Origin of the sequence: Halogranum rubrum (genome assembly GCF_900114455.1) — an archaeon.
Taxonomy (GTDB): Archaea; Halobacteriota; Halobacteria; order Halobacteriales; family Haloferacaceae; genus Halogranum; species Halogranum rubrum.
Window position 1 is genome coordinate 1,025,016 of sequence record NZ_FOTC01000001.1, and the last position, 55,624, is coordinate 1,080,639.

The following is a 55,624-nucleotide window of genomic DNA, read 5'->3' on the forward strand; positions in this document are numbered from 1 at the left end:
AGACGTGACTGTCGTCCGGGTGGATGTGCTGGAGTGTCTCTACCGAGTAGACGACGTCGAACTCGTCGTCGTCGAGGGCCGGGAGGAACGACTCGATGGCGTCGACGGTGAACGTCCCCTGTTCGGCGAGTTCGGGGTACGCGTCTTCCATCACGGTGAACGCCTCCTCGTTGATGTCGATACCGTGGAGGTTCTGATAGCCGTGGTCGAGGAGGTGTGCGAGATGCCGCCCCGAACTACAGCCGAGTTCGAGGATACGGGCGTCCGTGTCGACGGCGTCCTCGAGGGCAGACTGAATCCACTCGCTCGTCTCGTCGGGTCCGTAGTAGGCGTAGTAGTCTGGCGAGTACTCTCCCGACCGCTCTGCCCACTCCTGACGGACGTCGTTAGAATTCACTACTGTCGACACCGGGCGCACAGTGATAAACCCCCCATTCGCTGTCTGTAGGGTGACGGAGCCACGAGAACGAACGATGTGACAGAAATGACTCTCACTGGTTCCGAACTGCGCTGTTCGGCGACGGTGAGCGGACAAACACCGAATAACTGTCGGGTGTCTCGGTGCGTTCTCGTTCGTCTGTCAACAAGTACTCGCCCGTGATATCACGACCCGCACAAGCCTTAACTACGTCCCTCTGGTTTGTCCACAAGCAATGGCGAAAGGCGAAGTTGATTTCTTCAACGACACAGGCGGCTACGGTTTCATCTCGACGGACGACGCGGACGACGACGTGTTCTTCCACATGGAAGACATTAGCGGTCCGGACCTCGAAGAGGGTCAGGAAGTCGAATTCGAGATCGAGCAGGCCCCGAAGGGCCCGCGCGCAAAGAACCTGACTCGACTTTAAATTAGTTTAGTACGCCGTTCACACGGCAAAACGACCCCACAACATTCTCAGTATCTCACATCGACCAGCGGTGCGTCTGTCTCCCGAGTCAAACACGCTATAGTAACCGCTACAACCGTTCACACACCCGACCGCACGCTGCCACGCGGTCGAGTGTGCATCAGCTTGGAGAGGTTACTATAACTGTCACCCCGAGCAACGACGAGTATGGTCCACGACCGACTCCGCGACGGGAAGCGTGTCGCGCAACTGTTGGCGTCCGAACTCGAAGGCAACGGCGGCGCACTCGCATCGCTCGTCGTCAGCGACGCCGACCCCGACGTCGACCCGACCGACGACGGCGCGTTCGCCTACGCCGTCCGCGACGAGCGAGATGCCGAAGACGAACGTATCGCCGAGGTTTACGTCCAACAGGACCGCGCCCGCGTCGAGTTCCTCGTCGGCCAAGACGTCGCCGCCGACGTCGGCGAAGAACAGAACCTGCGCGTGCGCCCGAAGGCCGTTCGCCCGCCGCGGACGCTCGTGTTCGTCGAAGACGGCGCGCAGGTGAAGTGGATTCTCCCGGTGTTCGAGGCAGTCATGTCGGCAGCGCGTGACGACGAGTAGTCTTTTGTTCTCTGGCGACCGCTCTCGATATATGCCCTCCGTCGTCGACGCTCTCCAGCATCCCGCCGCCAGTATCGCCATCGCCCTCGTCTTTCTCCTCCTCGTCGTCTCCGGTTTCGGCGTCTTTAGCCTGTTCAGTAGTCTCTTCCTCCTCGTCTACCTCGGCGTCGCCGCGTTCGTACTGTGGTTGCTCTGGCGAGGTGTCCGTGCGCTGGAACGTATCGCCGACGCGGCCGAAGCACAGTCGTACGAGGGGTTCGACGACTGAGTTCTGTGCAGAGCAAGCTACTTCGTCGCGCCAGCAGTCTGTTCGTATATGTCCTCGAAGACGAGTGTGTTCCCGCTCACACTGACCGAACGTCTCGTTCTCGTCGTGCTAGTCGTGGTCGTCGTCGGTGGTCTCGCCCTCTTGGTCAACATTCCCGGCACGGCGGCGCTTCTCTCGTTTCTCGTCTCGATTCTCCTTCTGTGGCTCCTCTGGCGACTCGTGCGGGCCACAGAGCGTATCGCCGACGCGACGGAGTCGCTCGCAGCGACCCGACCCGTCACTGACGACGAGGACTGAAACCGACCGCCATCCCCACCCTTTTAGCCGCCCCGTCCCCCTCACCTCACAATGACTCTCGACCCCGTCCACGTCGACGGCATCGCGCGACTGGCGAACGCCATCGCCGACGGCGTCGACGACAGCGACCACGACGGTTTCGCCCAGACGGTCTGGTCCGACTGGCTCGACCCGTTGCATCGGAGCGGCAGGAAGGTCGTCGAACCACTCGGTGAGCAGCGGTTACAGGCGGCCGCCATCGACGACGTCGCGCTCGTGGAGACGCCGTTTCCGACGGTTCACGGCCTCGATTCGGGGACCATCAACCCGACGACGTTCAAGAACGGCCTCGTTCTCGACGTCGCGCAGGCGGCGATGGCCTGCGTGCCGACGGACCTCGACTTACATCGCTCGCGGAGTCTCGTCGCGACAGTTCACTCCAACGACGCCACCGCGCACTTCCCCGAAGACTGGATTCACTACGACGACGGCTACGGCCGTCGTCGCGTCCTCCACGCTCCCCGCGTCTCGCGGTTCGCCGAGGGCGTCGTCCACGCGCTCTCGCTCTATCTCGCCGAGAGCGAACACGCCCTGGTCCACGCCAACACCGTCGAGAATTTACTCCTGCTCGACGGGCCACTGTACCCCAAAGAGCTCCTGAACTGGCAGGACCGCGACGCCGAACTGGGTGAACTCGCTCGGGAGGCCAAACCCCGGAGCATCGTCGAGAACTACGTCCGACTCGTCGAGACGTTCGTCGAGAAGGACGTTCCGCTCGCCGGGTTCATCAAGAATCCCTCGGCGAAACTCATCACACAGACCGTCCGTGACAAGGGGTCCGACGCCCCGTGGGCCAACGACACGGCACTGTTCACGCGACTCCTCGAACGCCGCGAGGAGGGTGAGCGACTGACCGACGACCTCACCTTCACCTCGTGGTTCGTCTCGCGCGGTGGTTCGGACCGGACGCTCGCCGAGGACGGCGACGCCCTCGGTGTGGAGCGAGAACTCGACCCCAAGCAGTACGAGGTGACGTTCTTCGTCGTCTACGACCCACGCCGTGACCTGCTCTACCGCGTCGAAGCGCCCTACGCGTTCACCAAAGACCCCGAGATTCGGCAGGCACTGACGACACAGGTGCTTCGCGACGTCGCCGTCGCTCGCGGCCCACCGGAAGCCATCGACAAAGCCGACGAACTCGCCCGCGTCGGCGTACGAGAGAAGACCGCACTGCGCCGAAAACTGGAAGACCACTTCGACACCGAGTCCATCAAGTCGTACGACGACGCTCGGTGGGGCGAAGAGTACTGAGAGAGTCGCAGAAGAGTTCAGACGTTCAGTGCGTGTAGTGTCTGTTTGTTGCCAGGATCATCGTGCTGAATAGAGGGCTCTGTAGCTTCGCTAGACTGCGGCCAATTTGGCTATATTTCAGCCGATGTTCTCACAGTAAATCTCGTGAATCTTTTGCCAGTACCGACCGTTCGTTCCTTTGTTTTTCGCACAAACCGAGAGACTCCGGTTGATTTGACGAACGAGTCTCTCTACTGACTGTTTTGGGCCCACTTTCCACCAATTGCAGCGCAGTCTAGCGAAGCTACAGAGCCGAATAGAGGACACAAGTCGACCAGAGATTTCGTCCAGCAAAGAACCTCAATCGTCGTCGGCAGTGTACGCTCCACCACGACGCTTGATTCGAGCAACAACCATCCGTTGTTCGGATTGACGGAAGGTCACAGCTAAACGGACTCACCGATACGTACCTTCCTGTGCGGACTGTTCTGGAGCGGTTCGCCATAGTCCGGTGGATCTCGCCACGGCGAGTCGATGATCTCGTCGAGTTTGTTCAGTATCCGCTCTTGCTCAGATGGAGAAAGAGCCGAAAGGCCGTCCTGTGCTGTTGATGTGAGTTCCCACGTCCAGTCCCCCTCACTCATCGCTGTCCGTTCCGAACTGCTCGCGGGCATCGTCGGCACTCATCGTCCGTCCTTCACGAATGTCCTCCTCTGCTTGGAGGAGAGCGATGAGTTCATCACGGTCGAACGTCGGGAATTCGGTTGCGTCCCGGAGGGTGTAGCGGATGAATTCGCTTCGGCTGTTGAACCCACGTCCTTGCCATGTGCTGTCTATTTTGTCGAGAAACGACTGTGTGACTTTGAAATTCACCGTGACGATTTCGTCATCACCGTTTGACCCCGTGGTTGCTTCAGACATACGCCAGTATTACGACTGTCTTACTAAATCTATTTCGGCGGGTTGCTATCTGCTGTATACACCTCTGAGTGTTGCACGCCACTAGTGACAGAGCCTGAGTAGATTTCTGTGGTCGTGCTGAATACAGAGCGCATATCTTGCAGGAGATAATACGCGAATCAAACGTTCCAGAGTGTTGTAAACGAAATGACTTTCGTATTAGATGACTGGAATTTTGTATGCCCTCCAGACGAAAAGTACTGGCTGCCGTCGGTAGCGCAGCCGTTGCCGGGATGGCCGGTTGTAGCGGTTCGGGATCGGGTGGTTCCGACACGGTTGATTGTCACACGAGCGCCCTTGCTCGCGGAGATGGGGACATTCTCGACAACGGTGCTCGCGGTACGGTTGAGGACGGAAACGTGAGGCTTGCAGTTCCACTGTCCGTTGATGATGTCCGAGAAAACGATGTCGACAGACTCGAAGTGTACGATGCAGCGGATGAGTTGGCGTACACGATTCCAGTATCGGCAGACGACGCCGGAGTAATGGCGAACAAAGTCGGCGTCAACGAAGGACAGCTCCTGTACGAGCAATCTCTCGGTCATCGACCATTCCACGGTCGATATCGGATCGTCGCATTGAACACATCAGACGAAACCGTCGACTTCGTCACAGTTGAGTTCAACTGCTTCTCTGACGTTAGCGATTGAGAATAATCGTGATTCTATGCACCGGCACGTGATTTCTTCGTAGATAACGAGCCAAGATATCAATAACGACCTGCTGCATACACCCTCTACGTTCAGCACACGATATCTAACAACAGTTAGAGAGGTTGCATCAGAAATTCGCCCGTACTGCTCAATCGATTAGTTCTTCGGGTGCAACACCACCGTGATCAAGCAACTCTCCGTCGAAGGTAACCATGGTCGCATCAACATCGTTCGCTAATGCGAGCAGCACACAATCCATTGTATAGAGGAGATTGTCTCGTTGTAATTCATACGCCGCAATCTGGTCGCTGATTTCGGGCGCGTAAATATCCACGCTACTGTAGATGTCCGACAACACCGCCTCGACGCGATCTTGCTCAACGCGCTTCTTCTTCGTCATTACTGACCGGATTTCCATGAGATTTAGAATGGATGTACAGAAATCGTGATCTTCGTTGAGCAACTGTGTCGCAATCTCACCACGACCCGGTTCATCAGTCAAACTAGCGATGAAGACGTTTGTATCGACGAAGACCTTCATTCTCGTTTTCGTTCGTCACGTACTGCTTCGACCGAGTCAACGTCTACGTCCGCAAGTCGGCCTGAAAGCAGATCCCCGAGTCGTGGCCGAGGTTGGTCGTCATCCGACGACTCATCAGTCCAATTCGGTGGTGTTGCGTAGCTACCCATTATCGGGAATTGCAGACGTGCGTGTAAATCGCTTTCTCTGTCCGGGAATTCGTTCCACCAGTCACATCAAGACTGACATCTGTCTGCTGAACTCACCCTCTGAGTGTTGCACACGACTTCTGACAGCGTTCGGTGAGTTTTCTGTTCTGTGCTCACTCGCACTAGAGTAAAATTAAGTAGATTCAAAGGCCACTGTGTCACATGAGTTGGGAGTCAGCCACACGTACAGCACTTATCGGAATGCTTGTCGTTGGTGTTGCTGTCGTCGTTGTGCTTCTTCCTGTCGAGTTCCTACTGGAACCAAGGATCATTTCGGGAAATCTCCCTGCCGTCGCAGGCGTCGTTACAGGCTTTACCCTGTCGATCTTTGGGAAATCCATTCTCTCAGAGTTGCGTGACTGAGACGCGGAGTACCCGTCGTCGTTAGCTACCTCACACATCATACCGTTGGACTGTGTCGGGAACTTGGCAAACGTCAATGCTACCAATTGTCTGTGTGAGAGCGTGTGACCAAAACCTGTCGTCAAGTCAAACAACTCTTTCTGACCTTAGCACGGTGAAACGAGTAATTGCCTGACCGACTCACCCTCTATATCCAGCACGCCAGTTCTGTCAGGTTATATACTTGTGGTGTTGGAAAGTACAAACGGTTCCACTAATTACCACGAAAACGAGCGATGAACGCAACTAACCCGATTACGTCGGCGTCCCCGGCTTTTGCTTGATGACCTCGATGTCGACGTCGTCCTCCGGGACGCCGATACGGGCGAACTGCGTGCGGATGTGTTCTTTCGCCGCCTTCAGCGCGTTCTCTTTCGTCTCGAACCCGCGCGGCATCGGTGTGTCGAAGGCGACGCGGATGTCGCGGCCGTCTATCTCCATCGGGGACCCGCCGCTCTCGACTTCGTAGAACTCGTCGCAGACCCAGACGTACGGCGCGTCCTCGTCGGGCGCACCTTTGTACGACGGCGCTTCCTCACCGCGCTCGAAGACCGTCCCGGTGAGCGCCGTGCCGCCGCCGTGACCGCGAACTAACAACATGTCCTCTCCTTTGCGGCCGAGACGTAAAAGACGTGTGCGGCGGCGCAGATTCGTGACCGTTCGTGTACGCGAGGGAAAGGCCCTTGATGAGCGACTCCGTGCCCCACCACATGACACTCGAAGATTTCACCGAGCCTTCGTCGGAAGAGACGAGGTCCGACGAGGACGTTGGTGGCGGGAGCGGTGGCGGCGGCGAGACCGCTGAATCCGGTGAGGAAACCACCTCGCAGGCGAGCCACGCGCCCGACGAGACGAGCGACAGTTTCGAGCGGTTCGCCGCCGAGGCGGCTGGACAGGACCGCGGTATCGGCACCGTCTCCGTCTCACAGGGACTCCGCGTCGCCGAAGACGGCGAGGAGACCGAACTCCGCGCGTTCGTCACGACCGGTAACCGCGAGTCGGTTCGTCTCGGGAAGTACCTCCTCGTCCCGTATCCGGACGACGAGACGCTGTTCTGTCGAATCACGTCGCTCGAATACGCCCAAGAGTTCCAGACCGACGACGCGACGGAGATTCACGCCCGCCGCGCCATGCGGCAGGACGACTTCGAGGAACGCGACTACAAGTTCATGGCGTCGCTGGAACCCGTCGCGGTGCTCTACCGCGAAGGTGGCGAGTTGAAGCGACGGATGACCGACCGCGTCCCCAAACCGGGGTCCGTCATCGCCGAAGCGACCGACAGCGAGCAGATAAAGACGGGGCTGAAGATTCCCGAAGAGGGTGTGTTCCTCGGCCACCTCTCGGTCGGTGGCGAGAAAGTTCGGACCGCCGCCGAACCGCCGACTATCGACTACCGGTTGAAAGACGACTACCGCGACGGCGACCCACTCGTCTTCCGACACACGCTCGTCGCCGGTGGCACCGGGTCGGGGAAGACCCACGGGTCAAAGAACATCCTCCGGCAGTATCTGACCGAGGAGCGCACGTACGCGATGGACGACGGCCGCGAAGTCCAGACCGCCGTCGTCCAGTTCGACCCGCAGGACGAGTACGCCCAGATGCACGACGGCAACCCGGACCTCGATGCAGATTTCGCCCGACGCCTCGAACGCGAGGGCGTCGCCTACGGCGGCCACGACGACACCGTGGCGATGGTGCCCGAAGTCGACAAGTCGACCTACCCCGGCACGGGCCACCGCGCCGAACAAGTCTCTTTCACCATCCCCTTCTCGATGGTCAAGCGCCGTCCGTGGCTGGTCGCCGGTGCGAGCCTGAACGACAACCAGTACAACGCGCTGACGCTCCTCTTGGACCGCTTCTTCCGCGATTACGGTGACTCGGGGACGTACCGGCAATTCGTGAACTTCCTCGACGACCCCGCCCTCAGAGAGGAACTTGACGAGTCCGGCCGAGTTCACGAGGCGACGTTCGACGCCGTGATGCGGAAGACCCGGACGAAGGCCGCGAATCAGGTGTTCGACCAGGACGCTCGCCCAATCACGGAACTCGTCCACGACCTCGTCCGTCCCGGCGGTCTCTCGGTCGTCCCGACCTACCACATCAACAACTCTCGGGCCACGGAAATCGTCGTCCTCGCGGTGTCGAGTCTCCTCATCGACGAGAAACTCTCGAACAGCCCACAACACGACCGCATCAAGGAGACGCCGCTCGTCGTCGGGATGGACGAGGCGCACAACTTCCTGACCGACGCCGACAGCGTGCAGGCCCGGAAGGTCATCTCGAAGTTCACCGAGGCGGCGAAACAGGGCCGAAAGGAACGTCTCGGACTCTTTCTCATCACGCAGGACCCCCAAGACATCGCCGAACCGGTGTTCAAGCAGGTGAACACGAAGGTCATCCTCAACCTCGGCGACGAGGACGCCATCAAGTCGGTCAACATCCCGCAGAAGTTGGCGAACAAGGTGCCCTACATGGAGAAGGGCCAGATGGTCGTCTACTCGCCCGATAACTCCGAACCGGTGGAGTTGATTGGGCTGTCGAAGTGTCTAACCCGACACGGCGAGTGAGCAGTCGCGGCGCTCGTCGCCGCGACAAACGAACCAGCCGTGGCGGTGTTCTGACTACCCACGGTGAGTAGCACCGTGGCGCTCGTCGCCACGGAATTTCCAGCCGTGCCGATATGCTCGACCCGACACGGTGAGTGACCCTGACGCGGCGCGCGAAGCCAGCCGCGGCAGTGGTGAGCGACCGCGGCGCTCGTCGCCGCGACGACCGAATCAGCCGTGGCGGTGTTCTGACTAACCCACAGCGAGTGACCCTGACGCGACACACGGAGTCAGTCGCGGCAGTGGTGAGCAACACGGGCACCATCGCTATCACGTCGGGTTCCGAAGTGAAGTCGATGCGTGCTGCAGCCTTCACCGACCTCGTCGGTCCCGACGGCGTGAGCGTCGTCGACCGACCCGACCCAGAACCGGCACAGGGACAGGCCGTCGTCGACGTCGATGCGTGTGCCATCAACCGTCACGACCTCTGGATACTCGACGGTGACTCGGCGATGGTCGACGCCGCCGACCTCCCGTTCGTCAGCGGTCTCGACGTCGCGGGCGTCGTCCGCGCGGTTGGCGACGACGCGAGCGTCGAACCCGGCGACAGGGTGGTGCTCTGCCCGAACGAGACGTGCGGCGTCTGTCGGTTCTGTCGCGACGGTCCCGAGAACCTCTGTGCGGAGTTCTCGCTCTACCACGGCGGGTTAGCCGAACAGGCGGTCGTCTCGGTTGACCGACTCGTCGCGCTCCCCGACGACGTCGACACCACCACCGCGGCCGCCCTGCCGACGGCGTACATGACGGCCTACCACATGCTCCGCCGGGCGGACGTCGGTCCCGGCGACCTCGTGTTCGTCCCCGGCGCGACGGGCGGCGTCGGCGTCGCGGGCGTCCAGTTGGCGAACGCGATGGGCGCGCGAACGGTCGGCACTTCCTCGTCGTCGTCGAAACTCGCACAGGTCGAGACGCTCGGCCTCGACCACGCTCTGGAAGTGACCGACCCCGATACGATGCGTTCGGCCGTCGCCGACGTGGGCGAACCGGACGCAGTCCTCAATCACTTGGGTGGCCCGTACACCGCCGTCGGTCTCGACGTGATGCGTCGTGGCGGGCGGATGCTGGTCTGTGGTCGAACCGCTGGCGGTACCTCCGAAATCGACGTTCCCGACCTCTTTCTCGGCCACAAGCGCGTCGAGGGAAGTACGATGGGTACCCAGCGTGACCTCGAACGATTGGTCGACCTCGTCTCGAGTGGCACGTTCACGCCCGCCGTCGCCGAGACGTACCCGCTCGAAGAGACCGGAGCGGCGTTCGCCGCGATGCAGGACCGAGAGCGCGTCGGGAAACTCGTCGTCACGCCGAGCGCCTGACGGCCTGGACTTCCGCCGTCGCGTTTTAATCGTTTACCTGCGTACTGTCACCTATGCCCAAGCGGATTCTCATCCCTATCGACGGCTCTCCACAGTCGGCACAGGCAATCGAGTTCGCTCTCGCGGAGTGGCCCGACGCGGAACTCACACTCCTCCACGTCATCAACCCCGCCGAGGCGGCCTCTTCCCCGGGCGCTGGCGTCCCGAGCGGGGCGGAACAGTGGTTCGAGAACGCGAAAGCCGACTCCGAGACACTACTCGCCGAGGCGACACCGCCGGGGGCGACGGTATCGACGATGACCGAAGTCGGTCGACCCGCGCAGGCCATCGTCGAAGTGGCCGAAGAGGCCGGATTCGACCACATCGTGATGGGGAGCCACGGCCGAACTGGCGTCTCGCGAATCATCCTCGGGAGTGTCGCCGAGGCGGTCGTCCGCAACGCGACAGTTCCTGCGACCGTCGTTCGGTAGTCATCGTGTGACACATGTGTCGGAAACTGGTCGAGTAGGAGACGTTTCTGGTAACACTCTCGTCACCTGGTGACGTTTGTAACGAGGAAACGTCCTCCGGGAGCGTGTCTGTATTATTTACACGGGGCGTTGGCCCACGTAATGGAGTTCGACGAAGTCATCGAGACACGACGTTCCGTCCACCAGTACACTGACGAAGACATCGACGACGAGACGCTCGAAGCCATCTTCGAGCAGGTCCGCTACGCCCCGTCGAGTTTCGACCTTCAGCCGTGGGAGTTCCTCGTCGTCCGCGACGACGACAACCTCACACGCCTGCAGGAAGTCGCGAACGGACAGGAGACCGTCGGTGAGTCCGCTGCGACCGTCGTCGTCCTCGGCAACACGGACCCGTCGGCGCACGCTGACCGCGTCTTCGACGACTGGCTCGACAAGGGCTACATCCCGAGTGAGGACGTTCGCGACAACCTCCTCGGCGTCGTCGAGAACATGTCGTCGATGCCCGACGAAGAGCGCCGCCTCTGGACCACCCGAAGTACGTCGCTGGCGGCGATGGCACTGATGCACGCCGCCTGGAACGAGGGAGTCGCCTCCTGTCCGATGGAAGGGTTCGACGCCGACGCACTCGTCGACGAGTTCGACATCGAGGAGGGCTACGAACCGGTCATGCTGGTGACGCTCGGCTACGCACCGGAAGAGGCACCCGACCAGGAGAAGCCACGGAAACTTCGCCGTCCGGTCGACGAAATCGTCCACTACGAGACGTTCGACCCGGAAGCCGAATCCCCCACACCCTCGGCGGACGACTGAGGGGACCGTCAACCGCACCGACCGTCTCACCGTTCTTTTTCTGTCCCCGACTCTTCCAGTCGAACTGATGGTTCGTTGGCGCGTGCTCGGAGTCGGTGTGTCGGTCGCACTCGTCGTCGAGACCCTCGTCTACATCCTCTCGGGGCATCTCTCGTTGCTCGGTGGACTCGTCGGAAGCGCCCTCGCGGGATGGCTGGTCGACGATGGGGCGGGACCCAGCGCACGCTACGGGTTCGGCGTCGGTGTCGCGTGGGGTGTCGTCCTCGTTCCCGTCGCAGTCTACCTCACGCTCGCGACGGGGTCAGTCGCCCTCGTTCCGTACGACCCGCTCGTACCGGAACTCGGTCTCGCGGCGCTGTTCACTGCGGTCGGACTCGGGGTGACCGTACCGAACGCTCTCGTCGGCGGACTGGTGGGGATGCTCCGCGCTCGTCTGAGTCGTCACCTCGAGTGACCACGTTCCGCTCAGCGCGACGTTTCGTGCCGTTTATACCGCCACCAGAACAAACCGCAGACATGGTTAAAGAGCAGAAGCAGGTTCGCGAACTCCAGGAAGGTAGCTACGTCATCATGGAGGACGCCGCGTGTAAGATTAACCACTACAGCACGGCGAAGCCAGGCAAACACGGCAGCGCCAAGGCTCGCGTCGAGGGTAAGGGCGTCTTCGACGGGAAGAAGCGCAGTCTGAGCCAGCCAGTCGACGCGAAGATTTGGGTCCCGATAATCGAGCGAAAGCAGGGACAGGTCGTCTCCGTCACCGGAACCGACGCCCAGATCATGGACCTCGACACCTACGAAACGTTCACGATGCGCATCCCCGAGGACGAGGACTTCACGCCCGAGGACGAAATCGAGTACCTCGAGTACGAAGGCCAGCGCAAGGTCGTCTAAATGTTCCCCGGGGCGACCGCCGACCGCAGCAGTGCGAAGTACGTGGTCGTCGGCGCCCCACTCGACGTCTCGACGTCGTTCCAACCCGGAACGCGCTTCGGCCCGGACCGGGTTCGACGCTTCGCCGAGACGTACGACGACTACGACCATCGAACCGACCAGTTCTTCTCTGAACTCGACGTCCACGACGCGGGCGACGTCCGCGCGTGGGACGACACTCCCGACTACGTCGAGTGGTTACGCGGGACGCTGACCGACGTCGTCTGGGACGACGCCGTCCCCGTCACTGTCGGCGGCGAACACACCGTCTCTGCTGCGGGTGTCGCCGCCGTCGACCCGGACGTGTTCGTCTGTCTGGACGCGCATCTCGACTTGCGAGACGACTACGACGGGAATCCGTGGAGCCACGCCGCCGTCACGCGGCGCATCCTCGACGGGTGGCCCGGCGAGAGCGACGTGCCGACTGTCGACGGGGTGGTCGTCCTCGGTGCCCGAACCGGGTCGCCAGAGGAGTGGGAACGCGCCGCCGCCGCCGACGTGACCGTCGTTCCGCCAGAAGCGGTGAGCGAGTGGACGCCCGACTTCGGCGACGACACGAGCGTCTATCTGAGCGTCGACATCGATGCCGCCGACCCGGCGTTCGCCCCCGGAACCGGTACGATGGAACCGTTCGGGCTGACCCCACGCGAGATGCGTGACGTCGTTCGCGCCGTCGCTCCGTACGTACGAGGATTCGACGTCGTCGAAGTGAACGACCGAGACGACGGGCAAGCCGCGGCGCTCGCCGGGAAGTTACTCAGAGAGTTCGTCTTCTCACACGCCGACCAGTCGTAGTTCGGCCGTCGCTCGGTGTCGGACTCTTCTCGCAGAAAACGAGCGGTGTGGTCAGCTTTCGCTAGTTCTTGCCCCGACCGAGCAGGCGTTTTCCTTTGCGCTTGATACGTCGCTGCGTCTTTCGTGGAAGACTTCGCCACGCGTGCATCGCTTTGCGGAATTTACCCATAGTGGACACCTCTCGTTGGCTCACGCCAGACGGCGCGAGTGCAATCTCGAGTACTCCGGACGAACAGAAAACCCTGCTGGGCACCTGTCGAGGTTTCGAGTAGTTACGCCGAGCAGGTGTGTTCGAAGAGCGTCACCCGCTCTGTCGGTTCCGGGCCGTCGAGACGTGTCGGTTGCTGGACGTAGCTGACGGTGAGTGACTGCAACTCGTCGTCGTGGTTCGTGTTCCAACGGTGACAGAGATAGCTCGCGAAGCCTCGGCGAACGTCGTCGTCGCCGCTCCAGCGCACGTCTTGCAGATACTTCCGCCAGCGGGCGCTCGGGTACGTCTTGTCGACGTCGGCGGGTTTCTCCCAGTCTACTGGCGCTCGTCGGAAGGCGTCGACGCGCTCACCGGAGTCGAGTCGGCCGGGGACGACGAACCAGCCGTCGACGCTCAGCGGACCGGGTGCGAACATGTTCCAAGTGAACTGTCCGGGTTCGACGTTCGACTCGACGACGTCTGGCGTGGCGACGACACCCACCGACATGGCGTTCCAGACGAGGATGAGCGCCAAGAGGACAGTGACGACTGCCGGGACGAGTCGAGCGGTCAGCGCCCTGAGACGGCCGACCCGTGCGTGCACAGACTCCGTCGAGACGGCCGGGAGTAGACCGTCGAGTCGAGTCATCCCGCGAGCGACTCGGTCACGTCGTCGGAGCGGGTCGACGACACGTGATTCGACTGTCTGCCAGAGCGACGGCGGGAAGAAGGCGAGGAGTGCAACGACGGAGACGAGCGGGAAGATACCGAGTTTCATCGTCGACAGCATCCCGAGATGCATCCCCACGAAGAGCGCTGCGAACGCCCCGCGTGCTCGACCGGTGAGGACGAGCAAGAGCGGCGAGGCGACGACCATGACGAGCCACAACTCGCCGAACACGTGGAGAACTTCCGGATACCCCGCGAGGACGTCACCGAGGAACACGACCATCTGGTCGAGACTGAACACGCGGACGATAGCCGACCCGTCGCGCCAGTACTCCCCCCGGAGTTTGATGATGGCGTTCGTCGCGTAGACGAGAACGACCTGTGTCAGCAGTGCCGCCGACGCGACAGTCGCGACGCGATTCGTGGTGATGCGGTCAGCCTCCTCTCGACGCTCTCGACGAAGTGAATCGAGCGACCACCGACGCCCGAGCGGGAGAAACAGTCCCCAGAAGAGCAGACGACGGAGGAGCGAGTCGCCGCCGTTGAGGACGAGTGGGTTTCGCGCGTGCAACGAGACGAGGAGGAGCCACGAGAGGAGCAGCGTCGTCTTCGTTCGGTAGCCGACGAGCAGCGAGAGCGCGAGGACACCGGCGACGACGAACAACAGCCCTTGCCACCACGCGACACCCGAGAGCGCGTGGAGCGAGAGTTCCGCGAACGTCGGATACTCCGCGGCGAGCAGCGACCGCGGGAGCGTCCCGGCGTCGGTGTAGAACGCGACGAGGTTCCGTGACCGGAGGAGCAAATCGAGAAGGAGGAGGAGACCGAGCGAGAAACGGAAGACGGCGAGTGCGCGGACGTCGACGCCGACCCGTCGAGCGACCGCTTCGCGGCCGCGAGCGAGCACTGTCGGCCCGACGGAGCGAGACATACGTTTCGTGGCCGCGGCCGACGATGAATAGTTTGTGTTCTCCGCGCGGAGCGGGGGTTACAAGCGACCGCCGTGCGACATCCCGTCCATGGACCGAAGTGACCTCTTTGCCCGCTACGACGAGGAACTCCGCACCGACGACTACGCCGACGTCGACGCCAGTCCGAACGGCCTGCAGGTTGGTACCGACGAGGGGACGGTCGACCACGTCGCCTTCGCCGTCGACGCCGCCGTCTCGACCATCGACCGCGCCGTCGCCGTCGGGGCGGACGCACTCGTGACGCACCACGGTCTCGTCTGGGGTGGCATCGACCGCGTGACGGGGCGTGAGTTCGACCGGATGGCTCCACTCGTCCGCAACGACGTCTCACTGTACGTCTCGCATCTCCCGCTCGACGGCCACCAGACGCTCGGCAACGCGGCGGGCGTCGCCGACGTACTCGGTCTCGCCGAGGACGGACGGGAACCGTTCGGTTCGCTCGGTCCCGAACACATCGGTCAGCGCGGCCACCCCGCGGAACCGACGTCCGTGTACGACCTCACCGCGGCGTTAGACGACGAACTCGACACGGCTGGTCGGGGTGTCCGACTCATCGACGCCGGACCCGAGATGGTCGAAGACATCGCCGTCGTCACCGGCAGCGGTGTCGACTGGCTCGACGAAGCCATCGACGTCGGCGCGGACGTGCTGGTCACCGGCGAAGGGAAACAGAAGGTGTTCCACGAAGCACAAGAGGCGGGAATCAACGTCGTCCTCGCCGGACACTACGCGACGGAGACGTTCGGCGTGCAAGCCCTCCAAGCGCAGGCCGACGAGTGGGGACTGGAGACGACGTACATCGACGAACCGACCGGACTCTGAGGACGAACTCGGTATCGTCGCGTTCAAATCTCGGCACCGCGCATCGTGGGTATGAGCGACCACGAGGACCACGAGTACGACGCCGACGAGGGAGAGTACGAGGATTACGACGACCACGACGACTACCAGTCTCCACACCGCGAGGCGTTCGACCACGACCCACTCGGCCAGACCGAAGTCTGGGCGGGGATGAGCGTCGGCGAACTGGGCGACGAGTACGGCAAGGCTGGCATCGGCGCGGCGAAGGTTCACCAGGCGATAGACATCTACGCCGAGATGCTGGCCGACGAGGATTGCACCGTCTTCTTCTCGCTGGCGGGTGCGATGGTGCCGACGGGGATGCGGACGCTCGTCGCCGACCTCATCCGCGACGGCTACATCGACGCTCTCGTCACGACGGGCGCGAACCTGACGCACGACGCTATCGAGGCTATCGGCGGCAAACACCACCACGGCGCGGAACACCAAGACGGTATGAGCGCTCGCGACCACGACGAGCAACTCCGCGACGAGGAGGTCGACCGCATCTACAACGTCTATCTCCCGCAGGAACACTTCGCGCTGTTCGAGGGTCACCTCCGTGACGAGGTCTTTCCGGTGTTGGAGGAGGAGGGGACCGTCAGCATCGAGCGGTTCGTCCGCGAACTGGGTCGGGCGAACAGCGAGGTCAACGCGGCCGAAGACGTCGACGAGGACCCCGGCGTCGCCGCCGCGGCCTACGAGAACGACGTGCCTATCTACTGCCCGGCGGTGCAGGATTCGGTCCTCGGCCTGCAGGCGTGGATGTACTCGCAGACCTCGGAGTTCTCGCTCGACGCACTGGCCGACATGACGCCGTTGACGGACCTCGCGTTCGAGGCCGAGAACGCCGGGTGTATGCTCGTCGGCGGCGGCGTCCCGAAGAACTTCACGCTCCAGACGATGCTCGTCACGCCCGGCGCGTACGACTACGCCGTCCAGATTACGATGGACCCCGAGGCGACCGGCGGGTTGTCGGGAGCGACGCTCGACGAGGCACGTTCGTGGGGCAAGTTGAAGAAAGAGGCCCGGAACGCCACCGTCGTCGGCGACGCGACTATCATGCTCCCGCTCATCGTCGCGGCGGCGCGTGAGAAGATAGAGTCCGAGCACTGACCGCAGCGCCGCTGCTACTGCGCTCCTCTCTTCGTTCTCTCTATAGTTGTACTGCGCTCTGCACCTCGTCGAGCAACGCTTCTGGACCCCCCTCGTCGTAGACGTTCGCGGCGGGATACGAGTAGTTCTCTTCGTCCGGGTCACCCCACGTCGAGATGCCGACGATTGTCGCCTCGGAGAGCGACTCGACCAGTGCCGCCTCCGAGTCGACGTCTGGGACGGCGAACTGCTCGAAGTCGTCGCGGCGCTCCCGAGTCGGGTCGTCGACGAGGACCACCGCGTCCGGCCACGACCCGTGCAGAAGCGCGAGCGAGACGCCGCCGTAGGCGCGGTGCGAGAGCGCACCCTGTCCCTCGACGAAAACGATATCGTGGTCGTCCGCGACGGCGCAGACCATCGACTCGACGACGCCCGCGGCGAAGTCCGCAGGTACTCGGTCGACGACGACGCCGCGGTCTGCACCGACCATCACGCCCGTCTGTCCGGTGGCGACCCATCCGGCGTCGATTCCAGCGCGCTGAGCGGCGCGGTAGAGTTCGAACGTCGTGGTTCGCTTGCCGACTGCACAGTCGGTTCCAGCGGTCAGGACGACCGGCGTGTCGAGTTCGTCGACGCTGCCGTCGGCGACGCGCAGGTCGTCGCCGGTCGGTGGCTTCCGAACGTCGAAGAGGCGGACGCCGCACTCGTCGGCGAACGCCGACCAACGGTCGTCTTCCGAGAGGAAGGTGTGAAGCCCGGAGACGACGTCACACCCCGCCCGCATGGCGGTTTCGAGGTCTTCGACCCACGCCTCTGGAAGTTGACCACCGGCGGGTGCGACGCCGAGGACGAGTGCCTCGGCAGTCGGGGCGTGGTCGAGCGCCTCGGCGACAGAGTCGACGACCGGAATCTCGGCGAGTGTCTCGTCGTCGCGGCCGAGAACGGTCGCCGCGTCGTCGCCTGCGGCCGTCGAGTCGACGACGGCCTGCACGTCGAACAGTTCGCCGTGGGCGACGACACCGTTGGCGGTCTTGCCCTGCGGCGTCCCGAAAGCGCCCTCCGCGAGGACGATGGCGGGCGCAGGGACGTCGAACGCGTCGTGTAGATCCATGCTACTGTCCAGCACGCTCGTCGTGTGTAAAACTCAGCACCCTCTCATAGATGGGGGCAGACAACTTTTTACACGTCCATCGCCGTTCTTCGCGGACGTGATGGCCGACGAGGAGTCTGAAGGAGTGCGGGTGAGTCTGGATATCTGGCATCCGAACTGCTGGACGCTCGAAGTGACCAGTACGACCGATGCTGGACTCCTCGGCCACGGCGTCCACGCCATCGACGGCGTGGCGAACGGGCGCTTTACGGCCTATGCAGACACGACCGACGCTCTCGACGAACTCGTGGCGGCGATTCGCGCGTCGCCGTTGACCGAGTCAGTCTGGGAGACGGACGACGGTCACGGACACGGCGACGGTGGGTCGGTTCCGGGGTCGGCGAGTCGCGGTATCGTCGTCCGCTACGACCTCGACAACAGCATCAACGAAGCACTCGTCTCGCGGGGGTTCATCCCGGACGAACCGGTCCGGATGCAGGGCGGCCGCGAGTACTGGACCGTCCTCGTGCAAGGGTCGCGCCGTACCGTCCACGAACGAATCGCGGAGATTGCCGAAGAGAAAGACGCCGACATCCGTGTCGACCTCATCACGGCACCGCAGAACGGGTCCGGCATCTTCCGGACGGACGACCTCTCGGAGCGACAGCGCGAGGTGTTCGACCTCGCCCGTCGACGAGACTACTACCAGTGGCCGCGAGCGGTCTCTGCAGGTGACCTCGCCGACGAACTCGGTATCTCGAAGGCGACGTTGCTCGAACACCTTCGAAAGGCCGAATCGAAACTGCTCGGCGGTGACGTCACTGACTCTCTGTGATTCCTATGGAACACCAATCCTGTCTGCATTCTCGTGTGTGATTTAAAATATTTTCCGAGGATTCCCTCATATATGAGGGAGGATACCTATACCACGGACTAGTGATATGGTAAAGCATGTCATCACAACAGGTCAACGACAGTCGGAGTCTCTCACGGGATATCGGGCTGTTCGGGGCGATAAGTACCGTCGTCGCCGGGACGCTCGGGGCGGGACTGTTCGTCACGCTCGGAACGGCCAGCAGTACGACGGGGCCGAGTGTCATCCTCGTCGTCGTCCTCTCGGGGTTCCTCGCGATGAGCATCGCACTCAACTACGGGTGGATGGCGACGATCTTCCCCGCCGCTGCGGGGTCGTACGCTTACGTCTCGCGGACGTTCGACAACCGCCTGCCGGGGTTTCTGGTCACGTGGTCGAAGTGGCTAGGGTACATGGCCGCCGACGCCGTGTTGGCACTCGGATTCGGTAGCTATCTACAGGTGTTCTACCCCTCGGTCGACCCAGCGCTCGCCGGATTCGGACTCCTGACCGTCCTCTTTCTCGTGAACCTCGTCGGGTCGAAGGGGTACAGCATCTCGCAGAACATCATCTTCGGCTTCCTCATCCTCTCGATTCTCGTCCTCGTCATCCCCGGAACGGCGAGCATCGACACGGCGAACTATCAACCGTTCTTCACCGGCGGTGCAGACGGCTTTTTCGCCGCCGCAGTCCCGCTGTTCTACGCCTACATCGGCATCGCCGTCGCTGGACAGATGGGTGCCGAGGTGAAGAACCCCTCGCGGAACCTCCCACTGGCGATGGCTGGCGGGACGGCCATCCTCATCCTCCTCTACGTGTGGACCTCTGCTGTCATCTACGGCGTCGTCGGCGACTACACCGTCCTCGCGGACTCTGCCCGCCCGCTGGCGACGGCCGCAGAAGTGTTCCTCGGAGATACTGGAACGGCAGTCGTCGCCATCGGTGGCCTGCTCGCGACGGCGTCGAGCGTCCACGCGGTGATGGCCGCGGGCATCAAGATGCCCTACTCGTGGGCGTGGGACGAGGTGTTCCCGAAACGGTTCTCGGCGGTCAGCCAGCGGTTCGGGACGCCCCACTGGTCGCTCATCACGCTGTATCTCGTCGCGTCCGGACTCACCTTCTGGAGTTCGGGTCTCGACCAGGCCATCGGCATCGCGACGTTCAGCTACCTCATCGCCTACTGTGCCGTCTCGCTGACGGTACTCTACATCCTCGTCACCGGTTCTGACCTCTCCGAACAGGCAGGATTCGACGGGGGCGTGGTTCTCTGGGTCACCGCGCTCATCGGCGCGCTCGGTGCGGCGGCGCTCCTGACGGAGGCGTACAAAGGCTCGCTCAGCATCTACGTCCCGTGGATTCTCGTCGGTATCGGCGTCTTCAGTCTCTACTGGTACCTCGGCAAACAGCGCGGCCACGACGTCGAAGCAATCCTCGACACGCTCCCAGGAGTTCCCTCCGACGAGTACGACCCTGCGGTCCGCGGAGGTACCGACGATGACTGAGTCGACTCCCTCGGTCGACCCCGACGAGACCATCGACCTCCTGCAGGAACTCGTTCGGATTCCGAGTCCGTACTTCGAGGAACACGAGGTCATCGAGTTCGTCTACGACTGGCTGGACGAACGCGGCCACGACCCGGAGTACCACCACGTCTCGGAACCCGACATCACCGAGTACGAGGGCGACAACGTCGTCGCCCGCCTCGAAGGCTCGGACCCCGACGCACCGACGCTGCTCTTGAACGGCCACGTCGACACGGTCCAACTCGTCGAGGACTGGGAGGAAGACCCCTGCTCGGGCCGTATCGAAGACGGGAAACTCTACGGACAGGGTGCCTGCGACATGAAAGGCGGTGTCGCCTCCATCATGACTGCCTTCGACGCACTCGCCGACCTCGAACTCGCGGGCGACGTACTCCTCACCGTCGTCGTCGACGAAGAGGGACCGTACGGACTCGGCACCGACCGCCTGATTCGAGACGGCTTCACCGACGACTGCGACATGGCCATCGTCACCGAACCCGGTCCCATCCTCGCTCAAGAGGACCTCGACAACCCGGCACTCCTGCTCGGCGCTCGCGGGCGATTCCTCTACGACATCACGGTTCACGGCCGGGCGGCCCACGGCTCTCAGCCAGAGACGGGTGTCAACGCCGTCGTCGAGGCCGGACGGCTGGCCGAGGCGCTCGACGCGATGGAGACCGGTGACCACCCGAAACTCGGCAGCGGGTCGGTCTGCCCGCTCTTCGTCGAGGGCGGCGGCCAGACGCTCTCGGTCCCCGAACGCGCCCACCTGATGGTCGACCGCCACGTCGTCATCGGCGAGTCACAGGAGGACGTTCGAACGCAAGCCGAGGACATCGTCGACCAACTCGGACTGGAGAGCGACGTCGACATCGGCTTCCGCGAGGCACCCGCCGACGACATCCTCTACGGCCCCTACGTCACCGACGAGGACCACCCGCTCGTCACGTCGCTCGCGGACGCGACCCGGTCGGTGTCGGGCGTCGACCCCGAGTACGGCTACTTCTCCAGCGTCGGCGACTTCAACTACCTCGGGGACCGCGCGAACCTACCGACGGTCATCATCGGTCCCGACGGCGAGAACATCCACGGCGCGGGCGAGTTCGTCTACACCGACGAAGTCGTCGAAGTCGCAGACATTATCGCCGACGCGGCGGTTCGACTGCTGGACTGACGACTGACTCGTCGGTTCAGGCGCTCTCTTTTACGACATCGACGACTGCCTCCGGATAGACGATTTCCTCGCCGGACTCGAACGTCGACAGCGACTGCCAGACGACGCTGAACTCCTCGTCGATACTCTCCTCGTAGCCGGTCAACGCCTCGCGTTCGTACACTGTCTCGTCGACGAGCGACGTCTCGAAGAGGAGGACGTACTCGTGGCCGCGCGTTCCGTCGAAGATGAAGATGTTCTCGACGGTTTCGAGGTACTCGACTCCCTCCAGTTCTAATCCGACCTCCTCGCGGAACTCGCGTCGGAGCGCCGCTTCGGCGGGTTCGCCGAACTCGATACCGCCGCCGATGGGTCGGTAGAACGTCTCGTCGTCCGTCGGGTCGTACGTCTCGGCGACGAGCAGTTCGTCGTCGCGGCGGACGACGCCGAGGACCACTGGGCGGATGTCGCGCCAACTCTCACTCTCAGACATGGACCGCTGGCTACTGAGGGGGACAGAATAAGGGTTCGGGGAACTTTTCTCCGCTCCCGCTGGAGAGACGAGTGGCCGATGACGACGGCACCGCTCCGAACCGGACTCGGCACCCGGTAGTGACGAGCCCTATGAGTGCCGAGGCCCGCTTTCTATCCACGATGGTTAGAATCCCGAGTCATCGAGGACGTAACTGCCAACCAGTACAAGTAGCCCGACTGTCCCAATCACACCGAGTAACTCGATACTCGTGAGTGCAGCAGCCAAGTTTTGGTCCATCAGTGCTCCCCAACGTCCCTCCGTTTGAGGCCGGAAAATCGCATACGCTTGGATTAAAACGTACACGAGAACGCCTGTCATAAGGCTCTCAAACGGGTGCCGAATAATCGCTGTGAGAACGTCTTCTAATCCCATCCTTACAGGAAAGAAACAGATGTAAAACGATAATGGCAACTCCATGTGGGTATTTCACACGGCCTTTCGAGTCTGCGACCCCAAGTGTAAGTACTATCATTCGACTTCTCACATTACCACAGTTGCTCACACTTCTAACGAAGAGACGTGGGTGTAAGCGATTCGTTGTAACGGTGTCTATTACTATACAAGCCGTTCAGTCCCTAAAACCACCCCACCTAGTCTTCAAGTCCTCCCCCACCAACCTCCCGAACCATGCGCAGAACCCGCCGAGAACTGCTTGCGGCCGGTGTCGCCGGACTGGCTGGCTGTCTCGGCGCACCGACACAGACGAGTCCGGACTGTCCCGTCGGCGGGTCCGGAGACGCTCGTATCGGCTTCGTCGGCGACGTGATGCTCGGTCGAAACGTGAACGACCGGTGGGTCGGCGAGAACTCGTCGGGCGTCTGGGGGTCGACGCTTGGGCGACTCCGCGCGCTCGACGGACTCGTGTTGAATCTGGAGTGCTGTGTCTCCAGTCGGGGCGAGCGCTGGCCGAACAAGACGTACTACTTCCGGGCGGACCCGGCCTTCGCAGTTCCAGCGTTGCAGGCGGCGGGTACGTCGGTCGTCTCGCTCGCGAACAACCACGTCCTCGACTACCGCGAACCGGCACTCAGGGATACGCGGACACACCTGTCCGAGGCAGGTATCGAACACGCCGGGGCCGGGCCGAATCGAGACGCCGCGCTCGAACCCGCCGTCACGGACATCGGCGAGTTGACCGTCGCGACCATCGCGCTCACCGACCAAGCGCCGGCGTACGCCGCCACCGAGACGCGGCCAGGGACCGCCTACGTATCGCTCCGGAGGTCGAATCCGGTGACTCGTGCGTTAGTGCTGGACGCACTCGAACGCGCGAACTCCCACTCACCGGACCTCGTGGTTGCCTCGCTCTACTGGGGGCCGAACTGGGAGACGTCACCGGCAGACGCACAGGTGGCGTTCGCTCACTGGCTCGTCGACCACGGCGTCGACGTGGTCCACGGCCACAGTGCGCACGTACTGCAGGGTGTGGAGGTGTATCGCGGACGGCCGATACTGTACGACGCCGCCGACTTCGTCGACGACTACATCCACAAAGAGGGGTTTCACAACAAGCGGAGCGCGCTCTTCGAACTGGTCGTCACCGACGGACACCTCGACACACTGCGCATCGTGCCCATCCAAATAGCTGACGAGGCGGCCAGCGTGGCCGACGGAGAGGCGGCCACCTGGGTACGCGAGACGATACGCGAACGCTCGAACCCGTTCGGAACGACCGTCGAACACCGAGGCGACGGCTTGTCTATCCCACTCGGGACGTGCTGAGGACGGTTTCTCCTCACCCAAACGTCTGCTGTCGTAGCAAGTGCCTCCGCCCGCTTTCTACGCACAGTCTTAGAACAGGTGTCCTAAGTTCCGGATGCACTGCCGAAGAGGGACTACATCTGCCGAGACAGTCATCGGTGACGTATTATCACAGCAACAGGTATATTGTCTAGCTTCTAACTTTCCAACACATGGGTGCTGACACGTTCGACGTGGCGATAATCGGCGGTGGTGTCGCGGGGATGAGCACTGCCGCACGCTTGCAGTCTCGTGGCCGCTCCACGGTAGTACTGGAGCAACACGACCACATCGGTGGTTGTGCTGGCTACTACCGAAGAGACGGATTCACTTTCGACGTCGGTGCGACCACGTTGGTCGACTTCCAACCCGGTGGCGTCGGCGGTCAGCTCTTGGACGAAATCGGACTCGAACCACCACAGATCGAGATACAAGACGCCTACGACGTGTGGTTACCCGACCGAACGGTGCGACTGTATCACGACCAAGCAGCGTGGCAGGAGGAACGCCGCGACAAACTCGGCGACGACGAGCGCCACTTGGAGTTCTACGCCTTTCTGGACGACCTATCCGAGACGCTGTGGAGAGCAACGAGAGGTGACGTGAAGATGCCGATTCAGGGCCTCAGAGACGTGCTGAGAAACGGGCGGGCGATTGGGGTGACGAACGCACCGCTACTCAGATATCTGCGCTGGAGTATGGCAGATGCCCTCCGAGCGTTCGACGTGTACGACGAGACGCCGCTCCGCAACCTGTTCGCCATGCTCGTCGAAGACACCGTACACTCGACACTCGAAGAGGCTCCGCTCCTCAACGCGGTTCTCGGAACGACCATCCGGTGGACGGGTATCGGGCGAGCGACCGGTGGAATGTTCGGGTTCTGGCAGGCGTTCGAAGACCGCTACGAGGAGTTGGGAGGGAGCGTCGAGACCAATCGAACAGTCTCCGAGGTAACTGGAACTGACGGCGACTTTTCGCTTTCGACCGAGACGACGGAGTACCGGGCTGCGCAAGTCGTCAGTACAGTTCCGGTCACTGTAACGAACGAGATCGCCGCCCCAGTCGTCGGCGACACACTGGACGAGTACGCCACGATGGTACGTCGCCACGAAGGTAGTGCCATCATGGTCTTCCTCGGTGTGCCAGAAGAGGAAGTCGACGACCACGACGTAACTCACCACCAACTACTGGCGGACTACGACAGTCCACTAGGAGACGGAAACAACATGTTCGTCTCCGTGTCGGCCTCCGGAGACCGAGTGAGTGCCCCGGAAGGACATCGAGCAGTCATGATTTCGACACACTGTGACGTAGAGCCGTGGCAGGCGCTCGACCGAGAGACCTACGAGCGAAAGAAGGAGGCGGCCGGAGAGCGGTTGGTCTCACTGGCCCGAACTGTCTACCCGAACCTCGCGGAGAACGCAGTCGTGTACGACGTTGCGACCCCGATAACTTACGAGGAGTTCACGGACCGACCACGAGGTGCAGTCGGTGGATACAGACAGACGCTCCAGAACACCAACCAACATGCCGTCCCGCAAGACGTCGGCATCGAGGGGTTCTATCTCGCCGGAGACACGACGTGGCCGGGACTCGGAACCGTAGCCTGTGTGAAGGGAAGCGAAATTGCCGCCGCGCACGTACTTGGTTGATGGGCAGTTACTGATAGCTGACGCCCGAGCCTATCGAACAAACCACTCCCGATATGCGCCCCGAGTGCTTTCTCCGGAAAGGACGTTCTCGACGCGATAGTTCTCGGCCTCCGTCGGTGTCAACTCCTCGGCCCAAGCCACTCGGTCGCCCGCCGCGCTCGAACCGGGACCCCGATTCTCGTACTCGACGTACGTGACTGTGCTCTCTGTCTCCGGGCGCGACCAGTTGTGCCATCCCGCCGGGTGGACGTGCGAACCCAGATGAGACTGAATAAACGCGACGTGCGCGTGGTCTCGCCAGGGTCGGCCCAGATACACCTCGGAGACGTCCGGGTCGGCAGTCAGCGCGCAGTCTCTGAACACGAACCCGAACGGTTCGTACTGCGGCGTCGAGGCTGCCGTAACGTACGAGTCGGCTTTCGAGTGGAGTACGCAATTTTCGAACACGGCGGTTGCGCCGCCGAACACGAAGTCCGTCGTCCCTTCGATACGACAGCCATCGAAGTACTGTCGAGCGCCTCCGCCTCCGGTGTAGAGGGTGTCTTGATTTCCCAGGAGGCGACAGTCTTCGAACACCGCTCTATCGGCCTCGACGTGCAGGGCGACGGCCTGCCCACTCTCCGGTCCGGCGCTGTTCTCTATGGTCAAGTCGCGCGTGTAGAACCCATCTCCACAGACCTTCAGCGTGTAGGTGAAGAACGTACTGTTGCGGCCTCTTCCGATAGCCTCGAAGCCGTCGTCGGAGGTGATGACGGTCCCCGTCTCGCTCTCTCCGATTAGGTCGACGTCGGTGTTCCACGAGTGGACTTCCACCTTCTCGTCGTACACTCCCTCTTTGACGAAGATGGTGACTCGCTCCGACGGGAACGCCTTCGCCCCGTCGATTGCCGCTTGGACGCTCTCGTAGTCCCCGCCTCCCTCTTGGTCGACGACGTAGTCATAGCCGTCGTCTTCGGTCGAACGCATCGGTGAGTGACTACACACTCTGCGCGCTTGTAGAGTCTTCACCTTGGTTGGTGTCCCTAGAACCGTCGACTCGACCCATCGACAGCAGTTCGAGATTTCTTGCCATCGTCTGCCGATCAATGCTAGCATACATCATACGTTCTATTTCTCGGTTCCCGTCCATCATGTCCTGCGATGTCTAGTACCACAGTTCCGACGCCGAGTGTCGCGACCGAAACTGACGCTCAAGCGTTCTGGTCGGTCGGCGCGCTGATGATCGTCAAGATGAGCGGCGAGCAGACGAACGGCGAGTACGCACTCGTCGACCACACCGCTCCTGCAGGATGGGAGTCGCCGTACCACGTCCACCACGGTGAGGACGAACTGTTTCACATCATCTCCGGGGAAATCGAGTGTTGCTACGGCGAAGACGGCGCAGAGCGACTGCGCGCCGGACCGAACGACACGGTGTTTCTCCCGCGGGACGTCCCGCACGGGTTCCGTGTCGTCGGCGACGAAGCGTGCCGGATGCTGATTCACGTGACTCCCGCCGGGTTCGAGAAGTTCGCCGAGGAGGCCGGCCGACCCGCGCCGTCGCTCACGACACCGCCCCAAGAGGAACCGGACGTAGCGGCGCTGATGGAGGTGGCCGCGAAGTACGACCTCGAAATCCTCGGGCCGTTGCCCGAGTAACCTGTCGCTTCACACTGGCTCTGTCTCGTCGACGGCGCGGGCCAGTCGGTCCAAAAAGTCGGGGTCGTACGCCTCGTCGACGTGGTTCACGTTCCAGAGACCCGACTGCCGAATCCGCTCGCTTCGACTGTGGCGGCCGAGCCAATCTGTCGTTCGCGGGTCGATAGACTCCTTCTCGAAGTTACTGAGGAGTGCGAGTGCGTTCTCCTCGATGTAGCGTCGGTCGCTCTCCTTGCTCGGTTCGTCGTCGACGTCCAACCACAGAAACGGCTGGTCGCGGATGTAGGCACTCACTCGCCGTTCCATGATGTACTCCTCGCCACGGACGTCGTCGCGTTCGCGAGAGAGACTCGACCACCGGTCGTCCCAACTCGGATAGTCGTCGTGGAGAGCGTGTTTCTCGATGAGGGCTTCGCCGACGCGTTTTCGATAGACGGAACCGCGATGGTTACCGCCGTGAGGATGGTTACTACTCGCGCTGCCGGTTCCGTAGTGTTGTTTCAGTCGGTCCCAGAGGGAGGTCTTACTCCCGGCCGAGATAGCGTGCGTCCCGATGCGGGTCACGCGTGGTTGGTCACTGGGTGTTCGGGTTTCACCGGGTTCGAGAAAGAGGTAGATGCCGCGGTCGGGCCAGTCCATGTATCCGGTACAGTTCTTGAGTTTTCGCGGGCCACCGACTCGCTCTGCCAACTCGTCGAGCAACGCGTAGAACCGGTCGAGGTCGTCGTGTCGTCCCATCTGTCTCTCGTGGTGAGGCTGGTTCACGCTGTGCAGAAAAGGGTGGCCCTGTCCCTTCGCTACATCCCCTCCTCGGTCGACGACGACTCGTCCACGTCGTCGAGGAACGACGCCAGCAGTTCGTCGAACTCGTCGGGACGCTCGAGCGACGGGAGATGTGCGGCGTCGTCGACAGTCTCACACCGAACGTAGGCGAGTTCCCGTTCGAGTCGCGCCGTAATCGCTGCCATATCCGGCGAGTCGAGTGCGCCGGAGACGACCAACACGGGGACGGCGAGTTCGTCGAGTCGCCCTACAGCGGGTGGGTTGAGGCCCTCTTCGGCCGCCTCGGCGGTGTCGAGGTCGTAGTGCTGTCGAAGCATCGTCTGTACCAACTCGCGGCACTCCGAGTCGACGTCGTCGAGGGTCCGCGTCGGGCCGGCCAGCCACATCTCGCTCTCGATGTCGGCGGCACGGTCGAACTCGCCCGCTTCGTAGGCTGTTTCCGCCGCTTCCCATCCGGCGAGTGTCGCCTCGTCGGTGAACTCGTAGCCACCGACTGCGGGTGCGACGAGCGTGAGACTCTGTACTCGGTCCGGATTGACGAGTGCGAAGTCGAGCACCACCGACCCGCCCATCGACGCGCCGACGAAGTGCGCTGTGCCGACGTTCAGCGTGTCGAGGAGGAGTTCGAGGTCTCGATAGTGAGCGTACGGTTGCGGCGGCAGTTCGGACTTTCCGTACCCACGAAGGTCGTAGACGACGACGTGATACTGGTCTGCGAACGTCTCCAGTTGTCGGTCCCAGAGTCGACTGTCTGCGACACCAGCGTGCAGAAAGACGACGGTTTCTCCCTCGCCAGCAGTTCGGTAGTGGAGGCGCGTGTCGTCGACGACGACGACGTACCCTGGCTCTGCCGTACGGTACTGTTTACTCTCAGGCGACCCGTCCAGTGACATCGACCTCTAGACGTTCGACGAGAGCATATAGTAACGAGTGCAAGCCGTCACACACCCGACACACGTCGTCGTGCAGTCGGGTGAGCGGCCAGTTGCACGAACTACTATCGCCGTTAGGAGAGTTAGAAGGGCGTGTCTCGGTCGTCCGTCAGTCGCCAGCGGTCCCGTCGGGTTCGTCGATGTCGGTGACGATTTCACCGGACTCCTTGCTTACCTCGACGTCGTCTTCGTCTTCGATCTCGTCGACGAGTTCCTCGAACTCCTCGGATTCGAGAATCTCCAACTCGTGGTCCAATCCGAGATAGATAGTGTACACCATCAACAGCAACACGGCCGCGAACGGGAGTCCTGTGGTGATAGAGGCCGTTCGGAGGGCGTTCAGTCCGTTACCGAGGAGCAAGACGGCGGCGACACTCCCCTCGGTGACGGCCCACATGATTCGTTGCGGTTTCGGAACGTCGTGTTTCCCGCCGGAGGTCAGATGGTCGACGACCAGCGACCCGGAGTCGGAGGAGGTGACGAAGAACGTCCCCAAGAGGAGCGTCCCGACGGCGGCGCTCACGAGGGTGAACGGGTAGAACGAGAGCAGTTCGAACAGGGCGACGGCCTGTCCCTGCTGGTTCAGGGGACCGACGATACCGTTGGCCTGCCGTTCGAGTTCGACGAACAGTGCGGAGCCACCGAACGCGGCCACCCAGAGAAACGAGACGAGCGACGGCAAGATGAGTACGCCGCCGACGAACTCGCGGATAGTCCGACCCTTCGAGATACGGGCGATGAACAGGCCGACGAACGGCGACCACGCGATCCAGAAGCCCCAGTAGAACACCGTCCACGAGTGTTGCCAGTCGACACCCTCGCTAGCGAACGCTTCGGTGTAGAAACTCAGTTCGAGGAAGTTGCCCAGGTAGACGCCGAGTCCGCCGACGAGTGTGTCGAGGATGAACAGCGTCGGTCCCGCGAGTATCATGAACGCGAGCATGGTGAACATCAGGTAGACGTTCGCCTTACTCAGTTTCTTGACCCCGCCTTCGAGACCCGCCGCGACGGAGACGGTGGCGATAGAGGTGATGAGGGCGATGAGGCCGATTTGGACCCACACACTGCTGGGGATGCCGACACCGAAGAAGTTCGTCCCGATGAACGTGAGACCGGCGTTCATCTGTCTGACGCCGAGACCGAGCGCCGTCGCCAGTCCGAACAGCGTCGCGAACACGGCCGTGAGGTCGATGAGGTGCCCCGGCCAACTGTAGATGCGCTTACCGAGCAGGGGCCAGAAGATAGAGCGGAACGTCAGCGGCAGGCCGCGGTTGAACGAGAAGAAGGCCAAGCCGAGTCCGACGAGGCCATAGATGGCCCACGGGTGAAAGCCCCAGTGGAAGTAGGTGATGCCGATTGCGGCACCGCCAGCGGCGGCGGTGCTCTCACCGACGTCGAAGAACGACCCGCCGCCCGAGGCGAAGTGGAACATCGGTTCCGCGACACCGAAGAACAGCAGACCGATACCCATCCCGGCGCTGAACAGCATCGCGATCCACTCGAAGTCGCTGAACTCCTTCTCGGCTTTCGGGCCACCGATACGTATCATCCCATACTTGCTCAGCGCGAAGAAGGCGAGTGCGATGATGATGACGTTGACCGTCAGGACGTAGAACCAACCGAACTTCTCGTTGATGAACTCGAAGACGGACGTGTACGCCCAACTCGCGGTCATCAGTTCGCCCGCCGGCGTGTAGAGACCGAGCACCGACGAGATGTCCTCGAAGAACAGTGTGAGTGTGATGAAGAGAGCGATGACGACGAGCGAGACGGGGAACACCACCGGATGGATGTCGAACCCGAACCGTTGGATGTTGTCTTCTCCGGGTTCACGGTCGCTCTCGGGGTGGAACGCTTCGACCTGGAGGTTGTCGAGCACCTCGCTTGGGGTTCGGTCGCCGTCAGTTGCCATGTGATACCTCGCGGCCGAACGTCAGTCTGCGTCGGAGTAAGTCGTACATAAGTTCGTGAATCGTCCAAACCGTCCGAACCGTCGCTTCAGATGGCGGAAACGATAGCGCAGTCGCTGTAAACGTATGTTCGGGACGACGTCGGTGGCGTCTCGTCGACGTGTCGTCCACCGGTGTCCCGTCCCGAGGACACCTCGATAAGTCCGCAACACCCGGTAGTTCCCTCGGTATTTTGGTAAGAGTTGTGGCCAATCACCCGCCGAAGCGAGTGGTTCGTCCGTGTTCGAAGAGTCGTCGCCATCGGGTGTTTCTTAACGATTCGCCGTCCGATACGGAGTATGGACAGTCACGCATCCTCGCGGAGGCCAGACGACTTCCGCGAGCGGGTGCGCTTCTACCTCCTCGACCACCGGACGCCGCTCGGGAAGGCCATCGACATCTCCCTGTTGGTGCTCAACTTGGTGTTCGTCGGCGTCTTCGTCGCACAGACGTACCCGCTCTCGTCGACGACGGCGTCGTGGCTGTGGCGGATAGAGATAGCTATCGGTCTCGTGTTCGTCGTCGAGTACGTCCTCCGACTCTACGGGGCGCGAAACCGCGTGGCCGAGGCCACCAATCCGTACACGATGGTCGACCTCCTGTCTGTGCTTCCTACGCTCTCGGTGATGCTCCTGCCCGCCCCGCTCATCGGCGTCAACGTCGGGTTTCTCCGTGTCGTTCGAGTCGTTCGCGTCCTCCGATTCTACCGATTCACCCAAGACGAGGAGTTCTTCTTCGGCACCGTCTCCGTCGAGATGCTCCGCGTCGTCAAACTGCTGTTGACAGTGTCGACGCTGTTTTTCGTCACGGCCGGCCTGTTCTACAGCGCCGAAGTTCAAGCGAACCCGACCATCGGAACCTTCGGTGACGCCCTCTACTACGTGGTGGTCACACTGACCACCGTCGGCTTCGGAGACATCACACCCGTCACCAGCACGGGCCGGTGGGTGACCGTCGCGGGCGTCCTCGCCGCCATCGTCCTCGTCCCGTGGCAAGCCGGGAAAATCGTCCGCGAGTGGACGAACCGGGAGATGATGAACGTGACCTGTCCGAACTGCGGACTCGCCTACCACGACCCGGACGCCTCCCACTGCAAGGCCTGTGGCCACGTCATCTATCAGGAGTACGATTCGCGAGAGTGACTCGCGGCTTCACCTCTACCGTCGACAGCCGTTGGAACGCCGTCGCTGCTCAATCCGCACTCACGCCAACTGGCACTGTCCCCGCACCAACTGGTACTGGCACTGTCACTCGTCCTCGTCTCTCCGTCTCGCCGTCCGCCGTGCTCTCGTTCGACTGCACGACGACGTACCGTTGACCGACCATCGGGTCCAACAGGCTGTCGACCGGCGCTCTGTCGTCTCGGAGGACGGGGACGTCGTCGGTCGGTTCGTCGTTTCGGTACGACGTGAGCTGTGCCGACAGGTCGATGCCCACGTCTCGCTGTCGGTTTCGTGCTTGTAACTCCTCGCGCGTCACGAGCGTGTCCCGCTTCGTCGCGACGACTTCGATGTTCTGGACGACGACGCCACCGGCCGTCGGGAAACTGTAGACCTGTGGGAACACCTGCTGCATCGTCTTGTACTCTGCTCGGTAGAACTGTGAGGCAGGTCCGCTGGGTGCAGAGATGACGTTCGCGAAGAGAATGCCGTCGTCGTCGAGTCGCTCGTCGGCGAGTTGCATGAACTCCACTGTCGTCAACTGGAACGGCACTTTGTCCTTCTTGTAGGCGTCGAGGACGATGAGGTCGTACGTCTCGTCGGTCTGTTGGAGATACTGCCGGCCGCCCATCGTGTGGATGGTCAGTCGCTCGGACTCCTCGACGGCGAAGTACTCCTTCGCGACGCGCACCACCTCCGGGTCGATTTCCACCACGTCGACGGTCACGTTCGGGTAGGTGTCGAGAAAGGCGCGCGGTCCGGTGAACCCGCCGCCGCCGACGAACAGCACTCGGTCGATATCTCTCCCTTCGTCGGTGAAGAGATACGGCGCGTGGAAGTAAGAGGTGTACTCGAAGACGTGCCGTGTCGGGTCGTTCTTGTCCATCGCACTGTGGGGTTGTCCGTCGAGGTAGAGCGTTCGAGTACCACCGGAGTCGACGACGCGGAGTTCCTGATAGGCGGTCTGTGTCTCGTAGACGACGTCGCCGCCGATGTCGAGTCCGACGCTCCCCGTCGCACCGGCGACGAGGAGGACGAGCGTGATACCGAGACTCCAGAACGCTTCGTCGCGGTCGACGTTCGGAACCGCGAGTGCGACTGCCGTGCCGACCGAGAGGAGGCCGAACAGGAGTCCGATCTGGCTGGTACTCATCGTCGGAATGAGGAGGAACGTCGTCGCGAACGCACCGACGATACTCCCGACCGTCCCGACGGCGTAGACGTGGCCGGAGGCCGCTCCGACGTCGGACTGTCCCGACAGTTCCGCAGCGTAGGGGCTGACGTAGCCGAGGAGGTACGTCGGCGGACCGAAGAGCAGCACCGTCCCTGGGATGGACGCGAAGCGACTCGGGAGCGGCAACCCGGCTGTTGCCTGCAGGAGCAAGTCGCCGAAGAGGATGAGGCCGGCGACGTACAGCGCCGAGAGGAGAAAGAGGCCGACGAGTCGCGAGGTCGACGCGTGTGTCGCCGCTCGCTTCCCACCGCGGTGGTAGCCGAGGCTGAGCGCGGCGAGAAAGACGCCGATGAGGCTCCCCCACGTGTAGATGCTACTGCCGAACTCCGGTGCGATCATCCGCCCGGCGAGAATCTCCAGTCCCATACTGACGACGCCGGAGACGAAGACGGCGAGTTCGGACCGCGAGAGCCGAATCGAAGAGAGGGAGGGCGACGAATCCATGGTTCTACGAGTAGAGGCTCGAACTTAACTGTGAACCCGGACGTCAGTCCCAGTGGCTCCGATACTCGAAGTCCGCAGACCGGTCTTCGAAGCGTGCCAGTTCGAACCCACTCGTCGGGAACGGTGTCTCCTCACCCGTCACGAGTGAGCGGACCGCCCGCCCGGTCACGGGTGAGAGCATCACGCCGCGCCCGTGGAGACCGGTGACGACGACGAGTCCGTCCGGTGCTTCGTCGGGAGCGTCGATGATCGGGAGGCCGTCCGGCGACGCACAGTCTGCGGTCGGACAGCAGTCCTCGCGTCGGATAGTCCCGCCGGCGACGCCGTTCAAGAGCGGGGCGACATCTTCCAGCACCGTCTCTCGGAAGGACGACTGGACGCCCATCGGCGTCTCCTCGGGGTCCGAGAGGAGATGTTCGTTGCCGCCGATGAGTACGTCGCCACGGCGCGTCGGCCGCCAGTAGACTCGCATCGTCGGTTCCGACCCGAGCGGGCAGTCGTCGGGGAGCGGCGACTCGGGTTCGACGACGACTGCGTTCCAACGCAGTGGACGAACCGGTAACTCGACGTACTCGGCGAGGAGTTCTCGCGTCTTCCATCCCGTCGCGTAGACGACGTGGTCGGCGTCGATAGGGCCGTACTCGGTGTCGACGCCCGTCACCGTGCCGTCGTCGACGCAGAGGCCCGTCACTTCGTGATCGCGGAAGATTCCTGCGCCCGCTTTCTCGGCCTGCCACTTCAGCGTCATCGCGTAGTCCAGTGCGTCGAGATAGCCCGTCCCGTCGTAGACGAGGCCGCCGCCGTACGCCGAGAGGTCGCCGAACGAGTCGGGAAACTGGCTCAGCAGTTCGTCGCGAGTGAGGAACTCCCCGCCCGTCGGCGCTTCGTCCGTGTACTTCTCGGCGTCTTCCTTCGGCACGAGTCGAACCGTCTCTCGCTCGGCGAACGAGAAGATACCTCGTCCGTCGAGTTCGCGAAACTGGTCGAGGGCGAACGTCGCCCACCCATCGGGGAACGGTTCGAGCGAGAGCGAAATCATCCCCGAGGCGCGGGAACTGGTGTCGGCGGCGACGCCTCCCTTGTCGAGGACGACGACGTCGTAGTCGGGAGCGAGTTCGCGGGCGACGGCGAGACCCGAGACACCCGCACCGACGACGACGACACGGTCTGCACTGGTCGACATATCTGCTGCGAGGGTCAGACCGACTATAGTGCTACGGGTTGCCGTGAGCCACTCTCGCTGTGACGGAGCGTATCGTGTTGTGTCGTGACGTGACACACTGGCAAGCGATGAACATACAGGAACATTCATTATAGACTGTCTCGAACGGGGAAGTACACAATGCCGGTCGTATCTGTACGCGTCTGATTCTCCCGCGACCGAGCACCGTCTTTCGACTACCTGCAACCCCCCCAGACAGTGAGCACACACATCTCCCAATCGACCGACGACCGGCGACCAACCGAGACACAGACGTACCGACCGACGCTGGACTATCACGGTGAGCGATGGACGGCGTCGACCACCGACGAACGGGAACACTCCACGCCAGAGACTGCGACGGCACGCTGCCCGTCACTGTTCGACGTGACGAACGGCGACCGACTCCCGAATCTCGTCGACGCGGAGAACCAAGCGATGCCGTCGACCACACCCGACTCGACGGACCCGTAGCTACTTCTCTCACCCTTCCGTCTCGGCGGCCATGACGCTGCTCGACGTCTCGGATGGCTTCGACGTCCACGACTATCGGACGAAACTCAAACTCGTGAAACAAGACCGCGGGACGATGTATCTGGAGAACCGCGAGTCATGTCGCTGTCCCGCCTGCGAGCGCCCGTTCGACCGACTGTTCGTCTCCGAGAAGCGCGACGTGACGTTCAACAGCGCCCCCAACGGCCCAATCTGTCTCGTCCGTACCGACGACCAGTTACTCGTTCTCACGCACTGAATCCGCGCGCCGCTGTTTCCCTCTCGTCTGTATCCGCTTTCTCCTCCCTCGTCGACGTCCACACTCACCGAGAAGTACACGAGTTTGATGTTTCATCGTCTTGATTCGAATACGATTCGAATATCTGTATAATATTCTTCGAATATTGTTCGAATGTCTAGCGAAAGTCTCTTTCGAGACACAAACATTATGTACAGACATTCTCGATGTGCAGTCAGTGTGCCCCACCGTGGGCCGCACAGTTGCCTGAGACCATGACACGCACACACTACACGAGACGGACCTTCGTCCGAACGGCCACGGCGCTCTCCGGCGTCGCCGGCCTCTCCTCGCTCGCGGCCGCAGACCACGACGAGTCGGTCGTCGTCGTCGACGGCACCGCGAGCGACGACCTGCAGTGGTACAATCTCGCCGTCACCGGCGAAATCACCGGTAAGAGCAACGCATCGGGCGCATCGACGAACGACAGCGACTGGCTGGAATCCACCGCCGTCGCCGGCGGGTACGTCCGCGGCGGCAAGGACGCCTACAGCTTCACGGGTGACCTCGTCGGCTTCTGGTCTGACGAGAGCCCTGCAGTCTACGTCGACGGGTCGCGCGTCGACCCCGACCCGCTCCGGATGATTTCGATTCGGAAGGACGACCCCGCCTCCAGCGTCAGTTACGAACTGACGACGAGTGGCCTCCTGTCGAGTAGCGCCGCCAACGGCGCGAGCATCGACGGCGGCGACCGAGTTTACGGCGGCCGAGCGACTGGCTACGTCGTGAACGGCACCGACAGCTACGCGTTTTCCGGCGACATCGAAGACCTGACCGCCGACGGCGGCCTCTCCGTCGTCGTCGACGGCGAGACGGTCGGCTACGAGGGCGAGTGGCCGCCGCAGTCCGGTGGCAGCGACGGAAGCGGGAGCGACCCGGACTCCTTCGTCGCCCGACTCGAACGGCGCATCCACGAGAAGGTCAACGCTCGACGTCGTGCCAACGGTGTGAGCGAACTCGGCTACGACGCCGACCTCGCTGCCGCCGCCCGCGCACACAGTCGGGACATGGTCGACCGGGACTTCTTCTCGCACACCGCACCCGGCGACGACAGTTTCGCGGACCACTACACCGACGAGGGCGTCTCCTGTCGCGCACTCGGCGAGAACATCCTCTATCGGTCGCTCCGCGACGACGACGTCGACATCGTCGCCGAGAACGTCGTCACCCAGTGGATGAACAGTTCGGGCCACCGTGCCAACATCCTCCGTGACAGTTGGCAGGTCGAGGGACTCGGTGCCGTCGTCTCCGACGACGACCTGCTGTACGTCACCGAAGGGTTCGGTAGCGGCTGCTGACGCTCGTTCGACTCTCCACGACTCCGCTCTCCTCTTTCGGTCCCTCCCGTCTCTTCGCTTCTCTCCGTCGTACGCGACTCGGTACCATCATAGCCCGCTCGTCTACGTCGGTCCGTGGAAGTGAGTGTGGCCTTCGGACCCACGGGTATCGACACCAATGAGCATGCCTTGTGTGCATAATCCAACGGGCTTTTATGCTCTATGTGCATACAGCGAGGTAATGACAGCACTCGACATCACGCCGCTCACGTTCGAGGAACTCGACCCCGAGCGTCGGCCGTCGCTTCGGACGGCGCTCTTGCCCGTCTTGGCGGTCGTGCTCTTCCTCGGCGTCGGGTCGGCGGTTCTCAAACTCGACCCGCACGTACCGCTGCTCTGGAGTATCATCTTCGTCGCACTCCTCGCGCGACACCGCCTCGGCTTCTCGTGGGAGGAGGTCGGCGACGGCCTCGCCCGTGGCCTCCTGATGGGCCGTCAGGCACTCTTCATCATCTTCGTCATCTACGCGCTCATCGCGACGTGGATCAGCGCCGGGACGATTCCGACGCTGATGTCCTACGGCCTCGAACTGCTCAGCCCGCAGGTGTTTCTCCCCGTCGCCGCCGTCCTCGGGTTCGTCGTCGCGTTCGCAATCGGGTCGTCGTGGACGACGGTCGGAACGCTCGGCGTCGCCTTCGTCGGTATCGGGTCTGGTCTCGGCATTCCCGCACCGATGACCGTCGGGGCGGTGCTCTCGGGCGCGTATGCAGGTGACAAACAGTCGCCACTCTCCGATACGACGAACCTCGCCGCAGGAATCACCAACACGGACCTCTACGACCACATTCGCGCGATGCGAAACAGCACGCTCGTCGCCTTCGGTCTCTCCGTCGTCATCTACGCCGTCCTCGGTCTCCAAGTCGCGAGCGGCGGGGCGGCCAGTGGGACGGTCTCCGAGATTCAGACCGCGCTCTCGGGGTCCTACACGCTCTCGCTGCTCGCCTTCCTCCCTCTCGTCGTCACCTTCGGGCTGGCACTCCGCCAGTATCCGGCGCTACCGACGCTCGTCACGGGCGTCATCGCGGGCGTGGTGACGACTATCCTCCTCCAGGGGACAGGGTTCGTGGCGGCGTGGGAAGTCTTCATGTACGGCACGTCTCCCGAGACGGGCAGTGAGTTGGTGAACGGTCTGCTCGGGAGCGGTGGCCTCACTGGCTCTGCGTGGACCATCACCGTCGTCGTCGCCGCCCTCTCGCTCGGCGGTCTGCTGGAGAAGACGGGCGTCCTCGCCGTCCTGGCCCACGAACTCGCACAGGCGGTGCAGAGCGTCGGCGGCCTCGTCGCCGGCACCGGCGCGGCGGCGATTCTCACGAACGTCCTCACCGCCCAGCAGTACATGAGCATCGTCGTCCCCGGACTCACGCTCCGGGACGTCTACGACGAGTACGGCCTCGACAACGAGGACCTCTCGCAGGCAATCGAGTCGGCGGGGACGCCGACGGGTGCACTCATCCCGTGGCACGCGGGTGCGGTCTACATGTCGCAGGTGACGGGTGTCGCCACGCTCGCCGGTTCCTACGGACTGGGTGGCTACGCGCCCTACTACTTCTTCGGCATCCTCTCGCCACTCGTCCTCTTCGCTATCGCCGCGACGGGCATCGGCCTCCCCGACCCCGACGCCGAGAGAGCCTCGTCGTCGACGTCGACACCGACGCCGACGACGGACTGAGAGTCCGCTCAGTAGGTCTGTGACGACGCCGTTCCCACGTCGATTCGGACGAGCACGTTTCCGGACCACGCGTCTGGGTCGGCACCGTACTTCGCGTTGATGCGTCGCTCGGCGTCTCGGGTCGCTTCCGCGTCGTCGACGACGGTGGCCGTCCCGAGGAGCGTCACCATCCACTGGGCGTGGCCACCGTCGTCTTTCTGAATCGACAGCGCGACTCGGGGGTTCTCCCGGACGTTCCGTAGCTTCTGTCCAGTCGTGAGCACCTCGACGACGCCGTCGGCGTAGTCGTACCAGACAGGGGCAACGTGCGGTCGTTCGTTCGCACAGGTCGCCAGATGCGCCATGAGCGGTTCGCTCGTCAGGAGTCGTTCGACGTCGGTAGTGATGGATGTAGACACGTCGTGAGAGAGGTGCCGAAGCCGCAAAAGTCGTCGCTCGCGTACCTCCTCACTCGTTCGCCAGTCTCGGCAAGACGACGGTGACTGTCGTCCCGTCGTCGACGTCGAACGACAGGTCTCCACCGTATCTGCGGGCGGTCCACGTGGCAACCCACAGACCCACGCCAGTCGTGTGTTCGAGCGGTGCCTCTTCTCCGAGATGGAGTGCGTCGACTTCGTACTCGGAGATACCCGGCCCGTTGTCGGTCACGCGGATTGCGACGGCAGTCGGGTCGTCTCCGGCGGGTCCGACATGCACGTCGACGGTCGGGTCTGCTGCGTCGTTGTGAACGACGGCGTTCTCGACGAGTTCTGTGACGGCGAGACGAAGGAGCGGTCCGGCAGCGACGTGGGCGCGTTGGTCGATGGTGACCGAAATCTCTGCATCAGTCGTCTCTCGCACGTCGTCGACGGCGTCCGCCACCATCTCGGCAACGTCGACCGTCTCGTGGTGTTCGACGTCGATGCCGTGGACGACTCGCCCGAGTTTGTCCGCCTGTGAGACGAGTTGGCTCGCAGTGCGCTCGATTACCTCGGTCCGGGTCGTCGTGGGAACCGAGTCGTCACCGTCGTGGAGGTCCCTCGCGTGGCCGACGATGACGTTCAGGTCGTTTCGGAGGTTGTGTCGTAACAGGCGGTGGAGCACACGGAGATGTTCCTCACGCTGCCGTCGAGTGGTCACGTCGTGAAACGTGACGAGTTGGCCGGTGGCGACGTCCCGGTGCAGTGACAGTGGCTCGACGCCCACGTCGTAGGTACGGTGTACTCCGTCGACGTACTGGGTGTGCACTTGTTGACCGGTGACGTCCGGAATGTGCCGGTCCACGAGGGCGTTCAACTCCGGGGCGATACGCTCCAGACTGCGACCGACGGTCGCCTGACGAGAGCGGCCGAACAACGTCAGGGCGGCCGGGTTGGCGTCGACGACCTGTCGCCGTCCGTTGACGGCGACGACCGGGTCTGTCATCCGGTCGATGAACTCGTCACGCGTGACGTCGCGGGTGGCAGGGGTGAGTGTGAGGAGACGATACCGGAACACCGACAGCCAGAGCGCACCACCCGAGGCGAGGACCGCCATCGCGGTCGGGTCGAACCCCGGCTCTGTAAGCCCGAGAAAGTACACGACGTTGGCGAGAAAGGGAATCGCGACGGCGACGAGCAGTCCGAACGCCTGTCCACGGTGGAGATGGTCGTTTCCCTGACCGACGAGCATCCGGAGGATGAGCGCGGCACCCCCGAGCATGAGCGTGTAGCTGTACGCCAGATAGACGCCGTAGAGCGGTCCGTACTCCTCGACATGGAACGCGAACGTCCGGCTGGGATGGATTTCGAACGACTGCCAGACCAAGCTGTGAACTGAGTTCGTGACCCCGGCGAGCGCGAACCCGACGGAGACGACGACGAGAAGCGGGAGGACGCCCCGCGGCACCGACCGTCGGTAACCGGTGTACTGCAGGCAAAACACGAACCAACAGAGCGGAACGGCGACGATGAAGACGAACGTGACCTGCGAGAGGAGGAGCTTCAGCCCAACTGGGCTCGACAACCGGAGCGCGTACCCGACGGCCCACCCACTCGTCGCAATCAACAGCAGTGCTAACGAAAGAGTGCCCGGCGTCTCTCTATTTCGTGCTGTGTACGCCCCGAGTGCCGCGACGACCACTGCCGCGAGCAAGTGTAACTGAACGTAGAACCCGCCGTCCCACGTCATTACAGACGGTGTCGGTGTGTACGACGTCGCCGATGTAATATCATCTATCCAGATTTTCGGTTGTTGTTTCGAGATTCGCCGTAGATGATATAGCTGTGTCGGAGGGGCCCCTCTCTGACGGTGCTGACGGCCAGGAGATACCGTTCACCGTCTCTCGGTTTCGGCACGCGAACGGTTCGTCGACGAAGTTACGCCACCGTAAGGGTAGACGCTCAGACGAGTGAGTCCGGACGGGTCGAGAGGTACTCGAACACGAGTCCGAGACCCAGTCCGTACGCGAGATGTGCGAGGAGTGTCAACACGACGTAGAGTGCCAGTCCGAGACCGGAGAACCCCTCGTAGAACACGAGGACGAACCCGGTCCAGAGGATTGCACCGAACACCATCCCGCTCACCGGCGGGCGCTCACCCGGGAGGTACTCCATCACGGAGGCGAAGAGCAGTGGGAACGGTACCATCCCGTTGAACAGGAACACGAGATAGCCCACGACGAGCGTCGGTCCGAGCGTCTCTAATCCAGCGAGTCCACCGAGTGCCGCGAACGACTCTCGGGAGAAGACACCGACGGACTCGGCGACGAGCAACACACCGGTCATCATCGCCGTACCGACGAGCCCGCCTGCAGCACCGATGACACCGTCGCCGACGATGCCGAGCAACCGGTCGAACTCGTCGTCCTCGATCTCCATCTCGTCGAACGTCTCGTCGTACTCGGTTGGTGAATCAGCCATGTTACCATATACCGCACGAATCGTCTTAATGTTCCTTCTTCTGCCCCAGACACTACTTTGATTCAGATATTTTCACTAAACACCGATATTGGTTCAGAAGTGTGCAAAGGATAAAGACCGATTGACAACAATTAACATGGATGGGTGTGGTGACCGGAGTGGAGACAGCAGGGGTACCGTTGCACTCGCAGGGGCTTCTTCCGAGTGGGTCGCGCATCGCGGTGTTCTCCGAGATTTTCACTGTCTTTCTCGTCCTCGGGACGTTCGTCGGCGTGTTGGTCATCGGCTACATGCTCTACAACGCCTACCGATACCGCGACGGAGACCACCGGACAGACGACGCCGACCGGCCCGTACTCGGCGAACTGCCCGGCGATAGCGGCGGCGGCCGAAAACTCCTCTTCTCGTTCTCGTTGAGCGCCATCGTCGTCGTCTCGCTCATCGTCTGGACGTACGGTGCGCTCCTCGACGTCGAGAGCGTCTCCGCACAGTCGGCAGACGCGGACAACGGCGTCGACGTCCGCGTCGAGGGCTACCAGTTCGGGTGGCGCTTCGTCTACCTCAACGGCTACCAGTCGAACGAACTCCGCGTTCCGGCCGATACGACGGTGCGACTCTCCGTCACCTCCGACGACGTGTTCCACAACTTCGGGATTCCCGCACTCAGGGTGAAGATGGACGCCATCCCCGGGCAGACGACCGAGACGTGGTTCGTCGCCGACGACCCAGGCACGTATCAGGCGAACTGCTACGAACTCTGCGGGGCGGGCCACTCGTTCATGAACGCACCGGTCGTCGTGATGGAACCCGACGAGTACGACGCGTGGTACGGGTCGACGACGGCAGCCAACGAATCGAGCAGCGCGAACGAATCGAGCGACGACGCGGAGGCGACGACAGCATGACGCACGACCGACACACGGAGACAGACGGTGGAGCGACGATAGACGACGAGTTCCTCGAACCAGTCGTGGTAGACGAGTCCGAGATGGGACTGCCGCCGATGACGTCGGTCAAACGCTGGCTCCTCACGACGAACCACAAGGACGTGGGCATCCTCTATCTCGTCACCTCGCTGTTCTTCTTCGTCTTCGCGGGGATTCTCGCCCTGCTCATCCGTCTGCAACTATGGTCGCCGGGCGAGGGCATCCTCTCGGCCGTCGCGTACAACCAGACCGTCTCGGCACACGGCCTGCTCATGGTCTTCTGGTTCATCTCGCCGCTCGCCTTCGGGTTCGCCAACTACGTCGTCCCGCTCCAAATCGGCGCGAAAGACCTCGCGTTCCCGCGACTCAACGCACTCAGCTACTGGCTCTATCTCTTCTCTGGACTCCTCTTTCTCGTCTCGTTCTTCCAAGGGGGCACACTCGACGGCGGGTGGACGATGTACGCCCCGTTGAACATCGCTACCTACACGCCCAACATCGGCGCGACGACAGTCGTCCTCGCGCTCATCCTCTTCACCATCGGTATCACCATGTCGTCGGTCAACTTCCTGACGACGATTCATCGGATGCGCGCCGAGGGGATGACGCTGATGCGACTGCCGCTTTTCAGCATGTCCATCCTCCTCACCGTCTGGATGATGCTGTTCGCCTTCGCCGCCCTGCTGGCGGCACTCCTCATCCTCACCTCCGACCGCCTCCTCGGTACCTCGTACTTCGCCGCCGACGCCGGTGGCTCGATTCTCTGGGCACATCTGTTCTGGTTCTTCGGTCACCCCGAGGTGTACATCGTCTTCTTCCCCGCCCTCGGCGTGATGGCCGAGGTGTTCCAGACATTTACTGGAAGACGACTCGTGGGCCGCAAGTGGTTCGTCGCGTCGATGGTTCTCGTCGCCGTCCAGAGCTTCATGGTCTGGATGCACCACATGTTCCTGACGAGCATCAACCTCCCAGTCAAGACGCTGTTCATGGCGACGACTATCGGTATCTCGCTTCCCTTCGACCTGATGGTGTTCGCACTCATCTACACGCTCGTCAAGGGTCGCGTCCGGTTCACGACGCCGTTCCTCTTCGCGTTCGGCGCACTCGTGTTGTTCATCCTCGGCGGCATCACCGGCGTCTTCTTAGGGGCCGTCGTCCTCGACTACGAGTTCCGCGGCACCTACTGGGTCGTCGCACACTTCCACTACGTGATGGTCGGCGGGGCCACCGCGCTCTTCGGGGCAATCTACTACTGGTTCCCGAAGATTACGGGACGGATGTACGACGAGTTCCTCGGGAAGGTTCACTTCGCGATGTACTTCGTCGGCTTCAACCTCCTCTACTTCCCGATGTTCCTCGCGTGGGAGACGCCTCGGCGCGTCTACGAGTACGACATCGGTCTCACCCCGTGGCACCGACTGGCGACGATTGGCGCGTTCCTCTTGGGCGCGTCGTTCCTCGTGATGTTCTACAACCTCTACCGGAGTCTCTCGGTCGGTGAGTCGGCACCGGCGAACCCGTGGGAGTACGCGACGACGGCGGAGTGGGCCGTCTCCTCGCCGCCGCCGCTGGAGAACTTCCCCGGTCGGCCGAGTTACGCGACTGGGATGCTCAGCTTTCTCACGGCGTCCGGCACGCCCGCAGTGAGCGGCGGTGGCAGAACCGACGGCGGTGTGGCCGACGCGCACCGTCTGGACACCCAGTCAGCGCACGACGCCCACGCCCACCACGACAGCCACGCGAGTCCGTGGCCCGTCGTCATCGCTCTCGGCGCGTTCCTCGCCTTGCTCGGTCTCTCGGCGCTGAAACAGGGCGCGTTCCCCGAGGGAGTCGTCGGGATGGTCTACGGCGGAACGGCGCTGTTCGGCAGCGTCGTGTTGGCGCTCTCGCTCGTCCAGTTCGGCCGTGAGTCGTTCCACACGAGCGAACCCGACGTCGCCGAACGTTGGCCCTTCGCAGGCGTCGAGCGGACGAAACTCGGCGTCTGGATATTCCTCGCCTCCGACGTCGTGCTCTTCGGTGCCTTCATCGGGTCGTACATCTTCATCCGCGTCGCCGCCGGGTGGATGGGGTGGGAACCAGTGCCTCACGACCCAGTACCCGGACTCGTCAACACCTACCTTCTGCTCACGAGTAGCTTCAGCGTCGTCCTCGCGCTCGTCGCCGCGCAAAAACGGAACCGGACGTGGCTCGTGGCGACGCTGTCGCTGACGTTCCTCCTCGGCGTGGCCTTCCTCGTCAACAAGGGTCTGGAGTGGGTCGAACTGTTCCACGAGGGGGTGACGTTCTCCTCGGGCGTGCAGGCGTCGACGTTCTACCTGACGACTGGGTTGCACGCCGTCCACGTGATTCTCGGACTGCTCATCCTCGGTTTTCTCATCGCCCGCGCAGTCGGCGGGGCGTATCTGGACGACGAGCGACCGGTCGAGTACTTCGGGCTGTACTGGCACTTCGTCGACATCGTCTGGCTGTTTCTCTTTCCGCTGTTCTACATCCTGTGAGGTATCAAAATGACATCAACGAAACTGTACGCGGTAATCTACGTCGTCCTCTTCGTGATGGCGACGGCGCAGGTACTCGTCGAGTTCGCGGGACTGAGCTACTGGCTCGCCTTCGGGGTCATCCTCGCGCTCTCGGCGGTGAAAGCACTCCTCGTCGCGGGCTACTACCAACATCTGCTGTTCGAACCACGCTCCATCTCGTATCTGCTGGTGGTCGGACTGCTCGCCGCGGTGGGGTTGACGCTCGCGGCAGCGTACTCCATCTCCTGACGTCGGTCCGTCGGTTCGTCGACTTTCTCCGTGTCACACCGTCGAATCAGGAGCGTACAAAATTTTAAATCGTTATAGAAGTATGAGGTTATCGGATATCCACCAATGACAGCCGTAACACTCGACGTAGCCAAACAACTCGTCACCGCCGCCGAAGAGAAAGCCGAAGACATCGACGTGCCGATGTGTATCGCCGTGATGGACGAGGGAGCGAACCTCGTCGCGTTCCACCGGATGGACGACGCACTCCTCGCCAGCGTGAGCATCTCACAGAACAAGGCGTACAGCTCTGTGACACTCAAACTCGACACAGAGACGGTCTGGGAGGTGTCACAGCCGGGTGAATCGCTGTACGGTATCGGCGACACGAACGACGGCCGTATCATCACGTTCGGTGGCGGTATCCCGCTCGAAGTCGACGGGAACGTCGTCGGTGCCGTCGGCGTCTCGGGTGGGAGCGTCGAAGAGGACGTCAGCGTGGCAGAAGCGGCCGTCGAAGCGTTCGAGTCGGTGTAGCGGTTTTTTCGGTTCCGGTACCCCATCACTCACTCGACTGGTCTCAACGGCGTCCCCTTCGCGAGACGCGCGGCGTTCGACCCCAGATAGCGGGCGGACGCCGCCGCCGGGTCGGTGACGTCGAACACGGGCGCGTCGGCGGCGAGTTGTTTGTGGTGGACGACGAGTCTGGTGTCGCTCACACAGACACCGATTTTCAGCGGCGACTCGACTGCCGCCTCGTGCGCGATGGCGACGCAGTCGCCGTCGAATCCAGATTCGACGACCCACGGGACGCCTTCCTCTTCGATACCGTGTTCGACGTACTCGACCAACGCCGACGCTGTCTCACCGAGAGAACGGACGTAGATACGTGGAACGTCGTCTCCGTCCGAACCGGCGTCGCCTCTACTCATGCGGTTCACGTTGTGTGGTAGCACGCATAAAGGCGCGTGGTCGTGCGCTCAGTCCGTCTTCGTGGGTGTCCGTTCGAGCGACGTCGACAGTTCCGCCGGGAGTTCGAAGTCGAGATACTGCCCGCCACCGATGTGCGAGAGGACGAGTCCGGTGGCGACAGCGTTGCGTGGCCCCATCTCGCCACGGACGTTGGCGCGGCCGCAGACGATGCCGTACTCCGCGAGGGCGTCCGAAATCATCTCGGGAATCTCGAAGTCGAGCGACGACCGACCGACCATCACGACGAACGGAATCTGACGAATACTCTCGGTCGGTGTGATGAGGTTGAGCGCCCGTTCCGCGTTCGTGACGAACACGTTGCGCTTGGCCCGCCGTCGGACACGACGAATCTCCTCGGGAGATTTGCGTACCGGAACGGGTCGCATCTCGCCGTCGTCTTCGAGGAGGACCGTCCGACCGAAGAGCGACGGGTCGACCGGTTCGTCGAGGAAGTCCACCGTTCCATCCTCTTCGCGGATGCTGAACAGCGTCTGGACCTTCGCGGAGGGATACTTCTTGACCGCCTCGGCCACGTCTCGGTCGTCGAGGCCGAGTTCGGAGTCGATGAGCATCGTGACCATGTCGCCCGCCCCCGAGAGGTGAATCGAGTCGATCTCCTTGTCGACGTCCATGTACGCCGCGTCCGTCGACCCCCCGCCCATGTCGAGGATGGCGATGGGAACGTCCGTGCCGGGCGTCGTGAGCGACCCGAGGACGGCCATGTTGGCTTCGACACCTTGGATGACGACGGTCGTCCCGAGTTCCGCCTCGATTCCGTCGGCGATCTGTCGCATCGGCAGTTGTTGGGTCTTGACCATCGCCGCGAGGGCGACGGCGCTCTCCATACTGTGCTCGCCTGCGACCGACCCCTGAACCGCCTGCGGGATGAGCGTGTCCACCGCCATGATGTCACGAATCTCGATAGAGTCCATCGGTTGGCCGGTTACTTCGGCCATGCTGTCTCGTGCCCGGTTCAGCATCCCCCCGATGTTCGACCCGCTCTCGCCGCGAACGTCCGAGACGGGCCAGTTGTTCATCACCGCCTCCATGATGACCTCGGCACCCTGGTCGACGGGCACTTCGGTCGTCGACCCTCGACCGCTGACGATGTGGAGGTTTCCGGCCGGAATCGTCCGTTCTTCGACGTCGCCACGAGGGGTCTTGATGACGACGGCAGACTTGTTGCCGACGAGCGCTCGGGCGACGGGGATGATCTTCTGTGTCTCCTCTGCGGAGAGGTCGAACACCGTCGCGATGCCGTACGGATTCGACAACTCGTCGATGGTCTTTCCGGTCGCCTGCGGGGCGACTTCGACGGCGGTCGGTTGCCCGCGCGGAATCTTGTCGAGGTCCGACACCTCGTCGAGAATCGGAATCTCGACGTCGATACGGTTGTGAATCAACACCGCGTCGTCTCGCTGGACGATTGCGCCCTCGACGTCGTACCCGTTCTCGTGCCACTCGTTGATTCGGGCGGCGGCGTCCGCGAAGTCGACCGAGTCGGGAACCAAGAAGATGACCGGGTCGGCCGGGTCGTGGTCGGCCATATCCGCCGTAATCTCAACCGATGTCCCCGTGCCTAATCCGACGCCACCCGGCGTCGACGGGTCGTGTCCGATCATCGTCGACTCCGTGATGACCGTCTCGGTAATCGTCTCCATCGCGACGTCGCCGATGACGGGGGCCGCCTCGTTGAGCAGCACGCGGTCGATGTCGCCGGGGTCGATACCGACCTGCTCTGCTGCCCGGGTGAGTGCGTTCACGACGCCGGGAACGTTCTTCTTCGTCCCTTTCAGCCCAGTCGTTCTGTAGAGCGCACTCGCGACGAACTCGTGTGTCCCGTCGTCCGACGTTCGCAAGAGCGCGACTTCGGTACTCGAGTTGCCGATGTCCACGCCTGCGATGTATGCCATGAACTGCCATGTGGGGGAGTCGAAAAATACCTTTCCCAGCGCCGAGTGACTGTGTTCGTCTCACTCGTGCCGAGAGCGCCTCTACGGCCCACTCACACTAGCAATCGTCTATTTTGCCCTACTTTACGCCTACAATGTCAAATTTACTTGCACTATCACCGGTGTGGTTGTTATTGTTCACAAATATATGTGAAGGTATAAGCATATACTCACCAAGGGGTACGTACCATGTCAGACGGTGACGCGAGAGATGAGAACGTTCCCCGTACAGACGGGGGAGGTGAGGTACAGGAAACGACACCGAAGCGGTCGAAACGGTTCGAAGCGCTTGATAAGCGAGAAATCGCCAAAGACGGGTTCGTCAACGAGTGGCCCGAAGTCGGCTTCGTGGCGATGGAGAGTCCGAACGACCCCGACCCGAGCGTTCGGGTCGAAGACGGAAAGATCGTCGAGATGGACGGCAAGGAGCGCGAGGAGTTCGACTTCATCGACCGATTCATCGCCGACTACGCCATCAACGTCGAGAAGACAGAGGAGGCCGTCGGCGTCGACTCGTTGGAGTTCGCGCGAAAACTCGTCGACATCAACGTACCACGGGCAGAGATCGTCGAGTTGTCGACGGCGATGACCCCAGCCAAACTCGTCGAGGTGGTCAACCACCTCGACATCGCCGAGATAATCATGGCGATGAAGAAGATGCGGACGCGCCAGACGCCGGGCAATCAGGCGCACGTCACGAGTCTCAAGGACAACTCCGCACAGATCGCCGCCGACGCCGCCGAAGCGACGCTGCGAGGCTTCTACGAAGTCGAGACGACGGTCGGCGTGGCTCGGATGGCTCCACTGAACGCGCTCGCGCTCCAAATCGGCGCACAGACCGGTCGCGGTGGGTCGCTCCCGCAGTGTGCCGTCGAGGAGGCGACGGAACTCCAACTCGGGATGCGCGGGATGACCAGTTACGCCGAGACCGTCTCGGTCTACGGCACGGAAGACGTGTTCAAAGACGGTGACGACACGCCGTGGTCGAAGGCGTTCCTCGCGTCGGGGTACGCCTCACGGGGTGTGAAGATGCGCTACACCTCGGGTGCTGGCTCCGAACTTCAGATGGGACAGGCCGAAGGGAAGTCGATGTTCTACCTGGAGACGCGGTGTGTCCTCGTCAGCAAGGGCTGTGGGGTGCAGGGCCTCCAGAACGGCGGTATCAGCTGTATCGCGATTCCGACCGCCGTACCCGCTGGCGTCAAGGAAGTCGCCGCCGAGAACCTCGTGACGATGCTGGCGGACCTCGAAGTCGCCTCCGGCAACGACCAGACGTTCACACACTCCGAGAAGCGCCGGACGGCCCGGATGATGCCGCAGTTCCTCGCCGGAACCGACTTCATCTTCTCGGGCTACAGCGCCGTCCCGAACTACGACAACATGTTCGCGGGGTCGACGTTCGACTCCTACGACTTCGACGAGTACAACATCATGCAACGGGACCTGCAGGTCGAAGGCGGGACGCGACCCGTCGACGAGGAGACGGTCCTCGAATACCGCGAACGCGCCGTCAAAGCCCTTCAGGTCGTCTTCGACGAACTCGGCTTCCCGCAGATTACCGACGAAGAAGTCGAAGCCGCCATCTACGCCAACGGGAGCAAGGATATGCCCGACCGGAGTACGGCACAGGACATCAAAGCCGCCGAGGAGATGATGGCGGAGGAAGTCACCGGCGCGGACGTCGTGAAGATTCTCGCACAGAACGGCTTCGAAGACATCGCGGAGAACTTCCTCGGTATCCTCAAAGGCCGAGTCGCGGGTGACTACATCCAGACGTCGGGCATCTACCTCGGCGACGGCGAGTTCGAAGTCTCGTCGGCCGTCAACGACCCCAACGAGTACCAAGGCCCCGGCACAGGTCACCGACTCGAAGGCGAGGCGTGGGAGGAGAAGAAGGCGGTTCGGTTCGCCGTCGACCCGGAGGACATCTGACCATGGCCCAAGCACAACAACCGCAACAGGACGAGAACGAGCGGAAACTCGTCCTGACGGACAAAGGCGAGGCTGAAGAAGGGACGGCCACCGACGAGGTGGTCATCGCCATCAGCGCCGGGTTCAACACGATGAAAGACGAGACGCTCGCGGGCGTCAAACTCGCGAACGTCATCCGCGAGATGATGGCCGGTATCGAAGAGGAGGGACTCACCGCGCGCGTGGTCCGATTCACCGACAGTCTGGACCTCGGTGTCATCGGCCTTCGCGGTGCGAAACTCAGCGGGTCGGGTATCTCGATCGGGATTCAGACGCGCGGCACGACGCTCATCCACCAGGAGGACCTCGTCCCGCTCAGCAACCTGGAACTGTTCCCGCAGGCCCCGCTCATCGACCTCGAAACGTACCGGGCAATCGGCAAGAACGCCGCACTGTACGCGAAAGGCGAGAACCCGGAACCCGTTCCGGTCGCCAACGACCCGATGGCGCGCCCCCGGTATCAGGCGCTCGCCGCACTCTGGCACATCAAAGAGATGCAACTGAAAGACGAGGACGCAGCCCCGATGGAACAGGAGGTGTCCTTCGAATAACTATGACCGACGACATTCACTACCCACTCGGAGACAACCCGGACGACGTGAAGACACCGAACGGAACGAAGCTCTCGGACATCACCTTGGAGAAAATCGTCTCGGGCGACATCGGCGGCGAGGAACTCGTCATCGCGCCGGAGACGCTCGAAAAGCAGGCGCAGATCGCCGAGAACGCCGGTCGACCGCAACTCGCGCAGAACTTCCGGCGGGCCGCCGAACTCACGGCCGTCCCGGACGACCGCATCCTGGAAATCTACAACGCGCTTCGCCCCAGTGGGGCCGACAAACAGACGCTCCACGACATCGCGGACGAACTCGAAACCGAGTACGGTGCGGAACTCAACGCCAAACACGTGCGTGAGGCCGTCGAAGTTTACGAGCAACGGAAGCTGTTCTAACCGGTCTCGACTTTTTCGAAGCCTACAGCCGCGGATGTGACTCGACGGCGCGCATGTGTCGACACGACTTCTGACCGACCGGTCGGCGTGCGACGTGACAGTTGCAGTCGACGGCTCTCCCGCCCGCCACTGTGACGACGTGGTCGACGCCGTGTTCGACGGCGCGTGCAGACGCTGTCTCGGCCGCCTCGGCGTCGACGCGCGAGACACGAACCGTGCCGTCGTCGACGAGGGTGAAGCGATACCGTTCGCGGTAGGCCTCCCAACCGAAGTTCCGGTTCCGGTCGATGGTCTCTCTGAGCGTCTCGATGTGTTCACGGCCCTCGTCGGGAGTTTCAGGATTTTCGGGAGTTTCGGACGCGTCGTCCGTGCCGTCAGCACACATACCACACGGTACGCGTATCCGAGTGTTAGCTGTTTCTTCCGAGACGCTCAGTACGTCGGATTCTCCTCGGGGACGCCGTCTCGGGCGTTCACGAGACGAGCGAGGACGAACAGGAAGTCAGAGAGACGATTGAGGTACGAGACGGCCGCCTCGTTTACACTCTCCTCTTCTTCGAGGAGGACGACCGCTCGACGCTCGGCACGGCGACAGACCGCTCGTGCGTGGTGCAGACGAGCACCTGCGTCGCCGCCGCCGGGGAGGATGAACGCGGTGAGCGGTTCGAGTTCCTCGTCGGCGGTGTCTATCCACTGCTCGATAGTTTCGACGTGTTCGTCTCGGACGACCGGGTCGTCGTCGTCGGGTTCGGGGTTCGCGAAGTCCGCTTGGATGATGTGCAGGTGGTTCTGGACGGCGGCGAGCCACTCGTCGACGTCGTCGTAACCGGTCGGGCGAACGCGGCCGACGAGGCTGTTGACCTCGTCGACGTTGCCGTAGGCCTCGATGCGCGGACTCGCCTTCGAGACGCGGTCCATGTTCTGGAGGTCGGTCTGGCCCTCGTCGCCGCGTCGGGTGTAAATCTTCATGGGTCGGGTGTATCCTGTGGTTCAACTGTCACGGGGTTAGTCGTTCTGTACGAGTTCACCGAGTGCCGCCTCGTGGCCGCAGTGCGTACAGAACCACTCGCGGTCGGTTATCGTCTCGACGTCGATGTCGCTCAGTCCCCAGTAGCCGTCGCAGTTCCCACAGTTCACGTGGACGAGCGTCTCGACGTACGCCGTATGGTGCTGAGACATCGCACGATAACGTGTGGCAAGCGTATTAAACGTACGCGTGGCGCGGTCAGCAGGTCAGAGCCGTCGGCGACCCACTGGCCGCCAGTAGAGCAGTCCGACGGCGAGGACGAACACGACTGTCGAGAGGTCCAACGAGTAGGCCGCAACCGCCGTGACAACGCCGGCGCTCCCCCCGGTAACACCGCCAGCGACACCGCCGACAGCCGCGACGACGAGCGGGAAGCTACAGCCGATACAGGTGACGAGTGCGAGCAGTCCGGGCACCGCCGCCTTCGCCGCGTCGAGCACCGCCACGTAGACCAGATACGACAGGGCGAGGTAGCCGACGACGCGGAAGGGGACGAAGAGCAGTCGGAGGTTCGGTGTCGTGTAGGCGACGAGCGGTCCCCACCCCGGCGAGGCAGCCGTGAGCGTCACACCGACGGCGTCGGGGTGGCTGTGGCCGAACGCGAGGAGACCGGCCGCGTAGGTGAGAACGAGGAAGTAGGCACTCGCGACGCAACCCGCGAGGATGCGCTGGCGGCGACTCGCGGCGGGTGGTCGCGTGCGGTTCACCGCCCACACGCCGACGTTCAGCCAGACGAACGGGTAGAGGACGAACCGGAGCGTCGTCGGTTCGGCACCCGTCAGGCCGAAGTAGCCAGCGACGAGCAGGAGTTCGACGGCGACGACGACGGCCCAGCGACGAACGTCGGTGGCGTAGGCGAGGCGGGGGAGACGAAGGCCGGCGAGCGTGGACACGCGACTCACCCGAGACCGACGAGGTTCCCGACGATGGCGACGACGACCACTGCGCCGAGGACGAGTCCCGCCTCGCCGGCGGCCCGGGCGCTCGCGTGACCACGGTTCCGGAGGGCGACGTAGAGACCGACGGGGAGATAGAGACCGAGGACGAGGACGAACAAGAGGACGATAGTCGTGGTCGCCGGAGCGGTGTCACCGCCCAGCGAGAGTAGTGTCGCCGCACCGAAACCGAGTGCGACGACGACGAATCCGAGATACCACGTCGCCTGACTGTGGACGAAGCGGTCTACGAGCGCCTCGCCGGGGAGCGTGAAGTCGGTCGACTGCGGGCGTCCCGTAGCCTGTGCTGTCCGTGCTTCGGCGGCGACGGTCGCCATATTCCGTGGCACCTGCACGGTGTAGTGTTGCCACGTTCGTAAGCGAAGCGTCGCTACGGCGACGACGACGACGAGCACCCCCATCACCAGCGCGCTGACTAAGTACGTAGCTTGTGCCATGATACCACTACTCTATCCCACATAATTGATGCCGAGCGAACATAAACGTTCGCGCACTCGCGACCCCGAAACGGACCCATCGTTGCGACGTGTTTCGGGCGATTTCGCCGAATTACGTCGGTTCTTTAGTGGTGTCTAAGACACTCCTCAGTCGGTTTATGCAGTGTATAGGAAAGCCCCTTCCGCATCAAGTCGGAGTCGATGACCTCTCGGTCCACCTCTCGAAGAACCTCGACGGCACCGAGTATCCGGGCACCGCTTCTCACGGGCAGGAGGAACACCGATGCGTAACGTCGGTCTCATCGTCCTCGACACCGTTCGCAAAGACTACTTCGACGAGTACGCCCCCCGACTACAGGCGCTCTCCGACACCTCGATGACGCAGTGTCGGGCCGCCAGTTCGTGGAGTACGCCGAGTCACACCAGTCTGTTCACGGGCAAACTTCCCTCGGAACACGGCGTTCACTCGGAGAGCTTCGACGCCTCGTTCAGTTTCGAGCAGTTCGACGTCGAGGACACGTTCCTCGGTGACCTACCCGAGCATCGAACGCTCGGCCTGAGCGCCAACTCCTACATCAACACGGCGTTCGGCTTCGACACGCTGTTCGACGAGTTCTACGACTTCTCTATCGGGTCGCACACCAACGAAACCCTGTTCACCGACGGACTCGTCGTTCAGGAGTACATGAAGTCGACGGACGAACCGAGCGCGGCCAAGCGCTATCTCGGGTTCCTGAAGGCCTGTGCGGCCCACGACAAGCCGCTCAAAAGTGTCGCGAACGGCGTCTGGTCCCAGATCGGCCACACCGTGAAGGACCTGCCCGTTCCGGAGTTCGTCGACGACGGCGCGAGCAACATCGTGAAGACGGCGACGGAGCGCTCGACGGCGGGCGACGAACCCGTCTTCCTCTTCACGAACTTCATGGACGCGCACACGCCGCTGCGGAATCTCGTCCAGTACGACCAGTCGCTGCACTCGGTTCCGAACTCGTGGAGTTCGCGCAAACTCGACAAGTGGGAACTGAACAAGGACAAGGCGGCGACGTCGGAGTACACCGACAACTACCGCCAACTCTACGCCGCCTCCATCGACTACCTCGACCGCGTCGTCTCACAGTTCCTCGTCGAACTGATGGCCAAATCCGAGGAGGAGTGGACGTTCGTCGTCATCTCCGACCACGGCCACAACCTCGGCGACGACGCCGACGACGGCCTGTTCCACCACACCGGCAGCATGTCGGAGGGTATCCAGCACACGCCGTGTGAGATTATCAACGCGCCCGACGGCTCTGCGAAGGAGATTACCGACTACGTCTCGCACATCGACCTCACCGACCTGATTCCGAAACTCGCGGCCGACGAGCCGATTCCGGAGGACTTCGGCCACGACCACGTCGTCGCCGAGACTATCGGCCTGCTGGGCCACGGCGACCGGACGTGGGGCCACGAGTTCACTGAGGAGGACCACGAGTTCTGGAACCGGATGATTCGTGTCGCTTACGAGGGCGAGACGAAACTCCAGTGGGACTCCCTCGGCGAGTGTATCGAGTACGAACTCGACCACGACCGACCGTCGTGGCAGCGTGAGGTCGCTCGTCACAGCGGGCCGCCGCCGGAAGTGACCGCGCTGTTCGACACGCCGCTCGACGAGTACAAGAAGGCCGCTGCGGCCGGCGAACAGGACATGGAGTTCGACGAAGACGTCGAGGAGCAACTGAAAGAACTGGGGTATCTGTAGATGGTTGGGGTCTGTGGCGCACTCGGTGACCACGCGGCACTCCCGCCGGCGTTCACCGACTCGGTTACACACCGCGACGAAGAAGAGCGAGTCACCGTCGACGACGACGGCTTCTCGCTCCACGGGTCGTTCCACTCGCTGCTCGCGGGCGACCAGCCCGCGACGGCCGCCGACGGCGACGTCCGAATCTGGGTCTGGGGCGACGTGTACGGCTACGACAGCGGGTCGGAGCACGTCGCTCGCTCGAACGGACGCGGCGGGAGTGCCGCGTTCTGTGCGCGTCTCTACGACGCACTCGGGATGGAGTTCGTCGCCGGACTCAACGGTGGCTACGCACTCGTCGTCCACGACGTGGCCGAGGACACCGTGTCGTTCGTCACAGACCGCATCGCAACCCGACCCATCTTCTACACCCGCGCCGACGACGGGGCGTTCGTCTTCTCGTCGGCGTCACAGTCACTCGCGGCGTATCCCGGTATCGACACCGAGTTCGTCCTCCCGTACCTCTACGAGTATCTCGAACTCAGGCGCGTGTTCGGCGTCAAGACGCCGCTCGACGGTATCGAGGAACTGCCCCCCGCGTCCGTCGTCACGGTCGACCTCGACGACCTGTCGACGGAGACGTGGACCTACTGGACGCCCTCGTACGAACCGGTCGAC

The 55,624-nt window shown here is 62.6% G+C and carries 59 protein-coding genes and 1 pseudogene (2 of these 60 only partly in view); 36 read left to right on the forward strand and 24 right to left on the reverse strand.

Annotated features, from left to right (window positions below; genetic code table 11):
* Positions 1-397 carry the 5' portion of a class I SAM-dependent methyltransferase gene (locus BM083_RS04930; protein WP_089866525.1) on the reverse strand. 257 nt of this gene lie to the left of the window's left edge, so 397 of the gene's 654 nt are visible here — the first part of the coding sequence; it begins with the start codon at positions 395-397; its stop codon lies beyond the left edge, outside the window.
* Positions 398-653: 256 nt separating this feature from the next.
* Between BM083_RS04930 and BM083_RS04935 the strand changes: the two genes are divergently transcribed.
* From BM083_RS04935 to BM083_RS04955, 5 genes are all read left to right on the forward strand, one after another.
* A complete protein-coding gene (locus BM083_RS04935; RefSeq protein WP_089820879.1) occupies positions 654-848 on the forward strand; it encodes a cold-shock protein in 195 nt (64 codons plus the stop codon).
* 207 nt (positions 849-1,055) lie between these two features.
* Entirely contained in the window at positions 1,056-1,454 is a 399-nt protein-coding gene (locus BM083_RS04940) for a DUF7993 family protein (protein ID WP_089866528.1), read from the forward strand.
* A 31-nt stretch (positions 1,455-1,485) separates the two neighbouring features.
* On the forward strand, positions 1,486-1,722 hold the full coding sequence (locus BM083_RS04945; protein WP_089866531.1) for a DUF8066 domain-containing protein: 237 nt from the start codon (positions 1,486-1,488) through the stop codon (positions 1,720-1,722).
* 48 nt (positions 1,723-1,770) lie between these two features.
* Positions 1,771-2,019, forward strand: a complete 249-nt coding sequence (locus tag BM083_RS04950) for a DUF8066 domain-containing protein (protein WP_089866534.1) — start codon at positions 1,771-1,773, stop codon at positions 2,017-2,019.
* 51 nt (positions 2,020-2,070) lie between these two features.
* On the forward strand, positions 2,071-3,309 hold the full coding sequence (locus BM083_RS04955) for a DNA double-strand break repair nuclease NurA (protein WP_089866537.1): 1,239 nt from the start codon (positions 2,071-2,073) through the stop codon (positions 3,307-3,309).
* A gap of 339 nt (positions 3,310-3,648) precedes the next feature.
* On the opposite strand, the pseudogene BM083_RS04960 reads toward BM083_RS04955, so the two are convergent.
* Both BM083_RS04960 and BM083_RS04965 read right to left on the reverse strand, forming a co-directional pair.
* A pseudogene (locus BM083_RS04960) lies at positions 3,649-3,932 on the reverse strand (type II toxin-antitoxin system RelE family toxin).
* Positions 3,925-4,209: a ribbon-helix-helix domain-containing protein gene (locus BM083_RS04965; protein ID WP_009375702.1), complete on the reverse strand. Its 285-nt coding sequence runs from the start codon at positions 4,207-4,209 to the stop codon at positions 3,925-3,927. Before BM083_RS04965 ends, BM083_RS04960 begins: the two are co-directional and overlap by 8 nt.
* Before the next feature lie 218 nt (positions 4,210-4,427).
* On the opposite strand from BM083_RS04965, the gene BM083_RS04970 reads away from it, so the two are divergent.
* Positions 4,428-4,898 carry a hypothetical protein gene (locus BM083_RS04970; protein ID WP_089866540.1) on the forward strand — a complete coding sequence of 157 codons (471 nt, stop codon included), beginning with the start codon at positions 4,428-4,430 and terminating at the stop codon, positions 4,896-4,898.
* A 151-nt stretch (positions 4,899-5,049) separates the two neighbouring features.
* Here BM083_RS04970 and BM083_RS04975 read toward each other — a convergent pair whose 3' ends face one another.
* Positions 5,050-5,442 (reverse strand): putative toxin-antitoxin system toxin component, PIN family, encoded by a 393-nt coding sequence (locus BM083_RS04975; RefSeq protein ID WP_089866543.1) that lies wholly within the window; start codon positions 5,440-5,442, stop codon positions 5,050-5,052.
* 350 nt (positions 5,443-5,792) lie between these two features.
* Between BM083_RS04975 and BM083_RS22750 the strand changes: the two genes are divergently transcribed.
* Positions 5,793-5,993: a hypothetical protein gene (locus tag BM083_RS22750; protein WP_143085681.1), complete on the forward strand. Its 201-nt coding sequence runs from the start codon at positions 5,793-5,795 to the stop codon at positions 5,991-5,993.
* Positions 5,994-6,287: 294 nt separating this feature from the next.
* On the opposite strand, the gene BM083_RS04980 is transcribed toward BM083_RS22750, so the two are convergent.
* On the reverse strand, positions 6,288-6,632 hold the full coding sequence (locus BM083_RS04980) for a DUF7113 family protein (protein ID WP_009375700.1): 345 nt from the start codon (positions 6,630-6,632) through the stop codon (positions 6,288-6,290).
* 110 nt (positions 6,633-6,742) lie between these two features.
* On the opposite strand from BM083_RS04980, the gene BM083_RS04985 reads away from it, so the two are divergent.
* The 7 genes from BM083_RS04985 to BM083_RS05015 all read left to right on the forward strand — a co-directional run bounded on the left by BM083_RS04985 (position 6,743) and on the right by BM083_RS05015 (position 12,956).
* The gene (locus BM083_RS04985) at positions 6,743-8,599 is read left to right on the forward strand and encodes an ATP-binding protein (RefSeq protein WP_089868372.1); all 1,857 of its coding nucleotides are present in this window, start codon (positions 6,743-6,745) and stop codon (positions 8,597-8,599) included.
* A 335-nt stretch (positions 8,600-8,934) separates the two neighbouring features.
* Entirely contained in the window at positions 8,935-9,951 is a 1,017-nt protein-coding gene (locus tag BM083_RS04990) for an alcohol dehydrogenase catalytic domain-containing protein (protein WP_089868375.1), read from the forward strand.
* Positions 9,952-10,004: 53 nt separating this feature from the next.
* Positions 10,005-10,421: a universal stress protein gene (locus BM083_RS04995; RefSeq protein WP_089866546.1), complete on the forward strand. Its 417-nt coding sequence runs from the start codon at positions 10,005-10,007 to the stop codon at positions 10,419-10,421.
* 141 nt (positions 10,422-10,562) lie between these two features.
* A complete protein-coding gene (locus BM083_RS05000; protein ID WP_089866549.1) occupies positions 10,563-11,231 on the forward strand; it encodes a nitroreductase family protein in 669 nt (222 codons plus the stop codon).
* A gap of 67 nt (positions 11,232-11,298) precedes the next feature.
* Positions 11,299-11,685 carry a DUF5518 domain-containing protein gene (locus tag BM083_RS05005; protein WP_089866552.1) on the forward strand — a complete coding sequence of 129 codons (387 nt, stop codon included), beginning with the start codon at positions 11,299-11,301 and terminating at the stop codon, positions 11,683-11,685.
* A gap of 62 nt (positions 11,686-11,747) precedes the next feature.
* The gene (locus tag BM083_RS05010) at positions 11,748-12,122 is read left to right on the forward strand and encodes a translation initiation factor IF-5A (protein ID WP_009375681.1); all 375 of its coding nucleotides are present in this window, start codon (positions 11,748-11,750) and stop codon (positions 12,120-12,122) included.
* A complete protein-coding gene (locus BM083_RS05015; protein ID WP_089866556.1) occupies positions 12,123-12,956 on the forward strand; it encodes an arginase family protein in 834 nt (277 codons plus the stop codon).
* A 272-nt stretch (positions 12,957-13,228) separates the two neighbouring features.
* Here BM083_RS05015 and BM083_RS05020 read toward each other — a convergent pair whose 3' ends face one another.
* Positions 13,229-14,746, reverse strand: a complete 1,518-nt coding sequence (locus BM083_RS05020; RefSeq protein WP_089866560.1) for an HTTM domain-containing protein — start codon at positions 14,744-14,746, stop codon at positions 13,229-13,231.
* A gap of 88 nt (positions 14,747-14,834) precedes the next feature.
* Here BM083_RS05020 and BM083_RS05025 point away from each other — a divergent pair, with 88 nt between their 5' ends.
* Together BM083_RS05025 and BM083_RS05030 are read left to right on the forward strand one after the other, a co-directional pair.
* On the forward strand, positions 14,835-15,608 hold the full coding sequence (locus BM083_RS05025; RefSeq protein ID WP_089866563.1) for a Nif3-like dinuclear metal center hexameric protein: 774 nt from the start codon (positions 14,835-14,837) through the stop codon (positions 15,606-15,608).
* A gap of 51 nt (positions 15,609-15,659) precedes the next feature.
* Positions 15,660-16,742 (forward strand): deoxyhypusine synthase, encoded by a 1,083-nt coding sequence (locus BM083_RS05030; RefSeq protein ID WP_089866566.1) that lies wholly within the window; start codon positions 15,660-15,662, stop codon positions 16,740-16,742.
* A 40-nt stretch (positions 16,743-16,782) separates the two neighbouring features.
* Here the strand turns inward: BM083_RS05030 and BM083_RS05035 are convergent, their stop codons facing one another.
* Positions 16,783-17,832 (reverse strand): N-acetyltransferase DgcN family protein, encoded by a 1,050-nt coding sequence (locus BM083_RS05035; RefSeq protein WP_089866569.1) that lies wholly within the window; start codon positions 17,830-17,832, stop codon positions 16,783-16,785.
* A gap of 100 nt (positions 17,833-17,932) precedes the next feature.
* On the opposite strand from BM083_RS05035, the gene BM083_RS05040 reads away from it, so the two are divergent.
* The 3 genes from BM083_RS05040 (at position 17,933) to BM083_RS05050 (ending at position 21,361) form a co-directional block, all read left to right on the forward strand.
* Entirely contained in the window at positions 17,933-18,646 is a 714-nt protein-coding gene (locus BM083_RS05040) for a helix-turn-helix domain-containing protein (RefSeq protein ID WP_089866572.1), read from the forward strand.
* Between the two features lie 116 nt (positions 18,647-18,762).
* Entirely contained in the window at positions 18,763-20,166 is a 1,404-nt protein-coding gene (locus BM083_RS05045; RefSeq protein ID WP_089866575.1) for an APC family permease, read from the forward strand.
* Positions 20,159-21,361, forward strand: coding sequence for a M20 family metallopeptidase (locus BM083_RS05050; protein ID WP_089866579.1), 1,203 nt, complete (start codon positions 20,159-20,161; stop codon positions 21,359-21,361). Before BM083_RS05045 ends, BM083_RS05050 begins: the two co-directional genes overlap by 8 nt.
* A 16-nt stretch (positions 21,362-21,377) precedes the next feature.
* On the opposite strand, the gene BM083_RS05055 is transcribed toward BM083_RS05050, so the two are convergent.
* Positions 21,378-21,833, reverse strand: coding sequence for an NUDIX domain-containing protein (locus tag BM083_RS05055; protein ID WP_089866582.1), 456 nt, complete (start codon positions 21,831-21,833; stop codon positions 21,378-21,380).
* A gap of 669 nt (positions 21,834-22,502) precedes the next feature.
* Here BM083_RS05055 and BM083_RS05065 point away from each other — a divergent pair.
* Both BM083_RS05065 and BM083_RS05070 read left to right on the forward strand, forming a co-directional pair.
* Complete coding sequence (locus tag BM083_RS05065) at positions 22,503-23,597, forward strand: CapA family protein (protein WP_089866588.1); 1,095 nt, start codon at positions 22,503-22,505, stop codon at positions 23,595-23,597.
* 191 nt (positions 23,598-23,788) lie between these two features.
* The gene (locus tag BM083_RS05070) at positions 23,789-25,267 is read left to right on the forward strand and encodes a phytoene desaturase family protein (RefSeq protein WP_089866592.1); all 1,479 of its coding nucleotides are present in this window, start codon (positions 23,789-23,791) and stop codon (positions 25,265-25,267) included.
* Positions 25,268-25,297: 30 nt separating this feature from the next.
* Here the strand turns inward: BM083_RS05070 and BM083_RS05075 are convergent, their stop codons facing one another.
* Positions 25,298-26,233 carry a pectinesterase family protein gene (locus BM083_RS05075; protein ID WP_089866596.1) on the reverse strand — a complete coding sequence of 312 codons (936 nt, stop codon included), beginning with the start codon at positions 26,231-26,233 and terminating at the stop codon, positions 25,298-25,300.
* A gap of 174 nt (positions 26,234-26,407) precedes the next feature.
* Between BM083_RS05075 and BM083_RS05080 the strand changes: the two genes are divergently transcribed.
* The gene (locus tag BM083_RS05080; protein WP_089866599.1) at positions 26,408-26,905 is read left to right on the forward strand and encodes a cupin domain-containing protein; all 498 of its coding nucleotides are present in this window, start codon (positions 26,408-26,410) and stop codon (positions 26,903-26,905) included.
* Between the two features lie 9 nt (positions 26,906-26,914).
* Here BM083_RS05080 and BM083_RS05085 read toward each other — a convergent pair whose 3' ends face one another.
* From BM083_RS05085 to BM083_RS05095, 3 genes are all read right to left on the reverse strand, one after another.
* A complete protein-coding gene (locus BM083_RS05085; protein WP_089866602.1) occupies positions 26,915-27,643 on the reverse strand; it encodes a GIY-YIG domain-containing protein in 729 nt (242 codons plus the stop codon).
* A gap of 59 nt (positions 27,644-27,702) precedes the next feature.
* A complete protein-coding gene (locus BM083_RS05090; protein WP_089866605.1) occupies positions 27,703-28,581 on the reverse strand; it encodes an alpha/beta fold hydrolase in 879 nt (292 codons plus the stop codon).
* Between the two features lie 148 nt (positions 28,582-28,729).
* A complete protein-coding gene (locus tag BM083_RS05095) occupies positions 28,730-30,532 on the reverse strand; it encodes a BCCT family transporter (RefSeq protein WP_089866610.1) in 1,803 nt (600 codons plus the stop codon).
* Between the two features lie 336 nt (positions 30,533-30,868).
* Between BM083_RS05095 and BM083_RS05100 the strand changes: the two genes are divergently transcribed.
* Entirely contained in the window at positions 30,869-31,711 is an 843-nt protein-coding gene (locus BM083_RS05100) for an ion transporter (protein WP_089866614.1), read from the forward strand.
* 49 nt (positions 31,712-31,760) lie between these two features.
* Here BM083_RS05100 and BM083_RS05105 read toward each other — a convergent pair whose 3' ends face one another.
* Complete coding sequence (locus BM083_RS05105) at positions 31,761-33,407, reverse strand: spermidine synthase (RefSeq protein ID WP_245756853.1); 1,647 nt, start codon at positions 33,405-33,407, stop codon at positions 31,761-31,763.
* A 43-nt stretch (positions 33,408-33,450) separates the two neighbouring features.
* Complete coding sequence (locus BM083_RS05110) at positions 33,451-34,590, reverse strand: NAD(P)/FAD-dependent oxidoreductase (RefSeq protein WP_089866617.1); 1,140 nt, start codon at positions 34,588-34,590, stop codon at positions 33,451-33,453.
* Between the two features lie 237 nt (positions 34,591-34,827).
* On the opposite strand from BM083_RS05110, the gene BM083_RS05115 reads away from it, so the two are divergent.
* The 4 genes from BM083_RS05115 to arcD all read left to right on the forward strand — a co-directional run bounded on the left by BM083_RS05115 (position 34,828) and on the right by arcD (position 38,404).
* Positions 34,828-35,082, forward strand: a complete 255-nt coding sequence (locus BM083_RS05115; protein ID WP_089866621.1) for a hypothetical protein — start codon at positions 34,828-34,830, stop codon at positions 35,080-35,082.
* Positions 35,083-35,113: 31 nt separating this feature from the next.
* Positions 35,114-35,359: a DUF7385 family protein gene (locus BM083_RS05120; protein ID WP_089866625.1), complete on the forward strand. Its 246-nt coding sequence runs from the start codon at positions 35,114-35,116 to the stop codon at positions 35,357-35,359.
* Positions 35,360-35,613: 254 nt separating this feature from the next.
* Positions 35,614-36,696, forward strand: coding sequence for a CAP domain-containing protein (locus tag BM083_RS05125; RefSeq protein WP_177197540.1), 1,083 nt, complete (start codon positions 35,614-35,616; stop codon positions 36,694-36,696).
* Between the two features lie 220 nt (positions 36,697-36,916).
* Positions 36,917-38,404 carry an arginine/ornithine antiporter ArcD gene (gene arcD, locus BM083_RS05130; RefSeq protein WP_009375632.1) on the forward strand — a complete coding sequence of 496 codons (1,488 nt, stop codon included), beginning with the start codon at positions 36,917-36,919 and terminating at the stop codon, positions 38,402-38,404.
* Positions 38,405-38,412: 8 nt separating this feature from the next.
* On the opposite strand, the gene BM083_RS05135 is transcribed toward arcD, so the two are convergent.
* From BM083_RS05135 to BM083_RS05145, 3 genes are all read right to left on the reverse strand, one after another.
* Positions 38,413-38,802 carry a pyridoxamine 5'-phosphate oxidase family protein gene (locus BM083_RS05135; protein WP_089866634.1) on the reverse strand — a complete coding sequence of 130 codons (390 nt, stop codon included), beginning with the start codon at positions 38,800-38,802 and terminating at the stop codon, positions 38,413-38,415.
* Positions 38,803-38,851: 49 nt separating this feature from the next.
* Positions 38,852-40,552, reverse strand: a complete 1,701-nt coding sequence (locus tag BM083_RS05140; protein ID WP_089866637.1) for a histidine kinase N-terminal 7TM domain-containing protein — start codon at positions 40,550-40,552, stop codon at positions 38,852-38,854.
* Positions 40,553-40,764: 212 nt separating this feature from the next.
* Entirely contained in the window at positions 40,765-41,283 is a 519-nt protein-coding gene (locus tag BM083_RS05145; protein ID WP_177197541.1) for a DUF6789 family protein, read from the reverse strand.
* 146 nt (positions 41,284-41,429) lie between these two features.
* Between BM083_RS05145 and coxB the strand changes: the two genes are divergently transcribed.
* The 4 genes from coxB to BM083_RS05165 all read left to right on the forward strand — a co-directional run bounded on the left by coxB (position 41,430) and on the right by BM083_RS05165 (position 45,496).
* Positions 41,430-42,188, forward strand: coding sequence for a cytochrome c oxidase subunit II (gene coxB, locus BM083_RS05150; RefSeq protein ID WP_394327590.1), 759 nt, complete (start codon positions 41,430-41,432; stop codon positions 42,186-42,188).
* Positions 42,185-44,710 (forward strand): cbb3-type cytochrome c oxidase subunit I, encoded by a 2,526-nt coding sequence (locus BM083_RS05155; RefSeq protein WP_089868379.1) that lies wholly within the window; start codon positions 42,185-42,187, stop codon positions 44,708-44,710. Before coxB ends, BM083_RS05155 begins: the two co-directional genes overlap by 4 nt.
* 9 nt (positions 44,711-44,719) lie before the next feature.
* The gene (locus BM083_RS05160; protein ID WP_009375618.1) at positions 44,720-44,980 is read left to right on the forward strand and encodes a cytochrome C oxidase subunit IV family protein; all 261 of its coding nucleotides are present in this window, start codon (positions 44,720-44,722) and stop codon (positions 44,978-44,980) included.
* A 105-nt stretch (positions 44,981-45,085) separates the two neighbouring features.
* Positions 45,086-45,496, forward strand: coding sequence for a GlcG/HbpS family heme-binding protein (locus BM083_RS05165; protein WP_009375617.1), 411 nt, complete (start codon positions 45,086-45,088; stop codon positions 45,494-45,496).
* A gap of 29 nt (positions 45,497-45,525) precedes the next feature.
* On the opposite strand, the gene BM083_RS05170 is transcribed toward BM083_RS05165, so the two are convergent.
* Both BM083_RS05170 and BM083_RS05175 read right to left on the reverse strand, forming a co-directional pair.
* Positions 45,526-45,891, reverse strand: a complete 366-nt coding sequence (locus tag BM083_RS05170) for a glycerol dehydratase reactivase beta/small subunit family protein (RefSeq protein ID WP_089866644.1) — start codon at positions 45,889-45,891, stop codon at positions 45,526-45,528.
* Positions 45,892-45,939: 48 nt separating this feature from the next.
* Positions 45,940-47,844 (reverse strand): diol dehydratase reactivase subunit alpha, encoded by a 1,905-nt coding sequence (locus tag BM083_RS05175; protein WP_089866647.1) that lies wholly within the window; start codon positions 47,842-47,844, stop codon positions 45,940-45,942.
* Between the two features lie 228 nt (positions 47,845-48,072).
* Between BM083_RS05175 and BM083_RS05180 the strand changes: the two genes are divergently transcribed.
* Genes BM083_RS05180 through BM083_RS05190 form a run of 3 tightly spaced genes read left to right on the forward strand, consistent with a single transcriptional unit; the run spans position 48,073 to position 50,806 of the window.
* The gene (locus BM083_RS05180) at positions 48,073-49,815 is read left to right on the forward strand and encodes a propanediol/glycerol family dehydratase large subunit (RefSeq protein WP_089866650.1); all 1,743 of its coding nucleotides are present in this window, start codon (positions 48,073-48,075) and stop codon (positions 49,813-49,815) included.
* Positions 49,816-49,817: 2 nt separating this feature from the next.
* A complete protein-coding gene (locus BM083_RS05185) occupies positions 49,818-50,405 on the forward strand; it encodes a propanediol/glycerol family dehydratase medium subunit (RefSeq protein ID WP_089866653.1) in 588 nt (195 codons plus the stop codon).
* A gap of 2 nt (positions 50,406-50,407) precedes the next feature.
* Positions 50,408-50,806 carry a diol dehydratase small subunit gene (locus BM083_RS05190; RefSeq protein ID WP_009375609.1) on the forward strand — a complete coding sequence of 133 codons (399 nt, stop codon included), beginning with the start codon at positions 50,408-50,410 and terminating at the stop codon, positions 50,804-50,806.
* Between the two features lie 22 nt (positions 50,807-50,828).
* Here the strand turns inward: BM083_RS05190 and BM083_RS05195 are convergent, their stop codons facing one another.
* The 5 genes from BM083_RS05195 to BM083_RS05210 are packed head-to-tail and all read right to left on the reverse strand — an operon-like array spanning position 50,829 to position 53,226.
* Entirely contained in the window at positions 50,829-51,191 is a 363-nt protein-coding gene (locus tag BM083_RS05195; RefSeq protein ID WP_089866656.1) for a hypothetical protein, read from the reverse strand.
* A 47-nt stretch (positions 51,192-51,238) separates the two neighbouring features.
* Entirely contained in the window at positions 51,239-51,775 is a 537-nt protein-coding gene (locus tag BM083_RS05200; protein ID WP_089866659.1) for a cob(I)yrinic acid a,c-diamide adenosyltransferase, read from the reverse strand.
* A 36-nt stretch (positions 51,776-51,811) separates the two neighbouring features.
* The gene (locus BM083_RS23150) at positions 51,812-51,985 is read right to left on the reverse strand and encodes a hypothetical protein (protein ID WP_009375605.1); all 174 of its coding nucleotides are present in this window, start codon (positions 51,983-51,985) and stop codon (positions 51,812-51,814) included.
* Positions 51,986-52,039: 54 nt separating this feature from the next.
* A complete protein-coding gene (locus BM083_RS05205; RefSeq protein ID WP_089866663.1) occupies positions 52,040-52,735 on the reverse strand; it encodes a DUF7546 family protein in 696 nt (231 codons plus the stop codon).
* Positions 52,732-53,226: a hypothetical protein gene (locus BM083_RS05210; protein WP_009375596.1), complete on the reverse strand. Its 495-nt coding sequence runs from the start codon at positions 53,224-53,226 to the stop codon at positions 52,732-52,734. Before BM083_RS05210 ends, BM083_RS05205 begins: the two co-directional genes overlap by 4 nt.
* A gap of 283 nt (positions 53,227-53,509) precedes the next feature.
* Here BM083_RS05210 and BM083_RS05215 point away from each other — a divergent pair, with 283 nt between their 5' ends.
* Together BM083_RS05215 and BM083_RS05220 are read left to right on the forward strand one after the other, a co-directional pair.
* Positions 53,510-54,964: a sulfatase-like hydrolase/transferase gene (locus BM083_RS05215; RefSeq protein ID WP_089866665.1), complete on the forward strand. Its 1,455-nt coding sequence runs from the start codon at positions 53,510-53,512 to the stop codon at positions 54,962-54,964.
* Positions 54,965-55,624: the 5' end (the start) of an asparagine synthase-related protein gene (locus BM083_RS05220; protein ID WP_089866669.1), read on the forward strand. Its footprint extends 1,272 nt past the window's final position; only the first 660 of its 1,932 coding nucleotides appear in the window; it begins with the start codon at positions 54,965-54,967; the stop codon falls past the right edge of the window.

Excerpts from the sequence above, each read along its gene's own strand:
- BM083_RS04935 (WP_089820879.1), top strand. The coding sequence starts at position 654 with ATGGCGAAAGGCGAAGTTGATTTCTTCAACGACACAGGCGGCTACGGT.
- BM083_RS04940 (WP_089866528.1), top strand. The coding sequence starts at position 1,056 with ATGGTCCACGACCGACTCCGCGACGGGAAGCGTGTCGCGCAACTGTTG.
- BM083_RS04945 (WP_089866531.1), top strand. The coding sequence starts at position 1,486 with ATGCCCTCCGTCGTCGACGCTCTCCAGCATCCCGCCGCCAGTATCGCC.
- BM083_RS04950 (WP_089866534.1), top strand. The coding sequence starts at position 1,771 with ATGTCCTCGAAGACGAGTGTGTTCCCGCTCACACTGACCGAACGTCTC.
- BM083_RS04955 (WP_089866537.1), top strand. The coding sequence starts at position 2,071 with ATGACTCTCGACCCCGTCCACGTCGACGGCATCGCGCGACTGGCGAAC.
- BM083_RS04965 (WP_009375702.1), bottom strand. The coding sequence starts at position 4,209 with ATGTCTGAAGCAACCACGGGGTCAAACGGTGATGACGAAATCGTCACG.
- BM083_RS04970 (WP_089866540.1), top strand. The coding sequence starts at position 4,428 with ATGCCCTCCAGACGAAAAGTACTGGCTGCCGTCGGTAGCGCAGCCGTT.
- BM083_RS04975 (WP_089866543.1), bottom strand. The coding sequence starts at position 5,442 with ATGAAGGTCTTCGTCGATACAAACGTCTTCATCGCTAGTTTGACTGAT.
- BM083_RS22750 (WP_143085681.1), top strand. The coding sequence starts at position 5,793 with ATGAGTTGGGAGTCAGCCACACGTACAGCACTTATCGGAATGCTTGTC.
- BM083_RS04980 (WP_009375700.1), bottom strand. The coding sequence starts at position 6,632 with ATGTTGTTAGTTCGCGGTCACGGCGGCGGCACGGCGCTCACCGGGACG.
- BM083_RS04985 (WP_089868372.1), top strand. The coding sequence starts at position 6,743 with ATGACACTCGAAGATTTCACCGAGCCTTCGTCGGAAGAGACGAGGTCC.
- BM083_RS04990 (WP_089868375.1), top strand. The coding sequence starts at position 8,935 with ATGCGTGCTGCAGCCTTCACCGACCTCGTCGGTCCCGACGGCGTGAGC.
- BM083_RS04995 (WP_089866546.1), top strand. The coding sequence starts at position 10,005 with ATGCCCAAGCGGATTCTCATCCCTATCGACGGCTCTCCACAGTCGGCA.
- BM083_RS05000 (WP_089866549.1), top strand. The coding sequence starts at position 10,563 with ATGGAGTTCGACGAAGTCATCGAGACACGACGTTCCGTCCACCAGTAC.
- BM083_RS05005 (WP_089866552.1), top strand. The coding sequence starts at position 11,299 with ATGGTTCGTTGGCGCGTGCTCGGAGTCGGTGTGTCGGTCGCACTCGTC.
- BM083_RS05010 (WP_009375681.1), top strand. The coding sequence starts at position 11,748 with ATGGTTAAAGAGCAGAAGCAGGTTCGCGAACTCCAGGAAGGTAGCTAC.
- BM083_RS05015 (WP_089866556.1), top strand. The coding sequence starts at position 12,123 with ATGTTCCCCGGGGCGACCGCCGACCGCAGCAGTGCGAAGTACGTGGTC.
- BM083_RS05020 (WP_089866560.1), bottom strand. The coding sequence starts at position 14,746 with ATGTCTCGCTCCGTCGGGCCGACAGTGCTCGCTCGCGGCCGCGAAGCG.
- BM083_RS05025 (WP_089866563.1), top strand. The coding sequence starts at position 14,835 with ATGGACCGAAGTGACCTCTTTGCCCGCTACGACGAGGAACTCCGCACC.
- BM083_RS05030 (WP_089866566.1), top strand. The coding sequence starts at position 15,660 with ATGAGCGACCACGAGGACCACGAGTACGACGCCGACGAGGGAGAGTAC.
- BM083_RS05035 (WP_089866569.1), bottom strand. The coding sequence starts at position 17,832 with ATGGATCTACACGACGCGTTCGACGTCCCTGCGCCCGCCATCGTCCTC.
- BM083_RS05040 (WP_089866572.1), top strand. The coding sequence starts at position 17,933 with ATGGCCGACGAGGAGTCTGAAGGAGTGCGGGTGAGTCTGGATATCTGG.
- BM083_RS05045 (WP_089866575.1), top strand. The coding sequence starts at position 18,763 with ATGTCATCACAACAGGTCAACGACAGTCGGAGTCTCTCACGGGATATC.
- BM083_RS05050 (WP_089866579.1), top strand. The coding sequence starts at position 20,159 with ATGACTGAGTCGACTCCCTCGGTCGACCCCGACGAGACCATCGACCTC.
- BM083_RS05055 (WP_089866582.1), bottom strand. The coding sequence starts at position 21,833 with ATGTCTGAGAGTGAGAGTTGGCGCGACATCCGCCCAGTGGTCCTCGGC.
- BM083_RS05065 (WP_089866588.1), top strand. The coding sequence starts at position 22,503 with ATGCGCAGAACCCGCCGAGAACTGCTTGCGGCCGGTGTCGCCGGACTG.
- BM083_RS05070 (WP_089866592.1), top strand. The coding sequence starts at position 23,789 with ATGGGTGCTGACACGTTCGACGTGGCGATAATCGGCGGTGGTGTCGCG.
- BM083_RS05075 (WP_089866596.1), bottom strand. The coding sequence starts at position 26,233 with ATGCGTTCGACCGAAGACGACGGCTATGACTACGTCGTCGACCAAGAG.
- BM083_RS05080 (WP_089866599.1), top strand. The coding sequence starts at position 26,408 with ATGTCTAGTACCACAGTTCCGACGCCGAGTGTCGCGACCGAAACTGAC.
- BM083_RS05085 (WP_089866602.1), bottom strand. The coding sequence starts at position 27,643 with ATGGGACGACACGACGACCTCGACCGGTTCTACGCGTTGCTCGACGAG.
- BM083_RS05090 (WP_089866605.1), bottom strand. The coding sequence starts at position 28,581 with ATGTCACTGGACGGGTCGCCTGAGAGTAAACAGTACCGTACGGCAGAG.
- BM083_RS05095 (WP_089866610.1), bottom strand. The coding sequence starts at position 30,532 with ATGGCAACTGACGGCGACCGAACCCCAAGCGAGGTGCTCGACAACCTC.
- BM083_RS05100 (WP_089866614.1), top strand. The coding sequence starts at position 30,869 with ATGGACAGTCACGCATCCTCGCGGAGGCCAGACGACTTCCGCGAGCGG.
- BM083_RS05105 (WP_245756853.1), bottom strand. The coding sequence starts at position 33,407 with ATGGATTCGTCGCCCTCCCTCTCTTCGATTCGGCTCTCGCGGTCCGAA.
- BM083_RS05110 (WP_089866617.1), bottom strand. The coding sequence starts at position 34,590 with ATGTCGACCAGTGCAGACCGTGTCGTCGTCGTCGGTGCGGGTGTCTCG.
- BM083_RS05120 (WP_089866625.1), top strand. The coding sequence starts at position 35,114 with ATGACGCTGCTCGACGTCTCGGATGGCTTCGACGTCCACGACTATCGG.
- BM083_RS05125 (WP_177197540.1), top strand. The coding sequence starts at position 35,614 with ATGACACGCACACACTACACGAGACGGACCTTCGTCCGAACGGCCACG.
- arcD (WP_009375632.1), top strand. The coding sequence starts at position 36,917 with ATGACAGCACTCGACATCACGCCGCTCACGTTCGAGGAACTCGACCCC.
- BM083_RS05140 (WP_089866637.1), bottom strand. The coding sequence starts at position 40,552 with ATGACGTGGGACGGCGGGTTCTACGTTCAGTTACACTTGCTCGCGGCA.
- BM083_RS05145 (WP_177197541.1), bottom strand. The coding sequence starts at position 41,283 with ATGGCTGATTCACCAACCGAGTACGACGAGACGTTCGACGAGATGGAG.
- BM083_RS05155 (WP_089868379.1), top strand. The coding sequence starts at position 42,185 with ATGACGCACGACCGACACACGGAGACAGACGGTGGAGCGACGATAGAC.
- BM083_RS05160 (WP_009375618.1), top strand. The coding sequence starts at position 44,720 with ATGACATCAACGAAACTGTACGCGGTAATCTACGTCGTCCTCTTCGTG.
- BM083_RS05165 (WP_009375617.1), top strand. The coding sequence starts at position 45,086 with ATGACAGCCGTAACACTCGACGTAGCCAAACAACTCGTCACCGCCGCC.
- BM083_RS05170 (WP_089866644.1), bottom strand. The coding sequence starts at position 45,891 with ATGAGTAGAGGCGACGCCGGTTCGGACGGAGACGACGTTCCACGTATC.
- BM083_RS05175 (WP_089866647.1), bottom strand. The coding sequence starts at position 47,844 with ATGGCATACATCGCAGGCGTGGACATCGGCAACTCGAGTACCGAAGTC.
- BM083_RS05180 (WP_089866650.1), top strand. The coding sequence starts at position 48,073 with ATGTCAGACGGTGACGCGAGAGATGAGAACGTTCCCCGTACAGACGGG.
- BM083_RS05185 (WP_089866653.1), top strand. The coding sequence starts at position 49,818 with ATGGCCCAAGCACAACAACCGCAACAGGACGAGAACGAGCGGAAACTC.
- BM083_RS05190 (WP_009375609.1), top strand. The coding sequence starts at position 50,408 with ATGACCGACGACATTCACTACCCACTCGGAGACAACCCGGACGACGTG.
- BM083_RS05195 (WP_089866656.1), bottom strand. The coding sequence starts at position 51,191 with ATGTGTGCTGACGGCACGGACGACGCGTCCGAAACTCCCGAAAATCCT.
- BM083_RS05200 (WP_089866659.1), bottom strand. The coding sequence starts at position 51,775 with ATGAAGATTTACACCCGACGCGGCGACGAGGGCCAGACCGACCTCCAG.
- BM083_RS23150 (WP_009375605.1), bottom strand. The coding sequence starts at position 51,985 with ATGTCTCAGCACCATACGGCGTACGTCGAGACGCTCGTCCACGTGAAC.
- BM083_RS05210 (WP_009375596.1), bottom strand. The coding sequence starts at position 53,226 with ATGGCACAAGCTACGTACTTAGTCAGCGCGCTGGTGATGGGGGTGCTC.
- BM083_RS05215 (WP_089866665.1), top strand. The coding sequence starts at position 53,510 with ATGCGTAACGTCGGTCTCATCGTCCTCGACACCGTTCGCAAAGACTAC.